10 protein-coding genes (1 of these 10 running past the window's edge) are annotated in these 57,671 nt (G+C 74.3%); 4 read left to right on the top strand and 6 right to left on the bottom strand.

Annotated elements, in window-relative coordinates; translation table 11 throughout:
• The 3 genes from ACIQE0_RS19895 to ACIQE0_RS19885 all read right to left on the bottom strand — a co-directional run.
• Positions 1 to 29,431 carry the 5' portion of an SDR family NAD(P)-dependent oxidoreductase gene (locus tag ACIQE0_RS19895; protein WP_402334207.1) on the bottom strand. It extends 3,572 nt beyond the left edge of the window, so the window shows 29,431 of its 33,003 coding nt (coding positions 1–29,431); it begins with the start codon at positions 29,429 to 29,431; its stop codon lies beyond the left edge, outside the window.
• A gap of 64 nt (positions 29,432 to 29,495) precedes the next feature.
• A complete protein-coding gene (locus tag ACIQE0_RS19890) occupies positions 29,496 to 39,059 on the bottom strand; it encodes a type I polyketide synthase (RefSeq protein WP_402333786.1) in 9,564 nt (3,187 codons plus the stop codon).
• A 45-nt stretch (positions 39,060 to 39,104) separates the two neighbouring features.
• Positions 39,105 to 42,287 carry a type I polyketide synthase gene (locus ACIQE0_RS19885; RefSeq protein ID WP_402334204.1) on the bottom strand — a complete coding sequence of 1,061 codons (3,183 nt, stop codon included), beginning with the start codon at positions 42,285 to 42,287 and terminating at the stop codon, positions 39,105 to 39,107.
• A 380-nt stretch (positions 42,288 to 42,667) separates the two neighbouring features.
• Here ACIQE0_RS19885 and ACIQE0_RS19880 point away from each other — a divergent pair, with 380 nt between their 5' ends.
• The 4 genes from ACIQE0_RS19880 to ACIQE0_RS19865 all read left to right on the top strand — a co-directional run bounded on the left by ACIQE0_RS19880 (position 42,668) and on the right by ACIQE0_RS19865 (position 46,590).
• Entirely contained in the window at positions 42,668 to 44,059 is a 1,392-nt protein-coding gene (locus ACIQE0_RS19880) for a glycosyltransferase (RefSeq protein WP_366339076.1), read from the top strand.
• 18 nt (positions 44,060 to 44,077) lie between these two features.
• Positions 44,078 to 45,136 carry a DegT/DnrJ/EryC1/StrS family aminotransferase gene (locus ACIQE0_RS19875; RefSeq protein ID WP_366339078.1) on the top strand — a complete coding sequence of 353 codons (1,059 nt, stop codon included), beginning with the start codon at positions 44,078 to 44,080 and terminating at the stop codon, positions 45,134 to 45,136.
• Complete coding sequence (locus ACIQE0_RS19870; protein ID WP_366339080.1) at positions 45,133 to 46,329, top strand: cytochrome P450; 1,197 nt, start codon at positions 45,133 to 45,135, stop codon at positions 46,327 to 46,329. The genes ACIQE0_RS19875 and ACIQE0_RS19870 overlap by 4 nt, the downstream gene beginning before the upstream one ends.
• A 66-nt stretch (positions 46,330 to 46,395) precedes the next feature.
• Positions 46,396 to 46,590 carry a ferredoxin gene (locus ACIQE0_RS19865; protein ID WP_384098561.1) on the top strand — a complete coding sequence of 65 codons (195 nt, stop codon included), beginning with the start codon at positions 46,396 to 46,398 and terminating at the stop codon, positions 46,588 to 46,590.
• Between the two features lie 98 nt (positions 46,591 to 46,688).
• On the opposite strand, the gene ACIQE0_RS19860 is transcribed toward ACIQE0_RS19865, so the two are convergent.
• The 3 genes from ACIQE0_RS19860 to ACIQE0_RS19850 form a co-directional block, all read right to left on the bottom strand.
• A complete protein-coding gene (locus ACIQE0_RS19860) occupies positions 46,689 to 47,873 on the bottom strand; it encodes a cytochrome P450 (protein ID WP_366335250.1) in 1,185 nt (394 codons plus the stop codon).
• A 140-nt stretch (positions 47,874 to 48,013) separates the two neighbouring features.
• Positions 48,014 to 54,190: a type I polyketide synthase gene (locus tag ACIQE0_RS19855; protein ID WP_402333780.1), complete on the bottom strand. Its 6,177-nt coding sequence runs from the start codon at positions 54,188 to 54,190 to the stop codon at positions 48,014 to 48,016.
• 97 nt (positions 54,191 to 54,287) lie between these two features.
• Positions 54,288 to 57,671, bottom strand: a 3,384-nt coding sequence (locus tag ACIQE0_RS19850) for an SDR family NAD(P)-dependent oxidoreductase (RefSeq protein ID WP_402333777.1), incomplete at its 5' end; no start/stop codon positions are given.

Genomic DNA, 57,671 nt, shown 5'->3' with positions numbered 1-57,671 from the left:
CGGCGACCATCGCACCACCCGACGGCAGTGCCTGCATCAGCGACGCACGGGCCGCCACCAGACGGCAGGCGTCCGGGAGCGTCAGCACACCGGCGACATGGGCCGCCGCGATCTCACCGATCGAATGTCCGGCCACGAAGTCCGGCCGCACGCCCCAACTCTCCACCAACCGATAGAGCGCCACCTCGATCGCGAAGAGGGCGGGCTGCGTCCAACCGGTCTCGTTCAACCGGTCGGCATCCGCACCCCACATCACCTCACGCAGACCAGTCGAAGCCGAGCCGGACGACAACTCCACATCCAGCAGCCCGATCACGGCGTCGAGAGCCTGGGCGAACACCGGGAACCGGTCGTACAGCTCACGCCCCATCCCCAGACGCTGCGAACCCTGACCCGAGAACAGCACGGCCGAACCGCCGCCCGCCACCGAGTCGGAGACCACGGACGGATCGTCCGCGCCGAGCGCCAGGGCGCCCAGGGCGTCGACGGGGCTCATCGCGTCGCCGACCAGCACGACCGCGCGGTGGTCGAACTGCGACCGGGTGAGGGCCAGCGAGTACCCGATGTCGGCCGGGCGCAGGTCGGGGCGCTCCACCAGGGAGTCCCGGAGGCGTGCGGCCTGGGCGCGCAGGGCCTCCGGGGACTTACCGGAGAGCACCCACGGGACCAGGGCCGGTTCCACGGTCTCGGCCTCCGCGGCCGGCTGCCGCCGCACGCCTTCCGGCTGTTCCAGGATGACGTGGGCGTTGGTGCCGCTGATGCCGAACGAGGAGACGCCGGCGCGACGGGCCCGGCCGGTCTCCGGCCAGGCGGTCTGCTCGGTCAGCAGCTCGACGGCGCCCTCGGACCAGTCCACGTGCGACGACGGTGCGTCGACGTGGAGGGTCTGCGGGAGGACGCCGTGCCGCATCGCCATGACCATCTTGATGATGCCGGCGACACCGGCCGCGGCCTGGGTGTGGCCGATGTTGGACTTCACCGAGCCCAGCCACAGGGGCTGTTCGGGGGCGCGGTCGCGTCCGTAGGTGGCGATGAGTGCCTGGGCCTCGATCGGGTCGCCCAGCGTCGTACCCGTGCCGTGCGCCTCGACCACGTCCACGTCGTCGGTGGAGAGGCCGCCGCTGGCGAGTGCCTGGCGGATCACACGCTGCTGCGACGGGCCGTTGGGGGCGGTCAGACCGTTGGACGCACCGTCCTGGTTGACGGCCGACCCCCGCACCACGGCCAGGATCTCGTGACCGTTGCGCAGCGCGTCGGACCGGCGCTCCAGCACCAGCACGCCCACGCCCTCGGACCAGGCGACACCATCGGCGGCCTCGGCGAACGCCTTGGAGCGGCCGTCGGGGGCCAGGCCCCGCTGGCGGGAGAACTCAACGAACGTGCCAGGCGTGGACATCACCGTCACACCACCGGCCAGTGCGAGGGTGCACTCACCGGCCCGGAGTGCCTGTGCGCCGAGGTGCAGGGCGACCAGCGACGAGGAGCAGGCGGTGTCCACCGTGACGGCCGGGCCCTCGAAGCCGAAGGAGTAGGACACGCGGCCGGAGGCCACACTGCCCGCACTCCCCTGCCCCTGGAAGCCCTCGAACTCCTTACCGCCCAGCATGCTCCCGTAATCGCTGTACATCACGCCGGCGAAGACGCCGGTCTGGCTGCCGCGCAGGGTCTGCGGGTCGATACCGGCCCGCTCGATCGCCTCCCACGACGACTCCAGCAGCAGACGCTGCTGAGAGTCGGTCGCCAGCGCCTCACGCGGACTCATCCCGAAGAAACCGGGGTCGAACTCCCCCGCCTCGTGCAGGAATCCACCGGAGCGGGTGTAGGACGTGCCCAGGTGCTCCGGGTCCGGGTTGTAGATCGCTTCGAGGTCCCAGCCACGGTTGGTCGGGAAGGTGGTGATGGCGTCGGTCCCGTTGCTGACCAGGCGCCACAGGTCCTCGGGCGAGGCCACGCCACCGGGGAAGCGGCAGGCCATGCCCACCACCACGATCGGGTCGTCGGCGATCGGCGGAAGTGCCTGGACCGGTACCTGTGCCTGGCTCTCCGCGGCGCCGAACAGCTCGTCGTGGAGGTGGTCCGCCAGGGCGTCGGTGTTCGGGTAGTCGAAGACCAGCGTTGCGGTCAGGCGCAGGCCCGTTGCGGTGCTCAGGCGGTTGCGCAGTTCCACGGCCGTCAGCGAGTCGAAGCCGAGGTCCCGGAACTGTGCCGCGGTGTCCACCGACGCCGCATCGGCGTGCCCGAGGACGAGGGCCGACTGGGTGCGGACCAGGTCGAGGAGCTCCTGCCGGCGTTCGTCGGACGTGAGCCCGGACAGGCGGTTGACGAGCCCGGCCACGGTCGCGGAACCGCCGGCCGCCGTACGGCGGGTGCGGGTCCGTACCAGTCCGCGCAGGATCGCGGGGACCTCGCCCTGCGCGGACAGTGCCGCGAGATCGAGCCGGACGGGGGCGACGAGCGATGCGCCGGGGGTGCCGACCGCATCAACGGCGTCGGCGGTGCCGAGGCTGTCTGCCGTGCCGTGCGCGTGCGTCGCGCTGAGGGTGAGCGCCGCGTCGAACAGGGCCAGGCCCTGCTCCGTGGTGAGTGGCGGGATTCCCGAGCGGGCCAGGCGGTCGGCTTCGGCGTCCGTCAGCGTGCCGGTCATGCCGCCGGTCTGCTCCCACGGGCCCCAGGCCAGTGACAGACCGGGCAGGCCCGCCGCCCGACGCTGCGCCGTCAGTGCGTCCAGGAAGGCGTTCCCGGCGGCGTAGTTGGCCTGGCCGGCGCCGCCGAACACACCCGCGACGGAGGAGAAGACGACGAACGCGTCCAGATCCAGGTCGCGGGTGGCCTCGTGCAGGTGCCAGGCAGCGTCCACCTTCGGCCGCAGGACCGCGGCCAGGCGCTCCGGGGTCAGCGACCCGATCACGCCGTCGTCCAGCACGCCCGCGGTGTGCACGACCGCGGTCAGCGGATGCGCGTCCGCGATGCCGGCCACGAGCGCCGCCACGGCGTCCCGGTCGGTCACATCGCATGCCTGCACGGTCACCTCGGCGCCGTGGGCCGTCAGTTCCGCCACCAGCTCCGTGGTGCCGGGGGCGTCGGGACCGCGCCTGCTGACGAGCAGGAGGTTGCGGATGCCGTACCGGTCGACGAGGTGTCGTGCGAAGTGCGCGCCCAGGCCGCCGGTGCCGCCGGTGATCAGGACCGTGCCGTTGACGTTCCAACCGTCGGTCGTCGCGTCGATGGCGGCATCGGTGTCGGCGGGCGGTGCCAGGCGGGTCAGCCTTGCGGCGCGCAACTGTCCGTCGCGCAGAAGCAGTTGCGGTTCGTCGGAACCGAGCGCCGCGGCAAGCGAGGTCGCGGATGCCTGGGACCCGTCGAGGTCGATCAGTCCGAAGCTGCCCGGGTGTTCGGTCTGGGCCGAGCGCACCAGGCCGTGGACGGCCGCCGCCGCGGCGTCCTCGCCACCGGCCGCGCCGCGGGTGACGAACACCAGGCGGCCGGCGGAGAGGCGGGCGTCGGCCAACCAGGCCTGGATCGTGTGCAGGGCGTCGGCGGTCAGTCGGTGAGCGGCGTCGACGGTCGCGCCGTCACCGCTGCCTGCACCGACGACTCCGACCAGCACGGTGTCGGGCACGGAGCGCTCCGGCCCCGCCGCCGCCAGTGCGTCGAGGTTCTCGTAGGCCTCCACGATCGCACCGGAACCGCCGAGGGAATCGGCGAGCCCCAGTCCGTCAGGGCCGACGACTGCGACGACTTGGGATGTCGGGTTCGTCGGAACGTCCGGGATCGCAGTCCAGTGGACGCCGAAGAGCGCATCGCGCAGGCGGTCGTCGGAACCGCTGACCTGCTCGGGAGTGAGGGTGCGGGTGCGGAGGGCGTCGATGGCGATGACCGGCGCACCCGTCGGGTCCACCGCACTCACCGAGACCGCACCCTCACCCGCACCGTCACCGGTGGGCGCCAACCGCACCCGGAGCACCGAGGCACCGGACGCGAACAGCGACACACCCTCCCACGAGAACGGCAACGCAGGACCGTCACCAGAACCCTCGCCTTCAAGAGCAGCGAGCAACGAAGCGTGCAGCGAGGCGTCCAGCAGCGCAGGGTGGAAACCGAAACCGGCAACGGCCTCGGCAGCCTCCTCCGGCAGCGCGACCTCGGCGAACAACTCCTCGCCACGACGCCACACCGCACGCAACCCACGGAACACCGGCCCATAACCGAACCCGGCATCCGCGAACAACTCGTAGCAGCCTTCGGCATCCACAGCCACGGCGCCCTCCGGCGGCCACACCGCGCCAAGGGAGAGACCAGCCGCAACGCCGGACGGCGCTTCGGCAGTAAGGACACCGGCCGCATGCTGCGACCAGACCGTCTCAGCTGAACCGGCCGAGCCGTCCGAGCCGCTCGGGATCTCCGGCGACGAGTACACGCCGACGGAACGACGGCCCGCCTCATCGGCATCCCCGACCACGACCTGCACCCGCACCGCACCACGCTCAGGCAACACCAACGGCGCCGCCAGCGTCAGCTCCTCCACACGAACACAACCCACCTCATCCCCAGCACGCATCACCATCTCCAACAGCCCCGTACCAGGGACGACCACACGCCCCATCACGGCATGGTCAGCCAGCCACGGATGCGACTGCACCGACAACCGACCCGTGAACAACACCCCATCACCCGAGGCCAGTTCGACCGCCGCACCCAACAACGGATGCTCCGCCGCACCCAACCCCGCAGCACGCACATCACCACCGCGACTCAACCGCCCCACCGGCCAGAACCACTGCCGCTGGAACGCATACGTCGGCAACTCCACCCACCGCGCACCCGAACCGGCGAAGATCCCGGTCCAGTCGATCGGTGCGCCCGAGGTGTGCAGGTGGGCGAGTGCGGCAAGAGCCGTCGGCTCCTCGGGCCGGTCCTTGCGCAGCAGCGATACCACGAGCGAGGGTTCCGTAAGGGACTCCCCTGCCATGGCGGCGAGGACGCCGTCCGGGCCGAGCTCCAGGAACGTCCGTACTCCCTCCGCCTCCAGGCACGTCACACCATCCGCGAAGCGAACCGCCTCACGGACATGCCGGACCCAGTAGTCAGCCGAGCAGAGCTCGTCGGCCGAGGCCAGGTGGCCGGTCAGGTTCGACACCACCGGAATGGACGGGGCAGCGTACGACAGCCCCTCGGCAACAGCCCGGAACGCGTCCAACATCGGGTCCATCAAAGGGGAATGGAACGCGTGCGAGACACGCAACCGCGTCGTGCGCCGTCCCTCCGCCTCGAACCGCGCCGCAAGCTCAACAGCAGCGTCCTCGGAACCCGACACCACCACCGAACGAGGCCCGTTGACAGCAGCGATCGACACCCCGTCGGTCAGGTGCGGGGTGATCTCGTCCTCGGTTGCCTGGACAGCGACCATCGCACCACCCGACGGCAGCGCCTGCATCAGCGACGCACGCGCCACCACCAGACGGCAGGCATCCTCAAGCGTCAACACCCCGGCAACGTGCGCCGCAGCGATCTCACCGATCGAGTGCCCGGCCACGAAGTCCGGCCGCACGCCCCAACTCTCCACCAACCGATAGAGCGCCACCTCGACCGCGAAGAGCGCAGGCTGCGTCCAACCGGTCTCGTTCAACCGGTCGGCATCCGCACCCCACATCACCTCACGCAGACCAGTCGAAGCCGAGCCGGACGACAACTCCACATCCAGCAACTCGACCACAGCATCCAGAACCTGGGCGAACACCGGGAACCGGTCGTAAAGCTCACGCCCCATCCCCAGACGCTGCGAACCCTGACCCGAGAACAGCACCGCACAACGACCCGTGCGGGCGCGGTCGACGACGGCGGCGGGGTCCGTGTCCGCCTCACCCGTCGCGACAGCCGCCAACGCCTGGAGGGCATCGGTGCGTTCGCCGGCGAGGACCACCGCCCGGTGGTCAAAGAGCGAACGGCCGGTCGCCAGGGACATTCCCACGTCGACGAGGCGAAGGTCCGTGTGCTCCTCGACCGAGGACAGCAGCTTGGCGGCCTGGGAGCGCAGGGCCTCCGGAGTCTTGCCCGACAGCACCCACGGCACCACGGCCGGTTCCACGGTGGCGGCCTCCACGGGACGCCGCACCCCCTCCGGCTGCTCCAGGATCAGGTGGGCGTTGGTGCCGCTGATACCGAACGAGGAGACACCGGCGCGACGGGCCCGGCCGGTCTCCGGCCAGGCGGTCTGCTCGCCGAGGAGCTCGACGGCGCCCTCGGACCAGTCCACGTGCGAGGACGGCGCGTCGACGTGGAGGGTCCGCGGGAGGACGCCGTGCCGCATCGCCATGACCATCTTCATGACACCGGCGACACCGGCCGCGGCCTGAGTGTGTCCGATGTTGGACTTGATCGAGCCGAGCAGCAGCGGGCGCTCCGGGTCGCGATCACGACCATAGGTAGCGATCAGCGCCTGGGCCTCGATCGGGTCGCCCAGCGTCGTACCCGTGCCATGGGCCTCGACCACGTCCACGTCGTCGGTGGAGAGGCCGCCGCTGGCGAGTGCCTGGCGGATGACGCGTTGCTGGGACGGGCCGTTGGGCGCCGTCAGACCGTTGGACGCACCGTCCTGGTTGACCGCCGACCCCCGCACCACAGCCAGGATCTCGTGACCGTTACGCAGCGCATCCGACTGGCGCTCCAGCACCAGCATGCCCACACCCTCGGACCAGCCGACACCGTCGGCCGCGTCCGCGAACGCCTTGCACCGCCCGTCCGGGGACAGTCCGCGCTGCCGGGCGAAGTCCACGAACACCGCCGGCGTCGACATCACCGTCACACCACCGGCCAACGCCAACGAGCACTCGCCACTGCGCAGGGCCTGCATCGCCCAGTGCATCGCCACCAGCGACGACGAGCACGCCGTGTCCACCGTCACCGCCGGACCCTCCAGGCCCAACGTGTAGGCAACACGTCCCGATGCCAGGCTCGGCGAACTGCCGCTGCCCTGGAAACCCTCGAACTCCGGGCTCGCCAGCATCGCGCTGTAATCGCTGTACATCACACCGGCGAACACACCGGTCGCACTGCCGCGCAGGCTCTGCGGGTCGATACCGGCCCGCTCGATCGCCTCCCACGACGACTCCAGCAGCAGACGCTGCTGCGAGTCCGTCGCCAGCGCCTCACGCGGGCTCATCCCGAAGAAACCGGGGTCGAACTCCCCCGCCTCGTGCAGGAATCCACCGGAGCGGGTGTAGGACGTGCCCAGGTGGTCGGGGTCCGGGTGGTAGAGGGACTCGACGTCCCAGCCACGGTTGGTGGGGAAGGGTGACACCGCGTCCAGGCCGCCGGTGACCAGTTGCCACAGGTCGTCCGGAGTGGTGACGCCGCCGGGGTAGCGGCAGGCCATGCCCACGATCACGATCGGGTCGTCCGCCACGGCCGCCGTGCTCCGCTGCACGGTCGCCACCTCGGCGTCGGTGCCCAGCAGTTCGTCCAGGACGAAGGAGACCAGCGCCTCGACGGTCGGATAGTCGAACACCATGGTGGCGGGCAGCCGCAGACCGGTCGCGGTGTTGAGGCGGTTGCGCAGTTCCACCGAGGTGAGGGAGTCGAAGCCCAGGTCGCGGAAGGCACGGCCGGCGTCGACGTCGCCGCCGGTCGCGTGGCCGAGGACCAGAGCCACCTGACCGCGTACGAGGTCCAGGAGGACTTCCTGGCGCTCGATCGGGTTCAGGCCGGCGAGGCGTTCGCGCAGGCCGGTGGCGGTTGCCGAGTCGGCGGCGGCTGCGCGGCGCGAGCGGCCGCGGATCAGGGACCGCAGCAGCGGCGGCACCGTGCCCTGGGCGCGGAGCGCCGGCAGGTCCAGGCGTACGGGCACGCAGGTGGTGTCGTCGGTGCTCAGGGCCGCGTCGAACAGGGCAAGTCCCTGCTCGACCGACAGCGGTGGCACTCCGGACCGGGCCAGGCGGTCGGCGTCGGTCTCGGCGAGCATCCCCGAGGCTCCGCCGGTCAGTGCCCACGGGCCCCAGGCCAGCGAGAGGCCGGGCAGGCCCGCGGTGCGGCGCTGCGCCATGAGCGCGTCCAGGAAGGCGTTGGCGGCCGCGTAGTTGGCCTGGCCGGGGTTGCCGAACACCGCGGCGACGGAGGAGAAGACGATGAACGCGTCCAGGTCCAGGTCGCGGGTGGCCTCGTGCAGGTGCCAGGCGGCATCCACCTTCGGCCGCAGGACGGCGGCCAGGCGCTCCGGGGTCAGCGTGCCGACCATGCCGTCGTCGAGGACGCCGGCGGCGTGCACCACGGCCGACACCGGATGCGTCGAGACCAGTTCCGCCACCGCGGACCGGTCGGTGACATCGCAGGCGGCCACGCGTGCCCGCGCGCCCGACTCCGCCAGCTCGGCGACCAACTCGGCGACGCCGGGGGCCTGTTCGCCGCGGCGGCTGACCAGCAGCAGGTCCCGTACCCCGTGCTCGGCCACCAGGTGCCGGGCCAGTACCGCGCCCAGACCTCCCGTGCCACCGGTGATCAGGACGGGACCGGTACCGGTGAACGCCGAACCGGCGTCGGTGTCGGTCTCGGTGAGCGGCCGGCGGGTCAGGCGCGCGGCCTGCAGCTCGCCGTCGTGCGTCCGCAGTTGCGGCTCGTCGCTGGTCAAGGCGGCGATCGGGAGTGCCTCGGGGGCGTGCGGATCGAGGTCGAGCAGGGCGAAGCAGCCCGGGTTCTCGGACTGTGCGGAGCGCACCAGGCCCCACACCGCGGCGGCGGCCACATCGTGACCGGTCGTCGCGCCATGGGTCACGAAGACGAACGTCGAGTCCGCGAAGGCCTGTTGTTCCAGTCGGGTCTGCACGAGTGCCAGGGCCCGGCGGGTGAGGTCGTGCACGGCCGCGGGAACGGCGGTCGGGTCCTCGGATCCGGGCCGGTCAGACGTGGTCAGGGGCAGCACGATCAGTGCGGGGGCCGCCTCCTCGGCAGCCGGCAGCGTCGCGTGGACGTGGACGTCCGCGCCGGCCGCGCGCAGGGCCGCGGTGAGATCGGCGGTGTCCGCTCCGACGACCGTCACCGGCAGGCCGTCCGGCGTCCCGTCGCCCGACTGTGCCGTGGCGTCCGCCACCGGGCTCCAGTCCAGGCGGAACAGGGCTTCCCGGGCGAGCGTCGCCAACGGGCTGAGTGCCTGGGCGGTGACGGTGCGCATGGTGAGTGCCTGTACGGACGCGACGGGCGCGCCCGTGGCGTCGGCGACGGCCAGGGTGAGCGTTCCGTCGGTGTCCCGGCCGAGCCGGACGCGGAGGGACGAGGCACCGGAAGCCGCCAGGGACACGCCGTGCCAGGAGAACGGCACGCTGCCGGTCCCGGTGGTACCCGCGTCCGGGGCCACGAGCCAGGCGGCGTGCAGGCCGGCGTCGAGCAGCGCGGGGTGCAGTCCGTAGGACTCGGCGTCGGCGCGGCCGGCCTCCGGAAGGGCGACCTCGGCGTACACCTCGCCGTCGCGCCGCCATACCGCCCGCAGGCCCTGGAAGGCGGGTCCGTAGCCGAATCCTTCGGCGGCCCGGGCCGCGTAGAAGTCCGCCAGGTCGACGGGTTCGGCCTGGGCCGGGGGCCACGCCGCGGCGTCGAAGGGCACCGGGGCCGTCGTCGGCCGGCCGGTGGCCAGGACGCCGGTGGCGTGCTGGGTCCACGGGGAGTCCGTGGCGTGTTCGGGGCGCGAGTGGATGGTGAGGGTGCGGCGACCCGTCGCATCGGCGACGCCCACCCGGACCTGGGTCCGGACCGCGCCGCGCTCGGGAAGGACGAGCGGTGCGGCCAGTGTCAGTTCCTCGACGTGGTCGCAGTCGACCTCGTCGCCGGCGCGCAGGGCGAGCTCCAGGAGCGCGGTGCCGGGCAGGAGGACCTGCCCCATGACGGCGTGGTCAGCCAGCCATGGGTGCGACTGCAACGACAGTCGGCCGGTGAACAACAGGCCGTCGTCCTCGGCGAGTTCGACGATGCCGTTGAGGAGCGGGTGGCCGGCTCCGGTGATGCCGACGGCGGTGGCGTCGGCCGTGCCCGGGCCGCCGGAGGGCCAGAACGTCCGGTGTTGGAACGCGTACGTCGGCAGGTCCACCGGCCGTGCACCGGTCGGGTCCAGGAACGCCGTCCAGTCGATCGTCGCCCCGGTGGCGTGGAGCCGGCCGAGTGCGGTGAGCAGCGCGCGTTCCTCTGAGGTGTTCCTGCGGAGGGCGGGGACGGTGACGGTCTCGTCGGTGAGCGTCTCCCGGGCCATGGCGGCCAGGACGCCGTCCGGGCCGAGCTCCAGGAACGTCCGTACTCCCTCCGCCTCCAGGCACGTCACACCATCCGCGAAGCGAACCGCCTCACGAACATGGCGGACCCAGTAGTCAGCCGAGCAGAGCTCGTCGGCCGAGGCCAGTCCACCGGTCAGGTTCGACACCACCGGGATGGACGGAGCGGCGTACGACAGCCCCTCGGCAACGGCCCGGAAGTCCGCCAGCATCGGGTCCATCAGCGGGGAATGGAAGGCATGCGAGACACGCAAGCGGGTCGTGCGCCGTCCCTCCGCCTCGAACCGCGCCGCAAGCTCAACAGCAGCGTCCTCGGAACCCGACACCACCACCGAACGAGGCCCGTTGACAGCAGCGATCGACACCCCGTCGCTCAGGTGCGGGGTGATCTCGTCCTCGGTTGCCTGGACGGCGACCATCGCACCACCCGACGGCAGCGCCTGCATCAGCGACGCACGCGCCACCACCAAACGGCAGGCATCCTCAAGCGTCAACACCCCGGCGACATGAGCCGCCGCGATCTCACCGATCGAGTGCCCGGCCACGAAGTCCGGCCGCACACCCCAACTCTCCACCAACCGGAAGAGCGCCACCTCGACCGCGAAGAGCGCGGGCTGCGTCCAACCGGTCTCGTTCAACCGGTCGGCATCCGCACCCCACATCACCCCCCGCAGGCCAATCGAAGCCGAGCCGGACGACAACTCCACATCCAGCAACTCGACCACAGCATCCAGAGCCTGGGCGAACACCGGGAACCGGTCATACAGCTCACGCCCCATCCCCAGACGCTGCGAACCCTGACCCGAGAACAGCACCGCGCAACGACCCGGGCGCACCGTGTCGTTGAGCGCCGAGGGGTCCGGGTCGCCCGCCGCGAGGGCGGACAGGGCCCGGGTCGCCTCGTCGTGGTCGGCGCTCAGGACGACGGCCCGGTGGGCGAAGTGGGAGCGCTGGGTGGCGAGGGAGAGGGCGACGTCGACGGGGGCGAGGTCGGGGTGCTGCTGTACGTGGGCGAGGAGGCGTGCGGCCTGGGCGCGCAGGGCCTGCGGGGTCTTGCCCGACAGCGCCCACGGGACCACGGTCGGCTCCACGGTGGCGGTCTCCGGCGTTACCGGTGCCTGCGGGCGCTGTGCAGCCGTCGGCTGTTCCAGGATGACGTGGGCATTGGTGCCGCTGATGCCGAAGGACGAGACACCGGCGCGACGGGCCCGGCCGGACTCGGGCCAGGCGGTCTGTTCGGTGAGGAGTTCGACGGCTCCCGCTGTCCAGTCGACGTGGGAGGACGGTTCGGTGACGTTCAGGCTGCGGGGCAGGACGCCGTGCCGCATCGCCAGCACCATCTTGATGACGCCTGCGACGCCGGCCGCGGCCTGGGTGTGCCCGAGGTTGGACTTGACCGAGCCGAGCAGCAGCGGCCGGTCCTCGGGGCGGTGCTGGCCGTAGGTGGCGAGCAGTGCCTGGGCCTCGATCGGGTCGCCCAGCGTCGTACCCGTACCGTGCGCCTCGACCACGTCCACCTCAGCGGTGGACAGGCCGCCGCTGGCCAGTGCCTGGCGGATGACGCGCTGCTGGGACGGGCCGTTCGGCGCGGTGAGGCCGTTGGAGGCACCGTCCTGGTTGACGGCCGAGCCCCGCACCACGGCCAGGATCTCGTGACCGTTACGGATCGCATCGGACTGGCGCTCCAGCACCAGCATGCCCACGCCCTCGGACCAGCCCACGCCGTCCGCGGATTCGGAGAACGGCTTGGAGCGGCCGTCGGGGGCCAGGCCACGCTGCCGGGAGAACTCGACGAAGGTGTCCGGGATGGACATGACGGTGACGCCGCCCGCGAGGGCGAGGGTGCACTCACCGCCGCGCAGTGCCTGGGCGGCGAGGTGCAGTGCGACCAGTGAGGAGGAGCAGGCGGTGTCCACGGTCATCGCCGGGCCCTCGAAGCCGAAGGTGTACGAGACGCGTCCGGAGGCGACGCTCAGCGCGCTGCCCTGGCCCTGGAACCCTTCGAATTCGGCGCCGTCGAGGCGGGTGGCGTAGCCGCTGTACATGACGCCGGCGAAGACGCCGGTTCGGCTGTCGCGCAGGGTCTGCGGGTCGATGCCGGCCCGCTCGATCGCCTCCCACGTCGACTCCAGCAGCAGGCGCTGCTGGGAGTCGGTGGCCATGGCCTCGCGGGGGCTCATGCCGAAGAAGTCGGCGTCGAAGTCGGCGGCGTCGTGCAGGAATCCGCCGGAGCGGGTGTACGAGGTGCCGGTGTGGGCGGGGTCGGGGTCGTAGAGGTTGTCCAGGTCCCAGCCGCGGTTGGCGGGGAAGTCGGAGACGACGTCGGCGCCGTCGGCGAGCAGGCGCCACAGGTCCTCGGGTGAGGTGATGCCGCCGGGGAAGCGGCAGCTCATGCCGACGACGACGATCGGGTCGTCGTCCGGGGCGACGAGCGTGGCGTCGGGCTCCTGCGGGTCCGATTCGGCGTCGGGGCCGAGGAGTTCGGTGAGCAGGTGCTCGGCGAGGGCGGTGGCGGTGGGGTAGTCGAAGACCGCCGTGGCGGGGAGGCGGATGCCGGTCGCGGCGCCGATGCGGTTGCGGAGTTCGACGGCGGTGAGCGAGTCGAAGCCGAGGTCGCGGAAGGCGCGGGAGGGGTCGACGCCGTCGCCGGTGGTGTGGCCGAGGACCATGGCGGCCTGGTCACGGACGAGGGCGAGGAGGGTGTCCCGTCGCTCGGTGCGCTGGAGTCGGGTGAGTTGCTCGGCCAGTCCGGTGTCGCCGGGCGTGGTCGCCGCCGCGGTGCGGCGGAGGGGTGCCTTGACCAGGCCGCGGAGCAGCGGCGGGATGGTGGGCTGCCGGCGCAGTGCGGCCAGGTCCAGGCGGACCGGGACGAGGGCGGCGTGTCCCGAGGCCAGTGCGGTGTCGAAGAGGGCCAGGCCCTGGTCGACGGTCAGCAGCGGCATACCGGATTCGGCGGCGCGGCGGATGTCGCGCTCCCCCAGTCCGGCGGTCATGCCTGCGCCCTGGGCCCAGGCGCCCCAGGCCAGCGACACACCGGGCAGGCCGGCGGCCGCCCGGTATGCCGCCAAGCCGTCCAGGAAGGCGTTGCCGGCCGCGTAGTTGGCCTGGCCGGCACCGCCGAACACACCCGCGACGGAGGAGAAGACGACGAACGCGTCCAGGTCCAGGCCCCGGGTGGCCTCGTGGAGGTGCCAGGCACCGTCCACCTTCGGGCGCAGCACCGCGGACAGGCGCTCCGGGGTCAACGAGCCCACCACGCCGTCGTCCAGCACACCCGCGGTGTGGACCACGGCCCGCAACGGGGTCGTCTGCGGTACGCCGGCGAGCAGTTCCGCCACCGCGGCGCGGTCGGCGACGTCACACGCCGCCACCGAGACCTGCGCCCCCAGCGACTCCAGTTCGTCGACCAACTCGGCCGCACCCGCGGCCCGCAGGCCGGACCGGCTGGTCAGCAGCAGGTGGCGGACACCGCAGGAGCGCACCAGGTGCCGGGCCAGCAGCCCGCCCAGGCCGCCGGTGCCGCCCGTCACCAGCACCGTTCCATCAGGCTGCCAGCTGCGGGGCAGGGTCAGCACGATCTTGCCGATGTGCTTGGCCATGCTCATGTGCCGGAACGCGTCCTTGGCGTGCCGGACGTCCCAGGTGCGGACCGGGAGGGGGCGCAGTGCGCCGGTGTGGAAGAGCTCCATCAGCTCGGCCAGCATGGTGCCGATGGTGGCGGGGGCGACCCAGGCGAGGTCGAAGGAGTGGTAGGTGAGGTGGTCGGGGACGGTGTCGCCGGCGCGGATGTCGGTCTTGCCCATCTCCAGGAAGCGTCCGCCGTCGCCCAGCAGTCGCATCGAGGCGTCGACGAACTCGCCCGCGAGGGAGTTCAGTACGACGTCCAGGCCGCCGTCGCCGGCGACCGCGGCGAACGCCGTCTCGAAGTCCAGGCTCCGGGACGAGGCGATGTGGTCATCGGCCACGCCCAGCGAGCGCAGCACCTCCCACTTGCCCTCACTGGCAGTCGCGAAGACCTCCGCACCGAGATGGCGCGCGATCTGGACCGCGGCCATACCCACACCACCGGCACCGGCATGCACCAGCACCTTCTCCCCCGCCCGCAGACCGCCCAGCTCCTTCAGGGCGTAGTACGCGGTCAGGAACACCAGCGGGACCGAGGCGCCGGTCTCCCAGGTCCAGTCCTCGGGCAGGCGGGTGAGGCGGCGGGCGTCGTCCACGGCGAGGGAGCCGAAGCTGCCGGTGATCATGCCCATGACGTGGTCGCCGGGGGCCAGGTCGGCGACCTTCGGTCCGACCTCGACGACCACACCGGCCGCCTCCGAGCCGAACAGGCCCACGTCGTCGCCCGGGTACATCCCGAGCGCGTTGAGGACGTCGCGGAAGTTCAGGCCGGCGGCGCGGACCTCGACGCGGACGTCATGGCCGGCGAGCGGTTCCAGTGCCGCCGGGTACGGGGTCAGGGCGAGGCTGTCGAGGCTGCCCTTGGCCGTGCTGTCGAGCCGCCAGGCCGGTGCGGCCGGCGGGGTCAGGACGGTGGTGGTGTCGAGCCGGGCCAGTCGGCCGGCGAGCACGCTGCCGTCGCGGAGGGCGAGTTGCGGTTCGGCGGTGTGCAGCGCGCGGAGCAGCAGTTGGCCCCGTGCGGCGGCCGCGGCGCGGTCGTGCGGGTCGGCCGGGTGCGGGTCCCGGTCGAGAAGGACGAAGGTGTCCGGGGCCTCGGACTGGGCGGAGCGCACCAGGCCCCAGGCCGCGGCCGCGGCGATGTCGGTGACCTCGGTCCCGCCGGCGGCCACCGCGCCGGCCGTGACGAACGCCAGTCGTGCGCCCGCGAAGTGCCCCTGCGCGTTCCATTCCTGGAGGAGGGCGAGTGCGTCGGCGGTCAGGGAGTGTGCGGCCTCGGCCGGGGTCGGGGCGTCCGGCTCCGCGTCCGCTGCGAGGGTCCGGGTTCCGTCGACGGCGACCAGGACCGTGTCGGGGAGCTCGGCGCCGTCCGCGACGTGGGCGGCCAGGGCGGACAGGTCGGGGTGGGTGGTGAGGGGGACGCCGGCGGCGGTCAGGTCGTCGGCGAGTGCGGTGCCGTCCGCGGCACCGACGAGCGCGAGGGTGGCGGGAGCGGCCTCGGCGGCCTCCCCGGTCGCGTCCTGCGTCGGCTGGGGTACGGGGGTCCAGTCCAGGGCGAACAGCGCGTCGCGGGCGAGGCCCGCCGAACCGTTCGCCTGCTGGTCGCCGGAGACCGGACGGGAGACGAGCTGGTCGATGGCGGCGACCGGACGGCCGGCGGTGTCGGCGACCGCGATGGCCGTCGACCGGCCGTTGTCGCCCGTCGGTGCCAGCCGGACGCGCAGCCCGGTGGCGCCGGTGGCGTACAGGGTGGCGCCCTCCCAGGAGAACGGGAGTCCGCCGTCCGGCTCCTCGCCGCCGTGGGCCAGGAGCGCGGCGTGCAGCGCGGCGTCGAGGAGCGCGGGGTGCAGTCCGAAGGCGGCCGCGTCCTCGGCGGCGGACTCCGGCAGGGCCACCTCGGCGTACCGCACGTCCCCGACGCGCCAGGCGGCCCGCAGGCCCTGGAAGACCGGACCGTAGCCGAAGCCGGCGGTGGCGAAGTGGGTGTAGCAGTCGTCGGTGTCGAGGGGTTCGGCGTCGGCGGGCGGCCAGACCGTGGCGTCGAAGCCGGCGTCGGCCGGGGCGGGGCCCGTGGTGAGGGTGCCGGTGGCGTGCTGGGTCCAGGACACGTCGGCGGCGTGCTCCGGCCGTGAGTGGAGGGTGACGGTGCGGCGGCCGGTGTCGTCGGCGGCGCCGACCCGGACCTGGGTCTGCAGCGCGCCGCGCTCGGGCAGCACCATCGGTGCGGCCAGCGTCAGTTCCTCGACGCGGTCGCAGCCGACCTCGTCGCCGGCCCGGAACGCCAGCTCCAGCAGCGCGGTGCCGGGCAGCAGGACCTGTCCCATGACGGCGTGGTCGGCCAGCCACGGGTGCGACTGCAACGACAGCCGGCCGGTGAACAACACCCCTTCGCCTTCGGCGAGTTCGACCGAGCCGTTGAGCAGCGGGTGTCCGGCGGCGGTGAGGCCGACGGCCGTGGCGTGCGCGGTGGACGGCGTGCCGGTGGGCCAGTAGGTGGCGTGCTGGAAGGCGTAGGTCGGCAGCTCGACGCGGACCGCTCCGGAGCCGGCGAAGAGCGCCGACCAGTCGATGCGCAGTCCCGCGGTGTGCAGGTGGGCGAGTGCGGTGAGTGCGGCGTTCTCCTCGTCGCGGCCCTTGCGCAGGACCGGGACGGTGATCGCGTCACCGGTCAACGACTCCTGGGCCATGGCGGACAGCACGCCGTCCGGCCCCAGCTCCAGGAACACGGTGGCGCCTTCGTTCTCCAACGTGGCGACGCCGTCGGCGAAGCGGACCGCTTCCCGGACGTGCCGGACCCAGTAGTCGGCCGAGCGGAGTTCGTCGGCCGTGGCCAGGCGGCCGGTCAGGTTCGACACGACGGGGAGGGTCGGGTCGGCGTAGGACAGTCCCTCGGCGACGGCGCGGAAGTCCGCCAGCATCGGGTCCATCAGCGGGGAGTGGAAGGCGTGCGAGACCCGCAGCCGGGTCGTCTTGCGGCCGGTCTCGGCGAGCCGTTCCGCCAGCGCACCGGTCGCGCTCTCGGTACCGGAGACGACCACGGAGGCGGGGCCGTTGACGGCCGCGATCGACACCTCGTCGGTGAGGTGCGGGGTGATCTCGTCCTCGGTTGCCTGGACGGCGACCATCGCACCACCCGACGGCAGCGCCTGCATCAGCGACGCACGCGCCACCACCAGACGGCAGGCATCCTCAAGCGTCAACACCCCGGCGACATGAGCCGCGGCGATCTCGCCGATGGAGTGCCCGGCCACGAAGTCCGGCCGCACACCCCAACTCTCCACCAACCGGAAGAGCGCCACCTCAACCGCGAAGAGCGCGGGCTGCGTCCAACCGGTCTCGTTCAACGAGTCGGCATCCGCACCCCACATCACCTCCCGCAAGCCAACGGCGTCCGAATCGGACAGCTCAGCATCCAGCAGCGCGACCACAGCATCCAGAGCCTGGGCGAACACCGGGAACCGGTCGTACAGCTCACGCCCCATCCCCAGACGCTGCGAACCCTGACCCGAGAACAGCACCGCACAACGACCCGGGCGGATGCGGTCGACGACGACGGCGGAGTCCGCTTCACCGGCGGCGACGGCCGTCAACGCACGTACGGTGTCGGCGCGTTCGGAGGCGAGGACCACCGCTCGGTGGTCGAACGCCGAACGGGTGGTCGCCAGCGAGTGGCCGAGGTCGAGCGGGCGCAGGTCGGACCGCTCGGTCAGCGTGGTCAGCAGGCGGGCGGCCTGGTCGCGCAGGGCTTCGGGGGACTTTCCGGACAGCGGGAGCGGGACGACGGTGGGCGCGGGCCCACTCGGCGCCTCGGTCGCATCCGGAGCGGGCGCCGACTGTTCCAGGATGACGTGGGCGTTGGTGCCGCTGATGCCGAACGAGGAGACGCCGGCGCGACGGGCCCGGCCGGTCTCCGGCCAGGCGGTCTGCTCGGTCAGCAGCTCGACGGCGCCCGCGCTCCAGTCCACGTGCGACGACGGCGCGTCGACGTGCAGGGTCTGCGGGAGGACGCCGTGCCGCATCGCCATCACCATCTTGATGACGCCGGCGACACCGGCCGCGGCCTGTGCGTGCCCGATGTTGGACTTGAGCGAGCCGAGCCAGAGGGGCTGGTCCGCCGTGCGGTCCTGGCCGTAGGTGGCGAGCAGGGCCTGGGCCTCGATCGGATCGCCGAGCGTGGTGCCGGTGCCGTGCGCCTCGACCACGTCCACCTCAGCGGTGGACAGGCCGCCGCTGGCCAGTGCCTGGCGGATGACGCGCTGCTGCGACGGACCGTTGGGGGCGGTCAGGCCGTTGGACGCACCGTCCTGGTTGACGGCCGAACCCCGCACCACGGCCAGGATCTCGTGACCGTTACGGATGGCATCCGACTGGCGCTCCAGCACCAGCATGCCCACGCCCTCGGACCAGCCCACGCCGTCCGCGGCCTCGGCGAACGCCTTGGAGCGGCCGTCCGCGGCCAGACCCCGCTGGCGCGAGAACTCCACGAACGTGCTCGGCGTGGACATCACCGTCACACCACCGGCCAACGCCAGCGAGCACTCCCCCGCCCGCAGCGCCTGGGCCGCCCAGTGCAGCGCGACCAGCGACGAGGAGCAGGCGGTGTCCACGGTCACGGCCGGGCCCTCGAAGCCGAAGGTGTACGAGACGCGGCCGGAGGCCACGCTGCCCGCACTTCCCTGCCCCTGGAATCCCTCGAACTCCTTACCGCTCAGCATGCTTCCGTAGTCGCCGTACATCACACCGGCGAAGACGCCGGTCTGGCTGCCGCGCAGGCTCTGCGGGTCGATGCCGGCGCGCTCGATCGCCTCCCAGGACGACTCCAGCAGCAGGCGCTGCTGGGAGTCGGTGGCCACGGCTTCCCGCGGGCTCATGCCGAAGAACGCCGGGTCGAACTCCCCCGCCTCGTGCAGGAATCCACCGGAGCGGGTGTAGGACGTGCCCAGGTGCTCGGGGTCCGGGTCGTAGAGGTTGTCGAGGTCCCAGCCGCGGTTGGTCGGGAAGTCGGTGATGGCGTCGGTTCCGTTGCTGACCAGGCGCCACAGGTCCTCGGGGGAGGCGACCCCGCCCGGGAAGCGGCAGGCCATCCCCACGACCACGATCGGGTCGTCCGGTGCCGACGCGAGTGCCTGGGCCGGTGCCTGTGCCTGGCTCTCCGCGGCGCCGAACAGCTCCTGGTGGAGGTGGTCCGCGAGGGCGGAGAGGGTGGGGTGGTCGAAGACCATGGTGGCGGACAGGCGCAGGCCGGTGGCGGTGCGCAGGCGGTTGCGGAGTTCGACGGCGGTGAGGGAGTCGAAGCCCAGGTCGCGGAAGGCGCGTTCGGCGTCGATGGCGTTGCCGTCGGCGTGGCCGAGGACGTGGGCGGCGCTGCCGCGGACGAGGTCGAGGAGTGCCTCGTGGCGGTGGGCGTGGTCGAGGCCGCCGAGCCGTTGGAGGAGGCCGGAGTCGGCGCCGGGGGCGAGGGTGGTGGCTGCCGCGGTGCGGCGCGGCGGCGTGCGGAGCAGGCCGCGGAGAAGCGGTGTGCTCTCGCCCTGGGTGCGCAGGGCGGCCAGGTCCAGGCGGGCCGGGACGAGCGCGGCACGGCCGGTCGCCAGCGCCGTGTCGAAGAGGGCCAGGCCCTGTTCGACGCTCAGCAGCGGCATACCGGACTCGGCGGCGCGGCGGATGTCCCGGTCGGTCAGGCCGGCAGTCATGCCGACGCCCTGTTCCCAGGCACCCCAGGCCAGCGACACACCGGGCAGTCCGGCCGCCGTGCGATGGGCCGCCAGGGCGTCCAGGAAGGCGTTGCCGGCCGCGTAGTTGGCCTGGCCCGGTCCGCCGAACACGCCCGCGACGGAGGAGAAGACGACGAACGCGTCCAGGTCCATCGCGCGGGTGGCCTCGTGGAGGTGCCAGGCGCCGTCCACCTTCGGGCGCAGCACCGCGGCCAGGCGCTCCGGCGTCAGCGACGCCACCACGCCGTCGTCCAGCACGCCGGCCGTGTGCACGACCGCCGTCAGCGGATGTGCCGCCGGGACGCCGGCGAGCAGCTCGGCGACGGCCGCCCGATCGGCGACGTCGCAGGCCGCGACCGCGACCTGTGCGCCCGCCGACTCCAGCTCCGCGACCAGTTCGGCCGCGCCCGCCGCACCGCTGCCGGAACGGCTGGTCAGCAGCAGGTGCCGGACGCCGCAGGAGTGCACCAGGTGCCGGGCCAGGACTCCGCCCAGGCCACCGGTGCCGCCGGTGACCAGCACCGTTCCGTCCGCGGTCCAGGGCGTGTCGGTGGTCGTGGGGGCGGGGGTGCGAGTGAGGCGGGCGGCGGCGGCGCGGCCGCCGTGGAGGAGGAGTTGCGGTTCGTCGAGGGCCAGGGCGCGGGTGAGCGCGGTGGTGGAGGCGGGTTCGGTGTCGAGGTCGAGGAGGGCGAAGGTGCCGGGGTTCTCGGTCTGTGCGGAGCGGATCAGGCCCCAGACCGCGGCGGCGGCCAGGTCGGTGGCGGGCGCGTCGCCGGTGGTGACGGCTCCGTGGGTGACGAAGACCAGGCGGGAGCCGGCGAGCCGGTCGGTGGCGAGCCACTGCTGGACGAGGGTCAGTGCGGTGGTGGTGAGGGTGTGGACGGCGCCCGGGGTGTCGTCGTGGGGGTCGCCGTGGAGCGGGACGAGGACCGTGGCGGGCGGGGTGGTGTCGGCGGCCAGGAGGTCGTCGAGGGTGGCGTGACGGGTGAGGGAGGGAAGGTCGTCGAGCGGGGTGGTGTCCGGGCCGAGGAGGGCCGGCGGCGCGGGGTTCGCGGCGTCGGGGAGCGGGACGGGGGTCCAGTCCAGCTGGAAGAGCGCGTCGCGGGCGTGGGTGTGATGGGTGGTCAGCTGCTCGGCGTCCAGGGGGCGGGCGAGGAGCCGGGTGACGGTGGCGACGGGGTGGCCGGCCGGGTCGACGGCGGTGAGGGACAGGCCGCCCGGGCCGGCCGGGGCGAGGCGGACGCGCAGTGCGGTGGCCCCGGTGGCGTGCAGGGTGACGCCTTCCCAGGAGAACGGGAGACCGGTGTCGCCGTCGTCGGAGAGGAGGGCGGGGTGCAGGGCCGCGTCGAGGAGGGCGGGGTGCAGGCCGAAGGCGGCCGCGTCGTCGGTGGCCGGTTCCGGCAGGGCCACTTCGGCGTAGAGGACGTCGCCGGTGCGCCAGGCGGCGCGCAGGCCCTGGAAGGCGGGGCCGTAGGCGAAGCCGAGGGTGGCGAAGTGGGCGTAGCAGTCTTCGGTGGTCAGGGGTTGGGCATCGGCGGGCGGCCAGGCCGTGGTGTCGAACGGCGGGGCGGCGGGGGTGGCGGTGGAGAGCACACCGGTGGCGTGCAGCGTCCAGGTGCCGTCGGTGGCGTCGTCGGGGCGGGTGTGGAGGGTGACGGTGCGGCGGCCGGTGTCGTCGGCGGCGCCGACGTGGACCTGGAGGAGGACGGCGGTGTCCTCGGGCAGGGTCAGCGGGGCGGCGAGGGTGAGTTCCTCGATGTGGCCGCAGCCGGTCTCGTCGCCCGCGCGGACGGCGAGTTCCACCAGCGCGGTGCCGGGGAGCAGGACGGTGCCCAGGACGGTGTGGTCGGCCAGCCAGGGGTGGGTGCGCAGGGAGAGGCGGCCGGTGAACAGCGCGCCGTCGTCGGGGAGTTGCACGGCGGCGCCCAGCAGCGGGTGCTCGGCGGCGCCGAGGCCGGCGGCGCGGACGTCGTCGGGGCGGGCGGTGCGGGCGGCGGGCCAGAACCAGCGGTGCTGGAAGGCGTAGGTCGGCAGGTCGACGCGGACGGCGCCCAGGCCGTCGTAGGTGGCGGACCAGTCGGCCTCGACGCCGAGCATCTGGAGGTGGCTGAGGGCGGCGGCGACGGCCTGTTCCTCGGGCCGGTCCTTGCGCAGCAGCGGGACGGTGGTGGCGCCCTCGGGTGCGGTTTCCTGGGCCATGGCGGACAGCACGCTGTCCGGGCCGAGTTCGATGAAGGTGGTGACGCCGCGGTCGGCGAGGGTGGTGATGCCGTCGGCGAAGCGGACCGCGTCGCGGACGTGGCGGACCCAGTAGTCGGCCGAGCGGAGTTCGTCGGCCGAGGCCAGTTCGCCGGTCAGGTTGGACACGACGGGGTAGGTCGGGGCGGCGAAGGTGAGGCTGTCGACGACGGCGCGGAAGTCGTCGAGCATCGGCGCCATCAGCGGGGAGTGGAAGGCGTGGCTGACGCGCAGGCGGGTGGTGCGGCGGCCCTGGTCGGCGAAGTGCCGGCCGAGGGCGAGGGCGGCGTCCGCGTGGCCGGAGACGACGACGGAGGCCGGGCCGTTGATCGCGGCGATCGAGATGTCGTCGGTGAGGAGCGGGGTGACCTCGTCCTCGGTTGCCTGGACAGCGATCATGGCGCCGCCTTCGGGCAGCGACTGCATCAGTGCGGCGCGGGCGACGACGAGGCGGCAGGCGTCGGCCGGGGAGAGGACGCCTGCGACGTGCGCGGCGGCGATCTCGCCGATGGAGTGGCCGGCGACGAAGTCCGGGGTGACGGACCAGGATTCCAGGAGGCGGAAGAGTGCCACTTCGATGGCGAAGAGGGCGGGTTGGGTGTAGCCGGTGCGGTCCAGGAGCTGGGCGTCGTCGCCCCAGATGATGTCCCGCAGGGGGCGGCCGAGTTCCGCGTCCAGGCAGGTGAGGACGGTGTCGAGGGCTTCGGCGAAGACGGGGAAGCGCTCGTAGAGGACGCGGCCCATGCCGAGTCGTTGGGAGCCCTGGCCGGAGAAGAGGAAGGCGGTCCGGCCGGTGCGGGAGGTGCCGGTGCGGGCGGCCGGGTCGTCCTTGCCGGCGGCGAGGGCGGCGAGGGCGCGCAGGGCCTCGGCGTGGTCGCTGCCGAGGACGACGGCGCGGTGGTCGAAGGCGGTGCGGGTGCTGATCAGCGAGTAGCTGATGTCCAGGGGGCGCAGTTCGGGGTGGGCCTCGACGTGGGCGAGGAGGCGGGCGGCCTGGTCGCGCAGGGCGTCGGGGGTCTTCGCGGACAACGCCCAGGGGGCGACGGGCAGTTCCTCGACGGGGCGGCGGGTGCTCACGGCGGTGCCGGGGACGACGGTCGGCGGCTGCTCGATGATGACGTGGGCGTTGGTGCCGCTGATGCCGAAGGAGGAGACGCCGGCGCGGCGGGCGCGGCCGGACTCGGGCCAGGCGGTCTGCTCGGTGAGCAGTTCGACGGCGCCCGCGGTCCAGTCGATGTGCGAGGACGGCGCGTCGACGTGCAGGGTCTGCGGGAGGATGCCGTACCGCATCGCCATGACCATCTTGATGATGCCGGCGACGCCGGCCGCGGCCTGGGTGTGGCCGATGTTGGACTTCACCGAGCCCAGCCACAGGGGCTGTTCGGGGGCGCGGTCGCGTCCGTAGGTGGCGATGAGTGCCTGGGCCTCGATCGGGTCGCCGAGCGTGGTGCCGGTGCCATGGGCCTCGACGACGTCCACGTCGTCGGTGGACAGGCCGCCGCTGGCCAGTGCCTGGCGGATGACGCGTTGCTGGGACGGGCCGTTGGGGGCGGTGAGGCCGTTGGAGGCGCCGTCCTGGTTGACGGCGGAGCCCCGCACCACGGCCAGGATCTCGTGACCGTTGCGGAGGGCGTCCGACTGGCGCTCCAGCACCAGCATGCCGACGCCTTCGGACCAGGCGACGCCATCGGCGGCCTCGGCGAACGCCTTGGACCGGCCGTCGGGGGCCAGGCCCCGCTGGCGCGAGAACTCGACGAACGTGCTGGGCGTGGACATCACCGTCACACCACCGGCCAACGCCAGCGAGCACTCCCCCGCCCGCAGCGCCTGGGCCGCCCAGTGCAGCGCGACCAGCGAGGAGGAGCAGGCGGTGTCGACCGTGACGGCCGGGCCTTCGAGGCCGAGGGTGTAGGAGATGCGGCCGGAGGCGACGCTGGGGGCGCTGCCGTTGCCGCGGAACGCCTCGTACTCGTCGCCGGTCAGGGTGGTGCCGTAGTCGTTGTACATGACGCCGGCGAAGACGCCGGTGCGGCTGTCGCGCAGTGAGACGGGGTCGATGCCGGCGCGTTCGACGGCCTCCCAGGACAGTTCGAGCAGCAGGCGCTGCTGGGAGTCGGTGGCCAGCGCCTCGCGGGGGCTCATGCCGAAGAAGTCCGGGTCGAAGGCGCCGGCGTCGTGCAGGAAGCCGCCGGCGCGGACGTGGGTGCGGCCGGGGCGGTCCGGGTCGGGGTCGTAGAGGTTGTCCAGGTCCCAGCCGCGGTTGGTCGGGAACGGGCCGGTGGCGTCGGCGCCTTCGCTGACCAGGCGCCAGAGGTCCTCGGGTGAGGCGACGCCGCCGGGGTAGCGGCAGGCCATGCCGACGATGACGATCGGGTCGTCGGTGGTGGCGGCGACCGGCGTCGGCAGCGCGGCGAGGGGGGTCGATTCCTCGTCCGTGCCGAGGAGTTCGTCGCGCAGGTGGTCGGCGAGGGCGTGCGGTGTCGGGTAGTCGAACACCATGGTGGCGGGCAGGCGCAGGCCGGTGGCGGTGTTGAGCGCGTTGCGGAGTTCGACGGCGGTGAGGGAGTCGAAGCCGAGGTCCTGGAACTGGCGGCCGGCTTCGACGTCGGTGGCGTCGGTGTGGCCGAGGACGTGGGCGATCTGGGTGCGGACGAGGTCGAGGAGGGCTTCCCGGCGGGCGGTGGTGTCGAGGCCGGTGAGGCGTTGGGCGAGGCCGTCGGCGGTCTGGGAGACCTGGGCGGCGGTGCGGCGTGCGGGGGTGCGGATCAGGCCGCGCAGCAGGGGGGCGATCTCGCCCTGGGTGCGCAGGACGGGCAGGTCGAGGCGGACCGGGGCGAGGGCGGCGGGGCCGGCGGCGAGGGCCGCGTCGAACAGGGCGGTGCCCTGTTCCACGGTGAGCGGTGGCATGCCGGAGCGGGCGATGCGTTCGACGTCGAGGTCGGTCAGGCTCTTGGTCATGCCGACGCGCTGGGTCCAGGGGCCCCAGGCCAGGGAGGTGGCGGGCAGGCCGGCGGCGGCGCGCTGGGCGGCGAGGGCGTCCAGGAAGGCGTTGCCGGCGGCGTAGTTGGCCTGGCCGGGGCTGCCGAGGGTGGCGGCGACGGAGGAGAACAGGACGAAGGCGTCCAGGTCGAGGTGGCGGGTGGCGTGGTGCAGGTGCCAGGCGGCGTCCGCCTTCGGCCGCAGGACGGCGGCCAGGCGCTCGGGGGTGAGGGAGCCGAGGACGCCGTCGTCGACGATGCCGGCGGTGTGCACGACGGCGGTGAGCGGGTGGGTGCCGGGGACAGTGGCGAGGAGGTCGGTGACGGCGGCGGCGTCGGTGACGTCGCAGGCGGCGATGCGGACGGTGGCGCCGTGGTCGGTGAGTTCGGTGGTCAGGTCGTCGGCGCCGGTGGCGGCCGGGCCGCGGCGGCTGACGAGCAGCAGGTGGCGGACGCCGTGGGTGGTGACCAGGTGGCGGGCGAGGACCGCGCCGAGGCCGCCGGTGCCGCCGGTGATCAGGACGGTGCCGTCGGGGTTCCAGTCCAGGGGTGCGGTGGGGAGGGGGACGCGGGCGAGGCGTGCGGTGTGCACGTCGGTGCCGCGGAGCGCGAGGTCGGGTTCGTCGCCGGTGGCGGCCAGGGCGGTCGCCAGGGCCGCGGGGTCGGGGTGGGGGGTGTCGAGGTCGAGGAGGGCGAAGCGGCCGGGGTTCTCGGTGCGGGCGGTGCGGATCAGACCGCCGGCGGCCGCGGCGGCGGGGTCGGTGCCGTCGGTGGCGCCGTGGGTGAGGAGGACCAGGCGGGCGGCGGCGAACCGGGCGTCGGCGAGCCACTGTTGGGCGAGGTCGAGGACGGCCGCGGTGGTGGTGTGCGCGGCGTCGGGGGCGGTGGTCTCCGGGTCGGTGGTCAGCGTGGTGACGACCAGGTCGGGGACGGGGCCTTCGGCGGCGGCGAGGGCGGCCAGGTCGCGGTGGGTGGTGGCGTGCAGGCCGGTGGTGCGCAGGGCGTCGGCGAGCGCGTCCGGGTCGGGGCCGAGGACGGCGATGCCGGTCGGGGTGGGGGTGGGCCGGGTGCGCAGCGGGGTCCACTCGACGTGGAAGAGGGAGTCGCGGTGGACCGCGGCGGTGGTGCCGGCTGCGTCGGCGGGGACCTCGCGGGAGACCAGGGAGTCCACGGACAGGACGGGGGCGCCGGCGGTGTCGTAGACGGCGATGGTGACGGTGTCCTCGCCGGCGGGGGCGATCCGGGCGCGGACGGTGGGGGCGCCGGCGGCGGCGAGCGAGACGCCTTCCCAGGCGAAGGGCAGGCCGCCGCGGCTGATGGCGCCGAGGTCGGCGTAGGCGGCGGCGTGCTGGGCGGCGTCCAACAGGGCCGGGTGCAGGCCGAATTCGGTGGGGTCGGTGCCGGCGTCGTCGGAGAGGGCGACCTCGGCGTAGACCTCGGTGCCGCGGCGCCAGGCGGCGCGCAGGCCCTGGAAGGCGGGGCCGTAGGCGAAGCCGAGGTCGGCCAGGCGCGCGTAGGCGCCGGTGAGGTCGACGGGTTCGGCGTCGGCGGGGGGCCAGACGGTGGCGTCGAAGGCCGGGTCGGGGGCGCCGGCGCCGGTGGTCAGGACGCCGGTGGCGTGCTGGGACCAGGGCAGGTCGAAGCCGTCCGCGGTGCGGGAGAAGATGCCGAGGGTGCGGCGGCCGGCGGTGTCGGGGGCGCCGACGCGGACCTGGAGCTGGACGCCGCCCTGCTCGGGGAGGACCAGGGGTGCGGCCAGGGTGAGTTCCTCGACGCGGTCGCAGCCGGCCTCGTCGCCGGCGCGGACGGCCAGTTCGACGAAGGCGGTGCCGGGGAGCAGGGCCCGGCCCTGGACGCCGTGGTCGGCGAGCCAGGGGTGGGTGCGGACGGAGAGCCGGCTGGTGAACAGGTAGCCGGCGCCGTCGGCGAGTTCGACGGTGGCGCCGAGCAGCGGGTGGTCGGCGGAGCCGAGTCCGGCGGCGGTGACGTCCTGGGTGGCGCGGGCGGCGGTGGGCCAGTAGCGCTGGTGCTGGAAGGGGTAGGTGGGCAGGTCGGTGCGGCGGGCGCCGGTGCCGTCGAAGAGGCGGGCCCACTGGACGGTGACGCCGCGGACGTGGGCGCGGGCCAGGCCGGTGAGGGCGGAGAGCTCTTCGGGGCGGTCCTTGCGGAGCAGCGGGACGGCGGTGGCGCCGTCGGGGAGGGAGTCCTGGGCCATGGCGGACAGCACGCCGTCCGGGCCGAGTTCGACGAGGGTGGTGACGCCGCGGGCGGTGAGGGTGGTGATGCCGTCGGCGAAGCGGACGGCCTCGCGGACGTGGCGGACCCAGTAGTCGGCGGAGCACAGGTCGGCGTCGGTGGCGATGGTGCCGGTGAGGTTGGAGACGACCGGGAGGCGCGGCGCGTGGTAGGTGAGGCCCTCGGCGACGGTGCGGAAGTCCGCCAGCATCGGGTCCATCAGCGGTGAGTGGAAGGCGTGGCTGACCCGCAGCCGGGTGGTCTTGCGGTCCTGGTCGGCGAAGTGCGCGGCGATCGCGGCGACGGCGTCCTCGGTGCCGGCGACGACGACGGCGGTGGGGCCGTTGACGGCGGCGATCGAGACGTCGTCGGTGAGGAGGGGGCGGACCTCGTCCTCGGTGGCGCGGATCGCGAGCATGGCGCCGCCGCGCGGGAGGGCCTGCATGAGGCGGGCGCGGGCGGCGACGAGGGTGCAGGCGTCGGCCAGGGAGAGGACGCCGGCGACGTGGGCGGCGGCGAGTTCGCCGATGGAGTGGCCGCCGACGAAGTCGGGGGTGACGCCGAGGGAGGCGATCAGCCGGTAGAGGGCGACCTCGACGGCGAACAGGGCGGGTTGGGCCCGGCCGGTGTCGTTGAGCGCGTCGGCGTCGGTGCCCCAGACGACCTCGCGCAGCGGGCGGTCTAGGTGGCTGTCGAGGAGGGCGGCGATCTCGTCGAAGGTCTCGGCGAACACCGGGAAGCGGGCGTGGAGTTCGCGTCCCATGCCCAGGCGCTGGGAGCCCTGGCCGGAGAAGAGGACGGCGGACAGGCCCTCGCCCGCGACGCCGTGGGCCAGTTCGGTGAGGCCGGCCGGGTCGGTGGCATCGGCGAGGAGGACGGTGCGGTGCTCGAAGGTGGCGCGGCCGTCGGCGAGGGAGTGGCCGATGTCGAGGGGGTCGGCGTCGGGGGTGGCGGCGAGGTGGGCGGCCAGGCGGGTGCGCTGGGCGTCGAGGGCGGCGGCGGTGCGGGCGGAGAGCGTCCAGGGGATGACGGCGGGGCGGACGGCGGGTTCGGCGGCGGGCGCTTCGGGGGCGGCGGGGGCCTGTTCGAGGATGAGGTGGGCGTTGGTGCCGCTGATGCCGAAGGAGGAGACGCCGGCGCGGCGGGCGCGTCCGGTCTCGGGCCAGGTGACGGGCTCGTTGAGGAGGGCGACCGCGCCGGTGGTCCAGTCGACGTCGGTGGTGGGTTCGGCGGCGTGCAGGCTGCGGGGCAGTTCGCCGTGGCGGAGCGCCATGATCATCTTGATCACGCCGGCGGCGCCCGAAGCGGCCTGGGTGTGGCCGATGTTGGACTTCACCGAGCCCAGCCACAGGGGCCGCGGCCGGTCCTGTCCGTAGGTGGCCAGGAGCGCCTGGGCCTCGATGGGGTCGCCGAGGGTGGTGCCGGTGCCGTGGGCCTCGACGGCGTCGATGTCGGCGCCGGTGAGGTGGGCGTTGTCCAACGCGGCGCGGATGACGCGCTGTTGGGAGGGGCCGTTGGGGGCGGTCAGGCCGTTGGAGGCGCCGTCCTGGTTGATGGCGGAGCCGCGGAGCACGGCGAGGACCGGGCGGCCCTCGCGCTGGGCGTCGGAGAGCCGCATCAGGACGAGCAGGCCGGCGCCCTCGCCCCAGCCGGTGCCGTCGGCGCGGTCGGAGAACGGCTTGCAGCGGCCGTCGGCGGCCAGTCCGCTCTGTGCGGTGAAGGAGACGAACGGACCGGGGGTGGCCATGATGGAGGCGCCGCCGGCCAGGGCCATGGCGCATTCGCCGCCGCGCAGGGCCTGGACGGCCCAGTGCAGGGCGACCAGGGAGGAGGAGCAGCCGGTGTCGACGGTGACGGCGGGGCCCTCGGCGCCGAGGGTGTAGGAGAGCCGGCCGGAGATGACGCTGGCGGCGTGGCCGGTGGTGGAGTAGACCTCGACGTCCTCGTCGGAGGCCTTGATGACCTCGCCGTAGTCCTGTCCGGTGGTGCCGACGAAGACGCCGGTCTGGCTGCCGCGGAGGGTCGAGGGGTCGATGCCGGCGCGCTCCAGGGCCTCCCAGGTGATCTCCAGGAGGATGCGCTGCTGGGGGTCCATGGCGACCGCTTCGCGCGGGGAGATGCCGAAGAAGCCGGGGTCGAAGCCGGCGGCGTCGTCGACGAAGCCGCCGACCTGGGCGAGGCTGCTGCCCTCGCCGGCGCCGGCCAGCTTCTCCAGGTCCCAGCCGCGGTCCTGCGGGAACGGCCCGATGACGTCGCGGCCTTGGGCGACCAGGTCCCAGAGGTCTTCGGGGGAGGTGACGCCGCCGGGGAACCGGCAGCCGATGCCGACGACCGCGACGGGTTCCACGGCCGCAGCCACCAGCTGCTCGTTCTGCCGGCGCAGCCGCTCGATCTCCTTCAGGGACGACCGGAGTGCCTCGACGTACTTGTTGGGGGTCGTGCTCATGGTGGGCTCCAGCTCTCTTTCAGTTCGCCGAGTTCTCGGTGGCCAGCCGCAGCAGGGCTTCGGCGTCCATGTCGTCGAGGGATTCCGAGGTGGCGTCGGTCTCGGGGGCGGGGTCGTCGCCGGGATCGGAGTCGGCGAGTTTGAGCACCATGTCGAGGAGGCCCGCCTTGCGCAGTCGTCCGATGGGGACGGTGGCGAGCGCCTCGCGAATGCGGGCGTCGGGGTCGTCGGGGCGGCCGGTGCCTGCGTCCTCGGGTGCGGTGCCGAAGAGCAGCGGGCCGAGGTGGGCGGCGAGGGCCGTCGGGGTCGGGTGGTCGAAGACGAGGGCGGCCGGCAGCGGCAGGCCGAGGGCGGTGCGCAGCCGGTTGCGCAGTTCGACGGCGGTGACGGAGTCGAATCCGACGTCGCGGAAGGCGCGGCCGGCGGGGATGGCATCGGGGGTGTCGTGGCCCAGGGTCGCGGCGGCCTCGGCGCGGACGGCCTCGACGAGGGCCCGGCCGCGCTCCGCGGCGGACAGTTCGTCCAGGTGGCGGCGGAGCGGCGGGACGGCCTGGTCGGTGGCGTCGCCGGTCGCGGTGGCCGGTTCGTCGGTCAGGGCGCGGACGGCCTCCGGCACCGTGCTGATCAGGGCGCTGGGGCGGGTCGCGGTGAAGCTCGGGGCGAACGTCTCCCAGTCCATGAGGGTGACGGCGAGGGTGGTGTCGTCGTCCTCCAGCATCTGCTGGAGCGCGCCGAGGGCGTGGTCCGGTTCCATGGCGCGGACGCCTTGGCGGTGCAGGCGCTCGTGGACCTCGGGGACGGTGGCCATGCCGACCTCGCCCCAGGTGCCCCAGGCGACGGACGCGCCGGTCAGGCCCAGGGACCTGCGGTGGGCGGCGAGGGCGTCGAGGTAGGCGTTGGCGGCGGCGTAGCCGGGCTGGCCGCCGCTGCCCCAGACGGCGGCGCCGGAGGAGAACAGCACGAACGCGTCGAGGTCGTGGTCGGCGGTGAGTTCGTGCAGGTGGCGGGCGGCGGTGAGCTTGGCGCTCAGCAGCGCGTCGAGCTGGTCGAGGGTCAGGTCGGCGACCCGGGCGTCCCCGTCGGCCACGCCCGCGGAGTGGAAGACCGAGGTGAGCGGCTGGTCGTCGGGCAGCTCGGCCAGTAGGGCGGCCAGGGCGTCGCGGTCGGCGGCGTCGCAGGCGGCGAGGGTGACGCGGGCGCCCAACGCCTCCAGTTCGGCGCGGAGTTCGGCGGCGCCGGGTGCGTCGGGGCCGCGGCGGCTGGTGAGCACGAGGTGCCCGGCGCCGTGTGCGGCCATCCAACGGGCGACCCGGCCGCCGATGCCGCCGGTGCCGCCGGTGATCAGGCAGGTGCCGCGGCCGGTCCAGGGCCGGGCGGGGTGGGGTGCGGACGGTGTGGCGTGGACCAGGCGGCGGGCGAGGACTCCCGAGGCGCGGACGGCGAGTTGGTCCTCACCGGCCGGTTCGGCGAGCAGGCCGGTGAGCCGGGCGGCGGCGCGGGCGTCGAGGGTGGCGGGCAGGTCGATCAGGCCGCCCCAGCGGTCGGGGTGCTCCAGGGCGACGACCCGGCCGAGGCCCCACAGGGCGCCCTGCACCGGGCTGCCGAGGGTGTCGTCGCGGCCGGTGGCCACGGCGCCGTGGGTCAGGCACCACAGGGGCGCGGTCAGGCCGGCGTCGCCGAGTGCCTGGACCAGGACGAGGGTCTGGCCGAGTCCCAGCGGCATCGATCCGTGGTCCGGGTGCAGGTCCTCGGCGGCCGCCAGCAGCGACACGACGCCCGTGAACTGCTCGCCGTCCTCGACGAGTTGGGCGAGGTGCGCGGCCCAGGCGGCGCGGTCGGTGCCCTTGGCCTCGAAGCGGAGGGTGTCGGTGCCGAGGGCGTCGAGTGCGGCGGCGACCCAGGGGGTGTCGGCGTGGTCCGGCGGGACGACGACCAGCAGCCGGCCGGTGGCGCGGGCGGCGGGCTCGGCGACGCGGGTCCACTCCACGTGGTAGCGGAGCGCGTCGGCGTGGGTGCGGGCCTGGGTCTTGGCGCGCCAGGTGGACAGGGCGGGCAGGACGGTGCCGAGCGCGGTGTGCCCGTCGTCGGCGGGGACGCCGAGGGCGGCGGCGAGCGCGGCGAGGTCCTGGTTCTCCACCAGTTCCCAGAAGGCGGCGTCGGAGGCGTCGCCGTCGGCGGGGGTGGCGGGGCGGGGTTCGGGCCAGAAGTCCTGGCGCTGGAAGGGGTAGGTGGGCAGGTCCACCGGGGCGTAGGCGGGCCGGGCGAAGGCGGTGGTCCAGTCGACCGGGGCGCCGTGGGTGTGGGCCTCGGCCAGCGAGGTGATCAGGCGCCGGAGGCCGCCCTCGTCGCGGCGGAGCGAGCCGAGGACCACCGCGGACTCGCCGGTGTCCGCGGCCACCGCCTCCTGGGTCTCCTGGATCGGGGCGGCGAGCACGGGGTGCGGGCTGACCTCGATGAAGACGCGGTGTCCGGCGGCGAGGAGGGCGCGGGTGGCGTCCTCCATGCGGACGGTCTGCCGCAGGTTGGTGTACCAGTAGGCGCCGTCGAACGCGGCGTCGTCCACGCGGGCGCCGGTGACGGTCGAGTAGAACGGCACCTCGGGGGCGCGCGGGCTGACCGGGGCGAGGACGGGGGCGAGTCGGTCGCGGACGGCCTCGACGTGGCGGCCGTGCGAGGCGTAGTCCACGGACACCTTGCGGGCCCGGACGCCCTGCACCTCGCAGGCGGCGTGCAGGGCGTCGAGCGCGTCGGTGTCACCGGAGACGACCACGGACGAGGGTCCGTTGACGGCGGCGACGGACAGTGCCTCCTGCCACGGGGCGAGGAGTGCGGTGACCCGCTCGACGGGCGCGGAGACCGACATCATGCCGCCGCGCCCGGACAGTTGCGGAAGTGCCTGGCTGCGCAGGGCGACCACGCGGGCGGCGTCCGCGAGGCTGAGGGCGCCGGCGACGTACGCCGCGGCGATCTCGCCCTGGGAGTGGCCGACCACGGCGGCGGGGGCGACGCCGTGCGCGCGCCAGAGCGCGGACAGCGCGACCATCATGGCGAACAGGGCGGGCTGGACCACGTCGACGCGTTCCATCAGGGCGGGGTCGCCCTCGCCGGCCAGCACGTCGTGCAGTGACCAGTCGGTGTACGGGGCGAGGGCGGCGGCGCAGTCGTCGACCGCGGTGCGGAACACCTCGGAGGTGGCCAGGAGTTCGCGGCCCATGCCCCACCACTGGGAGCCCTGGCCGGGGAAGACGAAGACGACGCCGGCGGGATCGGGGGCGGCGGCGCCGGTCACCACGCCGGCCGCCGAGGCGCCGGTGGACAGGGCGGTCAGGCCGCGCAGGAAGTCCTCGTGCCGCTCGCCGACGACGACGGCGCGGTGGTCGAACGCGGTGCGTGTGGTGGCCAGGGCGTGTCCGATGCGGGCGGGCGGCAGGTCCGGGGCGTGCTGCACGGTGGCGAGGAGCCGGGCGGCCTGGTCGCGCAGGGCGGCGGCGGACTTGGCCGAGAGCGGCCACGGGACGACGGTGTCGGTGGCGGTCTCCGCGGGCTGTTCGGGGGCGGCGGGCGCGGGCTCGTCGGCCGGGGCCTGTTCGAGGATCAGGTGGGCGTTGGTGCCGCTGATGCCGAAGGAGGAGACCCCGGCGCGGCGGGGGCGCCCGCTCTCGGGCCAGGGGGTGCGGGCGCGGAGCAGTGCCACGGCGCCGGCGTCCCAGTCGACGTGGTGCGAGGGCTCGTCGAGGTGCAGGGTGCCGGGCAGCGCTCCGGCGGCCATGGCCTGCACCATCGTGATGACGCCGGCGACGCCGGCCGCGGCCTGGCTGTGGCCGATGTGGGACTTCACCGAGCCGAGCAGCAGCGGTCGTTCGGGGTCGCGGCCCTGGCCGTAGGTGGCGATGAGGGCCTGGGCCTCGATGGGGTCGCCGAGCTTGGTGCCGGTGCCGTGCGCCTCCACGGCGTCGACGTCGGCGGTGGTCAGGCCGGAGTTGGCCAGCGCCTGGCGGATGACGCGTTGCTGGGAGGGGCCGTTGGGGGCGGTCAGGCCGTTGGAGGCGCCGTCCTGGTTGACGGCGGAGCCGCGGAGGACGGCGAGGACCTGGTGCCCGTTGGCACGGGCGTCGGACAGGCGCTCCAGCACCACCACGCCGACGCCCTCGGCGAGGGTCATGCCGTCGGCGGCGTCGGAGAACGGCTTGCAGCGGCCGTTCTCGGCCAGGGCGCGCTGCCGGCTGAAGCCGACGAAGGCGTGCGGGGTGGCCATGACGGCCGCGCCGCCGGCCAGGGCGAGGCTGCTCTCTCCGCTGCGCAGGGACTGGCAGGCCAGGTGCAGGGCGACCAGCGAGGAGGAGCAGGCGGTGTCCACGGTGACAGCCGGGCCTTCCAGGCCGAGCAGGTAGGAGACCCGCCCGGACAGGACGCTGGCCGCGGTGCCGGTCATCATGTGGGTCTCGGACTCCCCGGTGCCGTTCTGCACGGTGCTGGAGTAGTCCTGGTAGCTGGCGCCGAAGAAGGTGCCGGCGGCGCTGCCGCGCAGCGCCTCGGGGTCGATGCCGGCCCGCTCGCACGCCTCCCAGGAGGTCTCCAGCAGGAGCCGCTGCTGCGGGTCCATGGCGAGGGCCTCGCGCGGGGAGATGCCGAAGAAGCCGGGGTCAAAGCCGGCCGCCTCGTGCAGGAATCCGCCCTGGACGGAGTAGGTGTGGCCGGCCCGGTCCGGGTCGGGGTCGTACAGGCCCCGGGCGTCCCAGCCGCGGTCGGTGGGGAACTCCGAGATGGCGTCGACGCCGTCGAGGGCGAGCCGCAGCAGTTCCTCGGGGGTGTCGGCGCCGCCGGGGTAGCGGCAGCTCATGCCGATGACGACGATCGGGTCGTCGTCGGCCGGCGTGCCGGTCGCGGCGCCCGGCTGCGATGCCTGGCCGGTCAGGCCGAGCGCCGTCGCCTTCATGTAGGCGGCGAGCGCGGCGCAGTTGGGGTGGTCGAAGACCATCGTGGACGGCAGCCGCAGTCCGGTGCCGGCGGCCAGGCGGTTGCGCAGGTCGACGGCGGTGACCGAGTCGAAGCCGAGGTCGCGGAAGGCGCGGCGCTCGGGGAAGGAGTCCGCGGAGGCGTGGCCGAGGACGGCGGCGGCCTCGGTGCGCACCAGGGTGAGCAGCAGGCGGTCCTGTTCGGCGTCGGTGAGGCCGTGCAGCCGGGCCGCCAGGCCGCCGGCGGCCGGGTCCGCGGTGGCGGGGGCGGCAGCCCGGTCCAGGCGGCGCCGGACCTCGGGGATCTGGTCGAAGAGGTGCGCGGGGCGCCCGGCGGTGAAGACGTCGTGGTAGGTGTCCCAGTCGATGTCCATGAGGCCGATGACGGTCTCGTCGTCGTCCAGGACGTGCTGGAGTGCGGCCATCGCCACCTCGGGGTCGAGGTATTCCAGGCCGCTGCGGCGGATGCGGTGCGGGTCGGCCAGTTCCCGCTCGGCGTCGTCGGGCCACTTGCCCCAGTGGATGGAGGTGGCGCGCAGTCCGCGGGCGCGCCGCTGCTCGGCGAGCGCGGAGAGGTAGGCGTTGCCGGCGACGTAGGCGGCGTGCACGCCGCTGCCCCACATGCCGGCGGTGGAGGAGTACAGGACGAAGTCGTCCAGTTCGGCGTCGTCGAGGAGTTCGTCGAGGATCTGCGCGCCGGTCACCTTGGCGTGCACGACGCCCGCGAACGCCTCCACGGTGGTGTCGGCGAGCGCGGACAGCTCGATGCTGGCGGCGGCGTGGAGGACGGTGCGGACGGTGCGCCCGTCGGCCTTGAGGCCGTCCAGGAGCGCGGCGACGGCGTCCCGGTCGGTGAGGTCGCAGGCGGCCGCGGTCACCTCGGTGCCCAAGTCGGCGAGTTCCGCGATGAGTTCGGGAGCGCCGGGGGCGTCCGCGCCGCGTCGGCTGACCAGCACCACGTGCTCGGCGCCGCGGTGGGCGAGCCAGCGGGCGAGCTGGGGGGCGAGGGTGCCGGAGCCGCCGGTGATCAGGGTGGTGCCGCGCGGCTGCCAGGTGCGGGCCGGTCCGCCACCGCGGTGTCCGGCGCGGACGATCCGGCGGGCCAGCACCCCCGCCGGGCGGACGGCCAGTTGGTCCTCGGCGCCGAGGGCACCGGACAGGACGGCGGCGAGCCGCTGGGCGGCCCGGGCGTCGAGGGCGGCGGGCAGGTCGACGGTGCCGCCCCAGCGCTCGGGGTGCTCCAGGGCCGCGGTCCAGCCGACGCCGGCGATCTGGGCCTGGACGGGCCGGGTGACGGGGTCGGACGGTCCGGTGGCGAAGGCGCCGCGGGTCAGGAACCACAGCGGCGCGGGGACCCCGGCGTCGCCGAGTGCCTGGACGAGGGAGACGGCGAGGGCGAGCCCGCGGGTGAGGCCGGGGTGGCGGGTGTCCCGGTCCTCCGCCGCGGCGAGGACGGAGACGATGCCGGTGACGTCCGCCAGGCCGGCCAGGCGCTCCCGGAGGACGGCCCGGTCGGTGCACTCCGCGTCCAGGACCAGGCGCCGCACCTCGGCGCCGTGGGTCTCCAACGCGTCGGTGACGTCGGCGTCGTCGATGCCGTCGGCGGTGACCAGCAGCCAGGTGCCGGTCAGCGCTGCGCGAGGTACCTGGGTCAGTGGTGTCCAGGTGACGCGGTAGCGCCAGGAGTCGAGGGTGGCGCGCTGGGAGCGGGCCCGGCGCCAGGAGGTCAGGCCGGGCAGGATGGCGGCGACGGATTCCTCGTCGGTGCCGAGCGCCGCGGTCAGCGCGGAGACGTCCGCCTGCTCGACGGCGGCCCAGAACTCGGCGTCCATCGGCGCGTCGGCGGTGGGGTGGTCGGCCGCGGTGCGGGTGGGCCAGTACCGCTCGCGCTGGAAGGCGTAGGTGGGCAGGTCCGCCAGGGACGCGCCGGTCCCGGCGAAGGCGCCGGCCCAGTCCACGTCCACACCGCGCACGAACGCCTCGGCGGCGGACAGCAGGAAGCGGTCCAGGCCGCCCTGGTCGCGGCGGAGCGTGCCGGAGGCGAGGGCCGGTACGCCGGCCTCGTCGATCGCCTCCTGTACCGCCATCGCCAGTACCGGATGCGAGCTGACCTCGATGAACGCCCGGTACTCCGCCGCCAGCAACTCCCCTACCGCGTCGGCGAACCGCACCCGTCCGCGCAGGTTGCGGAACCAGTAGTCGGCGTTCAGCTCGCTCGTGTCCAGCCAGTCACCGGTGGCCGTGGAGAAGAACGGGATCTCCGAGGGCCGGGGGGCCACCTCCGCGAGCGCTTCGAGCAGTTCGTCGTGCAGGTCCTCGACCTGGTGCGAGTGCGAGGCGTAGTCCACCGCGATCCGCCGGGCGCGGATCTCCTCGGCGGTGAGCTGGGCGTACAGCTCGTCCAGTGCTGCCGGTTCGCCCGACACCACCGCCGAGCCGGGGCCGTTGACGGCGGCCACCGAGACCCGGCCCGCGAAGCCGTCCAGGCGGGCTTCGAGGGCGTCGACCGGCAGCGCGACGGACATCATCCCGCCGCGTCCCGCCAGCGAACGGCCGATCGCCTGGCTGCGCAGCGCCACGACGCGGGCGCCGTCCCGCAGCGACAGCGCGCCGGAGACCACCGCGGCGGCGATCTCGCCCTGCGAGTGCCCCACCACCGCGTCCGGCTCCACGCCGTGCGCACGCCACAGCGCCGCCAACGACACCATGACCGCGAACGACGCCGGCTGGACCACGTCCACCCGCTCCGGCGACGGCGCGCCCTCGGCGCCCCGCAGCACATCGAGGAGCGACCAGTCGGTGAACTCGGCCAGCGCCTCGGCGCATTCGGCCATCCGCTCGGCGAAGACCGGCGCCTCGTCCAGCAGTCGGGCGCCCATCCCGACCCACTGCGAGCCCTGGCCGGGGAAGACGAACACGGTGCGGCCCTCGACGTCCGCGACGCCCTCGGCGACGGTGTTCGTGGCGCGGCCGGCGGCCAGCGCCTGGCTGCCGGCGAGGAGTTCGGGGAGGTCGGGGGCGACGACGACGGCGCGGCGTTCGAGCAGGGCGCGGGCGGTGTGGAGGGTGTGGCCGATGTCCTGGGGCCGGAGTGCGGGGTCGGCCGTCACTCGGGTGGCCAGGGCGCCTGCCTGGTCGCGCAGGGCCTGTTCGTTGTGGCCGGAGAGGATCCAGGGCAGGGCCGCGACCGGTCGTGCGGGAGCGGTGTCGGCGGCGTCCGTGGTGTCTGCGGGTTCGGGTGCCTGTTCCAGCAGGGCGTGGGCGTTGGTGCCGCTGATGCCGAACGAGGAGACCGCGGCGCGCCGCGGGTGGCCGGTCTCCGGCCAGTCGCGGGCCTCGGTGAGCAGCCGCACCGTACCGGTCGACCAGTCCACGTGCGAGGAGGGCTCGTCCGCGTGCAGGGTCTGCGGCAGTCGGCCGTGGCGGAGCGCCATCACCATCTTGATGACGCCGGCGACGCCCGCGGCGGCCTGGGTGTGGCCGAGGTTGGACTTCAGGGAGCCGAGCCAGAGCGGTTGGTCGGGGGTGTGGGCCTGGCCGTAGGTGGCGAGCAGTGCCTGGGCCTCGATGGGGTCGCCGAGTCGGGTGCCGGTGCCGTGGGCCTCGACGGCGTCGATGTCGGCCGCGGTCAGGCCGGTCCGGGTGAGGGCGTCGTGGATGACCCGTTCCTGGGAGGGGCCGTTGGGGGCGGTCAGGCCGTTGGAGGCGCCGTCCTGGTTGACGGCGGAGCCGCGCAGGACGGCGAGGACGGGGTGGCCGTTGCGGCGGGCGTCGGAGAGGCGTTCGGCGACGAGGACGCCGACGCCCTCGGCCCAGCCGGTGCCGTCGGCGGCGTCGGAGAACGCCTTGCAGCGGCCGTCGGGGGCCAGGCCGCCCTGGGCGCTGAACTCGACGAAGACGGAGGGCTCGGTCAGGAGCGTGACGCCGCCGATCAGGGCGAGGGCGGATTCGCCGGTGCGCAGGGACTGGGCCGCCAGGTGCAGGGCGACCAGCGAGGAGGAGCAGGCGGTGTCGACGGTGACGGCCGGGCCTTCGAGGCCGAGGGTGTAGGAGAGGCGGCCGGAGAGGACGCTGGCGGCGGTGCCGGTCAGGGCGTGGCCGTGGAGTTCGGTGGCGGTGTCGGCGGCGGGGGCGCCCCAGTGGTAGGAGCCGACGAAGACTCCGGAGCGGCTGCCGCGCAGGGAGGTGGGGGCGATGCCGGCGCGTTCCAGGGCTTCCCAGGCGACTTCGAGGAGGAGGCGCTGCTGGGGGTCCATGGCGGTCGCCTCGCGCGGCGAGATGCCGAAGAAGGCGGCGTCGAAGTCGGCGGCGTCGTAGAGGAATCCGCCTTCGTGGGTGGTGCTGCTGCCTTCGCCGCTGCCGGTGAGGGTGGCCAGGTCCCAGCCGCGGTCCGCGGGAAATCCGGATATGGCGTCGGCGCCGGAGGACACCAGCTCCCACAGGGATTCGGGGGCGTTGACGCCGCCGGGGAGTCGGCAGCCCATTCCGACGATCGCTATGGGTTCGTGGTCCTTGGATTCCAGTTCGTCCAGGCGGCGTCGGGCGCGTCGGAGGTCGGAGGTGACCCGCCGGAGATAATCGACGATTTTCTCCTGCTGGTCGGGCTGGCCTTGCGGGAATTCCGGCATCGGTTTGTCCTCGTCATCGGGTCGCGAACGAAAGCAACAATTTCTCTATGTGGTTTCGAACTCTTCATCGATGATGTCGAGCAGTCTGTCGACCGACACCGTGTCGATGTCCTCGTCCGAGGAGGGCACCTGGGCAGGCGAGTTCTGGCGGAGGGCGGAGACGATGGCGCCCAACCGGTCGGCGACGGCCAGGCGTTCGGGGCCGTCCGAGGGCAGGTTCGCAAGGACCGTCTCGAACCTGGTGAGTTCGTCGTCGTACGCCCCGGGGTCGGCGGGGGCGTCGGCGACGAGGAGTTCCCCGATGCGGCGGGCCGCGCGCTGGGGGGTGGGGAAGTTGAAGACGAGGGTGGCCGGCAGGCGCAGTCCGGTGTGGGTGGCGAGCCGGTCGGTGAGTTCGACGCCGGCGAGCGAGTCGAAGCCGAGTTCCTTGAAGACGCTGCGGGCACCGACCGCCTCGGGGCCCGGGTGGCCGAGGACGGCGGCGGCCTGGGTGCGGACGAGGTCCAGGAGGTGGCGTTCCCGCGCGGCCGGTGGCAGCGCGCGGAGGTGGGCGGCGGGCTGCGGGCCGGTGGTGTCCGGCGGCAGTGCGGCGATGCTTTCGGGGTGGATCGCTGCGGGCCGGTCCATCTGGTGGACGGCGGGCCCGGTGGCGTCCGGGCGGGGCGGGGTCGGCCAGTACCGGACCCGCTGGAAGGCGTAGGTGGGCAGGTCGAGCCGGCGGGCGCCGGTGTCGGCGTAGAAGGCGGGCCACTCGACGGGGACGCCGCGGGTGTACAGGCGGCCCAGGGCGCCGGCGAACGCGGTCTCTTCGGGGCGGCCCTTGGCCAGGACCGGTACGGCGTCGGTGGCGCTGCCGGGCCCCAGGGTGTCGCGGGCCATGGCGGACAGCACGCTGCCCGGGCCGAGTTCGACCAGGACGTCGGCGCCGGCCTTGACCAGGGCGGTGATGCCGTCGGCGAAGCGGACGGTCTCGCGGACGTGGCGCACCCAGTAGTCGGGGGTGGTGATCTCGTCGCCGGCGGGTTCGCCGGTGAGGTTGGAGACCAGGGGTATCGACGGCTGGTGGAAGGCCAGTTGGCCGACGGCGTCCCGGAAGGCGTCCAGCATCGGCTCCATCAGGGGCGAGTGGAACGCGTGCGAGACGGCGAGGCGGCTGGTGCGCCGGCCGCGCTCGGCGAAGTGCGCGGCCAGGCGCAGTACGGCGTCCTCGGTGCCGGCGACGACGACCGCGGTGGGTCCGTTGACGGCGGCCAGCGCGGTGTGCGCGTCGAGCAGGGGGGCCACCTCGTCCTCGGTGGCCTCCAGTGCGGCCATCGCGCCGCCGGCCGGCAGCGCCTGCATCAGGGTGGCGCGGGCGGCCACCAGGCGGCCGGCGTCCTCCAGGGTCAGCACACCGGCGACATGGGCGGCGGCGATCTCGCCGACGGAGTGTCCGGCGAGGTGGTCGGGGCGGACGCCGAGGGACTCGATCAGCCGGTAGAGGGCGACCTCGACGGCGAACAGGGCGGGCTGGGTCCATCCGGTCCGGTCCAGCAGCGCCGCGTCGGTGCCCCACATCACCTCGCGCACCGGGCGGTCCAGGTGCGGGTCCAGGGTGCGGCAGACCTCGTCGAGGGCGTCGGCGAACACCGGGAAGCGGGCGGCGAGTTCGCGTCCCATGCCCAGGCGCTGGCTGCCCTGCCCGGAGAAGAGGACGGCGGTGCGGCGGTCGTCGGCCTCGCCGCGGGCGTGCTCGACGGCGCCGTCGGCGGTCGGCAGCAGGACCGCCCGGTGGCGCAGTGCGGCGCGGCCGGTGGCGAGGGAGTAGCCGACGTCGAGCGGGTCCGGGGCGGGCTCCCTGCCCAGGTGGGCCCGGAGGCGGGCGATCTGGTCGTCGAGGGCCTGCGGGGTGGCGGCGGCCAGGAGCCAGGGCACGGCGGTGGGGCGGAGGGTGCCGGGCCGGGTGGCGGGGGCCTCGGCGGGCGGGGCCTCCTCCAGGATCACATGGGCGTTGGTGCCGCTGAGGCCGAAGGAGGAGACACCGGCGCGGCGCGGCCGGTCGGTGCGCGGCCAGGCCGTGTCCTCGGTGAGGGGGGCGGCGGCGCCCTGGGACCAGTCCACCTGGCGGGTGGGGGTGGTGAGGTGGGGGATGCGCGGCATCAGGCCGTGGTGCAGGGCCTGGACGGTCTTGATGAGTCCGCCGATGCCGGCGGCGGCCTGGGCGTGGCCGATGCCGGCCTTCAACGAGCCGATGTACAGCGGGCGTTGCGCGTCGGGGCGCTGTCCGTAGGTGGCGAGGAGGGCGCGGGCCTCTATCGGGTCGCCGAGGGGGGTGCCGGTGCCGTGGGCCTCGACGAGGTCGATGTCGGCGGGGTCGAGCCGGGCGTCGGCCAGTGCGGCGCGGATGACGCGTTCCTGGGCCGGTCCGCTCGGGGCGGTCAGGCCGTGGGAGGCGCCGTCCTGGTTGACGGCGGAGCCGCGCAGGACGGCGAGGACGGGGTGGCCGGCGGCGCGGGCGGTGGACAGGTGCGTAAGGACGACGATGCCGACGCCCTCCGCCCAGGCGGTGCCGTCCGCGTCGTCGGAGAAGGGCTTGCAGCGGCCGTCCGCGGCGAGGCCGCCCAGCCGGGTGTGGCCGATGAAGGCGCCCGGGGTGGACATCACGGTGACGCCGCCGGCCAGCGCGGTGCCGCACTCCCCCGTGCGCAGGGCGCGCAGCGCCCAGTGGAGGGCGACCAGCGAGGAGGAGGACGTGGTGTCGACGGTGACGGCGGGGCCTTCGAGGCCGAGGACGTAGGCCAGGCGGCCGGAGGCGACGCCGGGTGCCAGGCCGGTCAGGGCGTGTCCGTCGAGGTCGTCGGGCGAGGCGTGGGTGACGGCGGCGTAGTCCTGGCCGCCGGCGCCGACGAAGACGCCGGTGCGGCTGCCGCGCAGGGAGTGCGGGTCGATGCCGGCGCGTTCCAGGGCTTCCCAGGCGGTCTCCAGGACGAGGCGCTGCTGCGGGTCGGTGGAGACGGCCTCGCGGGGCGACATGCCGAAGAAGGCGGCGTCGAAGTCGGCGGCGCCGGTGAGGAATCCGCCCTCCTGGGTCGCGCTGCGGCCGGGCCCGTCCCCGGCCAGGGCGGCCAGGTCCCAGCCGCGGTCGTCGGGGAAGGCGGTCATCGCGTCGCGGCCGCTGCGGGCCAGTTCCCACAGGTCCTCCGGTCCGGCCACGCCGCCCGGATAACGGCAGGCCATTCCGACGACCACCACCGGGTCCTCTTCGGCTCCGATCGTCATGCCACGCTCACCTCTGGGGAAAAGTCGGCCTCAACTCACCTCTGCGTGCCGGATCGTACGGTCACAAAGCCTGTACTTTTCCCTAAGGAATGACGGCGGCCGGCCGGGGGCATTGACCGGCGGGCCCGGAAAGGGCCGCCGCGGGGCGAAGACTAGGGAATCCCCGGTCGGTGGCGTGAGACGAAGTACCCGACCCGTTTTCCACGCGGCCCGTTCCGGGTGCCGGCCGGCGTCCGTTCCGGCAGTGCGCCTCCGGCTGCGGCGTCGGCGAATGCGGTCGCGCGGCGGCCGACCGGGTGGCCGCGTGGCGTGCGGGCCGGCGGCCCGCCACTTTCCGAGGGGTGTTGTCCATGGGCGCGAATCGGCGGCCGATCCTGTTCGTCAGTTATGCCGAAAGCGGCCTGCTCAATCCGCTGCTCGTGCTGGCCGGGGAATTGTCCCGGCGCGGGGTTGCGGACCTGTGGTTCGCGACGGACGAGAAGGCGCGCGAGGAGGTCGCGGCCGCGGCGGACGGCAGCCCGGTGCAGTTCGCCTCCCTCGGCGAGACCGTCTCGCAGATGTCCGCGGTCACCTGGGACGACGCCACCTATGCCGAGGTGACGCAGCGGTCGCGGTTCAAGGCGCACGCGGCGGTGATCCGGCATTCGTTCGCGCCGGAGTCGCGGATCGCGAAGTACCGGCGCCTGGAGGAGATCGTCGAGGAGGTCCAGCCGGCGCTGATGGTGATCGAGAGCATGTGCCAGTTCGGGCACGAGCTGGCGATCACCAAGGGCATTCCGTTCGTGCTCGGCGTGCCGTTCGTCCCGAGCAACGTCCTGACGTCGCATGTGCCGTTCGCCAAGTCCTACACCCCGTCGGGCTTCCCGGTGCCGCATTCGGGACTGCCGGCCGCGATGACGCCTGCCCAGCGGATCGAGAACCAGCTGTTCCGGGTGCGGACGCTCGGGATGTTCCTGACGTCGGAGATCCGCAAGGTCGTCGAGGAGGACAACCGGATCCGCACCGAGCTGGGGATCGCGCCGAAGGCACGGCAGATGATGGCGCGGGTCGACCATGCGGAGCAGGTGCTGTGCTACTCCGTGCCCGAGTTGGACTACCCGTTCCCGATGCATCCGAAGATGCGGCTGGTGGGCACGATGGTGCCGCCGCTGCCCCAGGCACCGGACGACGACGGGCTCGGGGACTGGCTGTCGGCACAGAAGTCCGTGGTCTACATGGGCTTCGGCACCATCACCCGGCTCACCCGCGAGCAGGTGGCGTCGCTGGTGGAGGTCGCGCGGCGACTGGACGGCGCGGGCCATCAGGTGCTGTGGAAACTGCCCCGCAGCCAGCAGGAGTTGCTGCCGCCGGCCGAGCAGCTGCCGGCCAACCTGCGGATCGAGAACTGGGTGCCGTCGCAGCTGGACGTGCTGGCGCATCCGAACGTGAAGGTGTTCTTCACCCACGCCGGCGGCAACGGCTACCACGAGGGGCTGTACTTCGGGAAGCCGCTGGTGGTGCGGCCGCTGTGGGTGGACTGCGACGACCAGGCGATCCGGGGCCAGGACTTCGGGGTGAGCCTGACGCTGGACCGGCCGGAGACCGTGGACGTCGAGGACGTCCTGGACAAGATCACCCGGGTGCTCGACCACCCCTCCTACACCGAGCGCGCGGAGTACTTCGCCGGGCTGCTGCGGGACGCCGGCGGCCGGGCCGCGGCGGCGGACCTGCTGCTCGGCCTTCCCGCCCTGGCAACCGACTGACCGAGGAAGAGACCACTGATGTCCTTTACCCATCCGGTGTCCATGCCGTGGCTCAACGGCCGCGAACTCGACTATGTGACCGAGGCCGTCGGCGGCGGCTGGATCTCCTCCCAAGGGCCGTATGTCAAGCGGTTCGAGGAGGCGTTCGCGGCCTACAACGACGTGCCCTACGGCGTCGCCTGTTCGTCGGGGACCACGGCGCTGACGCTGGCGCTGCGGGCGCTCGGCGTCGGTCCCGGTGACGAGGTGATCGTCCCGGAGTTCACGATGATCGCGTCGGCGTGGGCGGTCACCTACACCGGTGCCACGCCGGTGTTCGTGGACTGCGGCGACGACCTGAACATCGACGTGTCCCGCATCGAGGAGAAGATCACCCCGCGCACCAAGGTGATCATGCCGGTGCACATCTACGGCCGGCAGTGCGACATGGACGCCGTGCTGGAGTTGGCGTACGAGTACAACCTGCGGGTGGTGGAGGACTCCGCGGAGGCGCACGGGGTGCGGCCGCGGGGCGACATCGCCTGTTTCTCGCTCTTCGCCAACAAGATCATCACGGCTGGCGAGGGCGGGGTGTGCCTGACCCGGGACGCGCACCTGGCCGAGCAGATGGCGCACCTGCGGGCGATGGCGTTCACCAAGGACCACAGCTTCCTGCACAAGAAGCTGGCCTACAACTACCGCATGACCAACATGCAGGCCGCGGTGGCGCTCGCGCAGACCGAGCAGCTCGACATGATCCTGGCCCTGCGCCGGGACATCGAGAAGCGGTACGACGAGGCGCTGCGCGACGTCCCCGGGATCACGCTGATGCCGCCGCGCGATGTCCTGTGGATGTACGACCTGCGGGCCCAGCGGCGCGAGGAGCTGTGTGCCTACCTCGCCGGCGAGGGCATCGAGACCCGGGTGTTCTTCAAGCCGATGAGCCGTCAGCCGGGCTACTTCGACGCCGACTGGCCCGCGCTCAACGCGTCCCGGTTCAGCGCGGACGGCTTCTACCTGCCGACGCACACCGGACTGACGCCGCAGGACCAGGAGTTCATCACCGGCCGGATCCGCGCGTTCTACGGAGTGGCATGAGCACCGAAGCGCAGCAGCAGACCGCGGTGGGACGGTGCCCGGTCGCCTTCCCCCTGCGGCAGCCGGGGCGGCCCTTCCCGCCGCCGGAGTACGCGCGGTACCGGGCGGGCAGCGGACTGGTCCGCTCCGAACTGCCCAGCGGGCCGGTGTGGTTGGTGACCCGGCACGAGGACGTCCGGACGGTGCTGACCGATCCGCGGATCAGCGCCGACCCGTCCAAGCCCGGTTTCCCCAAGGCCGGCCGGACCGGCGGGGCGCCGTCGCAGCACGAGGTGCCGGGCTGGTTCGTGGCGATGGACCCGCCGGAGCACGGCCGGTTCCGCAAGACCCTGATCCCGGAGTTCACCGTGCGCAAGGTGCGGGAACTACGGCCGGTGATCCAGCAGATCGTGGACGAGCGGATCGACGCGATGCTGGCCGCCGGTACCTCGGCGGACCTCATCGAGTCCTTCGCCCTGCCGGTGCCGTCCCTGGTGATCTCCAGTCTGCTGGGGGTGCCCAAGGCCGACCGGGACTTCTTCGAGGGCCGCACCCGGGTCCTGGTCCGGCTCAGTTCGACCGACGAGGAGCGCGACAAGGCGACCCAGGCGCTGCTGCGGTATCTGGGCCGGCTCATCCAGATCAAGCAGCGGCGTCCGGGCGACGACCTGATCAGCCGGTTGATCGCCGCGGGCACGCTGTCCCGGCAGGAGCTGTCCGGGGTCGCGATGCTGCTGCTGATCGCCGGGCACGAGACGACGGCGAACAACATCGGCCTGGGTGTGGTGCAGTTGCTCACCAACCCGCAGTGGATCGGTGACGACCGGATCGTCGAGGAGCTGCTGCGCTACTACTCGGTGGCCGATCTGGTGGCGTTCCGGGTGGCCGTCGAGGACGTGGAGATCGGCGGCCAGCTGATCCGGGCCGGTGAGGGCATCGTGCCGCTGATCGCCGCGGCCAACCACGACGACACGGTGTTCGCGGGGCCGCAGGAGTTCGACCCGGAGCGCTCGGCGCGGTCCCATGTGGCGTTCGGCTACGGCATCCACCAGTGCCTGGGCCAGAACCTGGTGCGCATGGAGATGGAGGTCGCCTACCGGACGCTGTTCGCGCGGATGCCCTCGCTCGCGCTCGCCGTGCCGGTGGAGGAGCTGCCGCTGAAGTACGACGGGGTGCTGTTGGGTCTGCACGAGCTGCCCGTCACCTGGAAATGACCCCGAGGTCGGGCCGCCCGGTGGCGGCCCGGCCTCGGGGAGCGAACCCACCCTCGGAGGAACATCGTGCGTATCACCGTGGACACCGGCCGCTGTGTCGGTGCCGGACAGTGCGTCCTGACCGCACCGGACCTTTTCGACCAGGACGACGACGGCCTGGTGACCGTCCTGGCCCCGCCGGCGGACGGCCCGCCCCTCGCCGGCGCCCAGGAGGCGGCGTCGCTCTGCCCGTCCGGGGCGATCACCGTCACGGAGAGCTGAGCCGCCGGGCACCGGGTGCCTGAGGAATGCCTGCGGGCCCCCGGCTGCATGAGCCGGGGGCCCGTACCGCTGCCGCGCCGTGCCGGGCGCGGGTGGGGTCACCAGGTGACGGGCAGCTCCGGGAGGCCGCCGGACAACTGGCCGGAGAGCATCTGCAGTTCCTCGACCGGACGGGCCAGGCGCAGGTCGGGCAGGCGGGTGAAGAGCAGGGTGTAGGCGGTGCGCAGGAGGACGCGGGCCAGCGGCGCGCCGATGCAGTGCCACATGCCGTGGCCGAACGTCAGGTGCGGGTTGGGGGCGCGCCGGATGTCGAAGAGCTCGGGGTCGTCGAAGACCGCGCGGTCGAAGTTGACCAGGGTGAAGTCCAGCAGCACCAGGTCGCCGGCCTTGATGGTCACGTCCCCGACCGGCACGTCGGCGGTGGCGTACCGCGGCAGCACCGAGCCGCCGGCCTTTGCACACCGCAGGATCTCCTCGACGGCGCCGCGCATCAGCTTCTCGTCGGCCAGGGCCGCCGCGCGCTGGTCGGGGTGCTGGGTGAACAGCACCACGCCCAGGTCGACGTGGCTGGCGGCGCTGTCCAGGCCGGCGAAGAGCAGTCCGGCGGCGATCGGGCCGATGCGTTCGTCGGACGGCACCCGCAGGCACAGCCGGGAGATGACGTCGTCCTCCGGTTCGGCGCGCTTGCGGCGGGCCAGTGCGGACAGCAGGCCGAACAGCTCGTCCTGGCCTTCCTGGACGCGTGCCGGGTCGTCGAGCTCGCCCAGCTTGGTCAGGACGGCGACCAGTCGGAGCTGTTCCTCGGCGGGCACGCCGAGCAGCGTGCACAGCACCGACAGGGAGTACGGCAGCGAGAAGCTCCCGTGCAGGTCGGCGGGTTGGCCCTGGGCGGTGAAGCGGTTCAGGGCCTCCTCGGCGAGGGCCTGGACCCTTGGCTCCAGGTCCATGATGCGGCGGGCGGAGAACTGCGGGGTGAGCAGGGAGCGCATCTCGGTGTGGATGGCGCGGGCCTGGTCGATGTCGTCGGTGACGAGCAGGTCCAGGAACGGGTTGCGCACGTAGCGCGGTGCGTTGGCCGGGTCGGTGTGGGCGCGGGCCAGCCGCTCGTCGTGCAGCAGCTGCTTGAGTTCGGCGTGCCGGGTGACCAGCCAGCCCTCGTCGCCGGCGGGGGTGCGGACCTTGCAGACGGGGGCGCGCGACTGTAACTCGCGCAGCAGCGGGCTCAGGTGGAGGACGGGGGACGCCTCCGCCTTGAGGGCGGGCGGCGCGCTGGATGGGGTCATGGGGGGCTCCTTGTCGGGCGTTGCCGTGCGGGTGGCCGACGCCGCCTGCGCACGAACGGGCGCGCCGGGGCGGCGCCGGTGGGCGCCGCCCCGACAGGTGGGGGGAGGCCCGGCAGGCGGGGAGCCGGCCGGGCCGGATGTCAGGCCGCGGGGTCCGGCAGTTCCGCGAGCCACTCCTCGATGATCTGCGCGGTCCGGGCGGAGTGCTCCTTGGCGAGGGAGAGGTGGTCGGCCTCGATGTCGCGGACCTCGTCGGCGGGGACCGCGGAGGTGTCCAGGCGGAAGCCGTCGAGGGCCTGGGCGGCGCGCACGAGGAGGGTCGGCGCGCTGGGTGCGGGCGCCTCGATGTCGGTCATCGCCATGAACCAGTGGGCCATGGCCGACATCCGGGCGCTGTTCAGCGTCACCGACGGCGAGTCGATGTCGGCGAGGTAGAACCGCGTGGTGCGGTCCAGGTCGTTGCCCTCACCCGGGTTGTAGCGGATGGAGGCGGTGTCGAGGAGGATGACCGCCTCGGGGCGGACGTCCCAGGTGTCCTCCAGGACGCCGGCGGCGAGGTAGGCGAGCGAGCCGCCGGTGGAGTGGCCGACCATGACGAACGGTTCGCCGTCGCTGGCCATCAGGACGCTCTCGGCGACGATCCGGGCGGCGGCCTCGCTGGTGGCGGGCAGCAGTTCACCGGGGGCGAAGCCCATCAGCGGCACCGCGGAGACATGGCGCCTGCCGCGGAAGTGCGCCGCGATCCGTGCGTACTGGTGGACGCCGCCGGTGGCGCCCGGGGCGCTGACGAAGATCAGCCGGGGGTGTTCGGGGCCGTCGGCGAGGGTGACCGGCTCGGACAGTTCCTCCAGTTCGGCCGGGGAGTCGAACATCGGCCGGGTGTTGGCGACGGCCTTGAGCATCCGCATCGCCTCGACGAGTTTGCCGCCGCGCACCGCGTTGTAGAACAGGCCCTCCAGGGTGTCGTCGGAGTCGACCGTGGAGCGGGACGCGGTGGTCTGGCCGGGCCGGCCGGGCTCGGGGCCCTCGCCGAGTTCCTGGTGCAGCCAACGGGCCAGTTTGACGGGCGTCTTGTTGTCGAAGACGACCGAGGAGGGCAGGCGCAGGCCGAGGATCTCGGCGAGTTGGTTGCGCAGGCTGACGGAGACCAGGGAGTCGAAGCCCAGCTCCAGGAAGCCGCGTTCGGGGTCGACGGCGGAGGGGTCGGGGTGGCCCAGGAGTCCGGCGGTGTACCCGACGACGAGGTCGGTGAGCAGCTGTTCCTGACCGGCCGCGTCGAGGCGGTGGAGGCGTTCGCGGAGGGTGACCGGTGAGCGGTCGGCGGTGGCCGCGGTGCGGCGGGGCCGGGGCACCAGGTCACGCCAGAGCGCGGGCAGGACCTGCTGGTCGCGCAGCCCGGCCACGTTGATGCGGCTGGGCACCACGGTCGGTTCGGGGCGGGCGAGGGCGGCGTCGAACAGGGCCAGGCCGTCCTCGATGGCCAGGGGCGGCAGGCCGCCGCGTGCCATGCGGGCGAGGTCGGCGTCGCTGATCGAGGCGGTCATGCCGCTGCCTCTCCCCCACGGGCCCCAGGCCAGGGAGAGTGCGGGCAGGCCCTGGTCGGCGCGGTGCCGGGCGAGGGCGTCGAGGTAGGCGTTGGCGGCGGCGTAGTTGCCCTGGCCGGGGCTGCCGAGGACGCCGGAGACCGAGGAGTACAGCACGAAGCCGGCCAGGTCCAGGTCGCGGGTGGCGTCGTGCAGATGCCAGGCGGCGTCGGCCTTCGGCCGGAGCACGGTGGCGAGTTGTTCGGGGGTGAGGGAGCCGGTGAGGGCGTCGTCCAGGGTGCCGGCGGTGTGTACGACGGCGGTCAGCGGGTGGGCCGCGGGGACCGAGGCGAGGAGTGCGTCCAGTGCGGTGCGGTCGCCGACGTCGCAGGCGGCGATCCGCACCGTGGCGCCCTGTGCGGTCAGTTCCTCGGCCAGCTCCCGGGCGCCGGGGGCGTCCGGGCCGCGGCGGCCGGCGAGCAGCAGGTGGCGGGCGCCGCGGGTGGTGGCCAGGTGGCGGGCGAGGGCGGCGCCGAGGCCGCCGGTGCCGCCGGTGATCAGGACGGTGCCGTCGGGGTCCCAGGCGCGGGCGGGGGCGGTGTCGGCGGCCGGTTCCGGCAGTCGGGCCAGGCGGGCGGCGCGGACGGCGTGGTCGCGGACGGCGAGTTGCTGTTCGTCGAGGGTGAGGACGTGCGGCAGCATGCCGGCGGACCGGAAGGCGTCGTCGAGGTCGACGAGCAGCAGGCTGCCCGGGTTCTCGGTCTGGGCGGAGCGCACCAGGCCCCAGACGGCGGCGGCGGCCGGGTCGGTGACGGTCTCGCCGTCGGCGGCGAGGGCGCCGCGGGTGACGAAGACCAGGCGGGCGCCGGCCAGTCGGGGTTCTGCCAGCCATTCCTGGAGCAGTGCCAGTACCCGGGTGGTGAGGGCGTGCACGGTCCCGGGTCCGGCGTCGGGGCCGCCGACGACGGGGATGAGGAAGACGTCGGGGGCCGCGCCGCCGTCGCCGAGGGCGCCGCCGAGGGACGCGGCGTAGGCGCTGACGGTCTCGTCGGCGCGGTGCAGTGCGTAGCCCAGGTCCAGTTCGTCGTCGCCGACGACGGCCCAACGGGTGCCGACGGCCCGGGCGCCGGGGTCGACCGGCACCCAGTCCAGGTGGAACAGGCCGCCGGATCCGGTGCGGTCGGCCGGTGTGGCGGCCGGGCGGTGCCGCGCGGAGCCGAGGGTGACGGTGTCGGCGGTCAGGACGGGGCCGCCGGCGGGGTCGGTGGCGGTCAGGGTCAGGGTGTCGGGCCCGGTCGCGGTGAGCCGGACCCGCAGCGCGGTGGCTCCGGTGGCGTGCAGGGTGAGCCCGGCCAGGCCGGTCGGTGCGGGGGCGGCGTCCAGCGCCGCGGCGGCGCGCAGCGCGGTGGTCAGCAGCGCGGGGTGGAGGCCGAAGGCCCGGTCGGCGGCGGTGGCGGTGGGCAGGGCGACCTCGGCGAAGACCTCGTCGTCGCGGCGCCAGACGCCGCACAGGCCCTGGAAGGGCGGGCCGTAGTGGTGTCCGGCGGCGTCGGCGGCCTCGTCGAGGTCGGCGGCGGGCACCGGGAGGGCGTCGCGCGGCGGCCACGCGGAGGCGTCGGGGTCGGTGGGGGCCGCGGGGTCGTCGGAGGTGAGGAGTCCGGTGGCGCAGGTGGTCCAGGGGGCGTCCTCGGTGGCCGCGGGGCGGGCGTGGACGGTCAGCGGCCGGTGGCCGGCGGTGTCGGCGGCGCCGACGCGTACCTGGAGGGTGACGGCGTCGCCGTCGCCGAGGGCGAGCGGCGCCGGCAGGTCGAGCCGCGCCACGTGCGGGGTTCCGCTCATCTCGCCTGCGCGGACGGCGAGTTCGACGAAGGCGGCGGCGGGGACGGTGGGCCGGCCGTCGACGCGGTGGTCGCCGAGCCAGGGGTGGGTGGGGAGGGCGAGCCGGCCGGTCAGTACGGTCTCGTCGGCGTCGGCGAGGGTGACGGCCGCGCCGAGCAGCGGGTGGGCGGCGGCGGTCAGGCCGAGGTCGGCCGGGTCGCCGGTCAGCGCGCGGACGGTCGGCCAGTACCGCTCGTGCTGGAACGGGTAGGTGGGCAGGGCGACGGGGCCGGCCTGCGGGGTCAGGGTGCCGGCGAACACCGCGTCCCAGTCGACGGACGCGCCGTGCGCCCACAGGGTGCCCAGCGCGGCGAGCACGGTGGTCTCCTCCGGCCGGTCCTTGCGCAGTGCGGGCACGGCGGTGGTGGCCGGGTCGGTGAGGTTCTCGCGGACCAGGGCGGACAGCACGCCGTCCGGGCCGAGTTCGAGGAAGGTCCGCACGCCGCGGTCGGCGAGGGTGCGCACGCCGTCGCCGAAGCGGACGGCCTGCCGTGCGTGGCGCGCCCAGTAGTCCGGGGTGGCCAGCTCCTCGGCGGTGGCCGGAAGGCCGGTGAGGTTGGAGATGACGGGGATCTGCGGCGCGGCGAACGTGAGTGGGGCCAGGGCCTTTTGGAAGGCGTCCAGCATCGGGTCCATGAGCGGCGAGTGGAAGGCGTGGCTGACCGGGAGCCGGGTGGTGCGCCGGCCCAGGTCGGCGAAGTGCCGGCGGACGTCGAGGACCGCGTCCGTGGCGCCGGAGACGACGACGGCGCGGGGGGCGTTGACCGCGGCGATCGCGGCGCCCTCGGCCAGCAGCGGGCGGGCCTCCTCCTCGGTGGCCTCCAGCGCCACCATCGCGCCGCCGGGCGGCAGTTCGCTCATGGCGGCGGCGCGGGCGGCCACCAGGGTGCAGGCGTCGGCCAGGGACAGTACGCCGGCGACGTGCGCGGCGGTGAGTTCGCCGATGGAGTGTCCGGTGACGTAGTCGGGGGTCAGGCCCCAGGAGGCCAGCAGGCGGTAGAGCGCGACCTCGACGGCGAACAGCGCGGGCTGGGTGTGCCGGGTGTCGTCCAGCCGCGCCCGGTCCTCGCCCCAGACGACCTCGCGCAGCGAGGTGTCGAGCCGGGCGTCGAGCAGGGCGACGGTCTCGTCGAAGGCCGCGGCGAACACCGGGTATCGGGCGTGCAGTTCGCGTCCCATGCCCAGGCGTTGGGAGCCCTGGCCGGAGAACAGCACGGCCAGGCCGCCGCGGTCGCCGGTGGGGACGCTGCCGCGCGCCGCTTCGGTGAGCGTGTCGCCCTCGTGGACCAGCAGTGCGCGGTGCGCGAAGGCGGTGCGGGTGGTGGCGAGAGCGAAGCCGACGTCGGCTGCGCGGTGTCCGGGTGCGGTGGTCAGGGCGCGGACCTGGGCCAGCTGGGCGTCGAGGGCGCCGGCGGTGCGGGCGGCGACGGGCCAGGGGACGGCGCGGGGGGTGCGGGCGGGGGCGTCGGCCGCGGTGGTCGGCTGTGCGGCGGCGTCCGGCGCAGCGGCGGGCGCCTGCTCCGGCTCCGACGTGCCGGGTGCGGGGGCCTGTTCGAGGATGACGTGGGCGTTGGTGCCGCTGATGCCGAAGGAGGAGACTCCCGCCCGGCGCACCCGGTCGCCCTCGGGCCAGGCGACGGGCTCGGTGAGCAGCCGCACGGCGCCTTCGTCCCAGTCGATGTGCGAGGAGGGGGTGTCGATGTGCAGGGTCTGCGGGAGCTGTCCGTGGCGCAGGGCCAGCACCATCTTGATGACGCCGGCGACGCCCGCGGCGGCCTGGGTGTGGCCGAGGTTGGACTTCACCGAGCCGAGCCACAGCGGGCGTGCGGGGTCCCGGTCCTGGCCGTAGGTGGCGAGCAGCGCGCCGGCCTCGATGGGGTCGCCGAGGCGGGTGCCGGTGCCGTGCGCCTCGACCGCGTCCACCTCGCCGGGGGCCAGGCCGGCGCCGGTCAGTGCCTGGCGGATGACGCGTTGCTGCGCGGGGCCGTTGGGGGCGGACAGGCCGTTGGAGGCGCCGTCCTGGTTGACGGCGGAGCCGCGGAGGACGGCGAGGACCGGGTGGCCGTTGCGCTGGGCGTCGGAGAGCCGCTCGACGAGGAGCAGGCCGACGCCCTCGGACCAGCCGGTGCCGTCGGCGGCGTCGGCGAACGCCTTGCAGCGGCCGTCGGGCGCCAGTCCGCCCTGGAGGCTGAAGCCGGCGAAGCTCGACGAGGTGGTCAGCACCGTGACGCCGCCGGCCAGGGCCAGGCCGCATTCGCCGGCGCGAACGGCCTGTGCGGCCAGGTGGAGGGTCACCAGGGACGAGGAGCAGGCGGTGTCGAGGGTGACGGCCGGGCCTTCGAGGCCGAGGGCGAAGGCGAGGCGGCCGGAGAGGACGCTGGCGGCCAGGCCGTTGCCCGCGTAGCCGCCCATGTCGTCCTGCGCGGCGAGGACCAGGTGAGCGTAGTCCTGGCCGTTGGTGCCGACGAAGACGCCGGTGCGGGAGCCGCGCAGACCGGCCGGGTCGATGCCGGCGCGCTCGACGGCCTCCCAGGCGGTCTCCAGCAGGAGCCGCTGCTGGGGGTCCATGGCGAGGGCCTCGCGCGGGGAGATGTCGAAGAAGCCGGGGTCGAAGTCGGCCGCGCCGGGCAGGAATCCGCCCTCCTGGGTGGCGCTGCGGCCGGGGCCGTCCCCGGCCAGGGCCGCCAGGTCCCAGCCGCGGTCGGCGGGGAACGGCCCGATGCCGTCCCGGCCGGCGGACAGCAGCTCCCACAGGTCCTCCGGGGAGCGCACGCCGCCGGGGAAGCGGCAGGCCATGCCGACGATCGCCACGGGTTCATGGCGCCCCGCCTCCACCTCCTGGAGGCGCTGACGGGTCTGGTGGAGGTCCTTGGTGACCCACTTCAGATAGTCGACGAGCTTCTTTTCGTCCGGCATGGTCCGGGAAACCTTCCTCAGATGTGGTGCGGGAGCGGCGGGTTGGGGCCTGTCGTCACATCCCCGTCGGGAAGGTGGCGACAGGCCCTGGGGCGGGTCAGGAGTCCGCCCGCCGCCCGAGCTCGTGGTCGATGAAGGCGAGGACCTCGTCGGCGCTCGCCGCTTCGATGCGGGCGTCGACGGTCGGCCCGCCGTCGTCCTGCCGGGTGGCGTCCCACTGGGCCAGTAGCTGCCGCAGCCGCCCGGCGACGTCCCGGCGGGTGGTGTCGTCCACCCCGTCGGGGGTCAACTCGACTGCCAGTCGGTCGAGTTCGGCCAGCGGCGAGCGGTCCTGGGCGGCGGTTGCCGCGCCGAGCACCGTCGGTGCCAGGTAGCGGGCGACCGCGGTCGGTGTCGGGTGGTCGAAGACGAGCGTGGCGGGCAGCCTGGCGCCGGTGGCGGCGGCCAGCCGGGTGCGCAGTTCGACGGCCATCAGCGAGTCGAATCCGAGGCGGTTGAAGTCCCGTTCGGCCGGGACGGCGTCCGCCCCGCGGTGGCCGAGGACCGCGGCGGTCTCGGTGCGGACCAGGTCGAGCAGGGCGTGGTGCTGCTGCTCGGTGTCCAGGGCGGCCAGTCGGCGCGCCAGTCCCCCGCCGTGCCCGGCCGCGGCGGCCGTGCGGCGCCGGCCGCGGACCAGGGCCCGCAGTACCGCGGGGACCTGTGCCTCGGCGGGTGCGGTGGCGGCCCGGGAGAGGCGTACCGCGACGGCCGGTCCGTCGGCCCGGTTCCCGGCCGCGTCGAACAGGGCCAGGCCCTGCTCCGCGGTGAGCGGCGGCATGCCGGAGCGCTCCATACGGGCCAGGTCGGCGGCGCCGAGGGTGCCGGTCATGCCGGCGTCCTGCGCCCACGGCCCCCAGGCCAGCGCGTGGCCGGGCAGGCCCTGCGCGGCGCGGTGGGCGGCGAGCGCGTCGAGGAAGGTGTTGGCGGCGGCGTAGTTGCCCTGGCCGGGGCCGCCGGTGACGCCGGCGACCGAGGAGTACAGCACGAAGCCGGCCAGGTCCAGGCCGCGGGTGGCCTGGTGCAGATGCCAGGCGGCGTCGGCCTTGGGCCGCAGGACGGTGTCCAGCCGGGCGGGCGTCAGCGTGCCGACGGTCGCGTCGTCGAGGACGCCGGCGGTGTGCACGACGGCGGTCAGCGGGTGCTCCGGCGGGAGCCCCGCGAGCAGTCCGTCCAGGGCGGTGCGGTCGGCGACGTCGCAGGCGGCGACGGTGACCTCGGCGCCGAGCGCGGCCAGTTCGTCGCGCAGGGCGGTGGCGCCGGGGGCGTCGGGTCCGCGGCGGCCGGCGAGCAGCAGGTGCTTGATGCCGTGTCCGGTGACCAGGTGGCGGGCGAGGAGGCCGGCCAGGCCGCCGGTGCCGCCGGTGATCAGGACGGTGCCGTCGCGGTTCCAGGCCCGCACCGGGTGCGCGGCGGTGGCGGATGCGGCGGTGGCGCGGGTCAGCCGGGCGACGGTCAGTGCGCCGCCGCGGACCGCGGCCTGGGTCTCGCCGGCGTCGAGCAGTGCCGCCAGGGCCGCGGGCGCGGCGACGCCGTCGGCTCCCGCCTGCTCGACGGGGTCGAGGTCGAGCAGCAGGAAGCTGCCCGGGTGTTCCGACTGGGCGGAGCGGACCAGTCCCCAGACCGGGGCCGCCGCCAGGTCGTGCACTTCCTCCGTCCCGGCGGCGAGGGCGCCGCGGGTGACGATCACCAGGCGGGAGTCGGCGGTGCGGGCGTCGGCGGTCCAGCGCTGCACCAGTTCCAGCACCGCCGTGGTGGTGGAGCGGACCGCGGCGGGCAGGTCGTCGTCCCGGTCCGGTGCGCCCACCACGGGTGCGAGGACGAGCGGGGGCAGCGGGGCGGCGTCGTCGAGCAGCGCGGCCCACGACGCGACGCGGCGGGCATCCCCGTCCGCGGCGCCCAACGCGCCGGCCAGCTCGGCCAGTTCGTCGCCGAGTACGGCGTACGGCACCTCGCCGCCGGTGCCCGGGGCCTCGGGTGCGGGGACCCAGTCCAGGTCGAGCAGGACCGCGTCGCCGCCGGCCGCGGCCGGTTCGGCGCGCTCGGCGGCGGGCCGGCCCAGGGTGATCCCGGTGGCAGAGAGGACCGGGGCGCCCTGCGGGTCGGCGGCCGCCAGGGACCAGGTGTCCGCACCGCGCGGGGTGAGGTGGACCCGGAGGGCGGTGGCGGACGCGGCGTGCAGGGTGAGGCCCTGCCATGCGACGGCGTCCAGGGCGTCGTCGCCGTCGAGCAGGCCGCCGGCGCGGACCGCGGTGTCCAGGAGCGCCGGGTGGAGCGCGAACGCCCGCTCGGCGGGGCCGGGTTCGGGGAGTTCGAGCTCGGCGAAGACCTCGCCGTCCCGCTGCCAGGCCGCCGTGATCCCGGTCGGGCCGTCGGGGGTGGGCAGCGCGTCGAGGGGCACGGCGCGCTCCGGCGGCCAGACGTCCGGTGTGGTCGGGGGCAGTGTGGTGGTGTCGGTGAGCACGGCGGTGGCGTGCAGTGTCCAGGGGGCGTCGGCGGTGTCGTCGGGGCGGGCGTGCACGGACAGGGCGCGCCGGCCGGAGTCGTCCGGGGCGGCCACCTTGACCTGGAGGCGCTGTGCCTGTCCGCCGGTGAGGACGAGCGGTGCGGTGAGGGTCAGTTCGGCCAGCGTCGGGCAGTCGGCCTCGTCGCCGGCGCGGACGGCGAGTTCGGCGAGGACGGCGGTGGGCAGGACGGTGCGGCCGTCCTTCTCGTAGGCGGCGAGCCACGGTTGGGTGGTCGTCGACAGCCGGCCGGTGAGCAGGACCTCCGCGGAGCCGGCGACCGTGGTGGCGGCGCCGAGCAGCGGGTGCCGGCCCGCTTCCAGGCCGAGCCCGCCGGCGTCGCCGGGCGTGCCGGTGGCGACGGAGGGCCAGTACCGCTCGCGTTGGAAGGCGTAGGTCGGCAGGGCGACCCGCCGGCCGCCGGTGCCGGCCAGGACGCCGGTCCAGTCGACCTCGGCGCCGGCGACGTGCAGTCGGGCGGCGGCGGTGAGGGCGGTGTGCTCCTCGGGGCGGTCCTTGCGCAGGACGGGCACCACGACGGTGTCCTCGTCGGGCAGGCAGGCGCCGGCCAGGGCGGCGAGGACGCCGTCGGGGCCGATCTCCAGGAAGGCGGTGGCGCCGTGTTCGGCCAGTGCCCGGACGCCGTCGGCGAACCGGACCGTCGCCCGCACATGCCGCACCCAGTAGTCGGCGGTGCACAACTCCCCTGCCGCAGTCACCTCGCCCGTCACGTTGGACACCACGGGGATGCCGGGCTGCCGGTAGTCGAGGCTTTCGGCGACGGTACGGAACTCGTCCAGCATCGGGTCCATCAGCGGCGAGTGGAAGGCGTGGCTCACCGCCAGACGGCTCGTCCGCCGTCCCCGCTCGGCCAGTTGGTCCACGACGCGTGCCACGGCCGCCTCCGCGCCGGAGACCACCACCGACACCGGGCCGTTCAC

The organism is Streptomyces sp. NPDC093097 (assembly GCF_044754325.1).
Classification (GTDB): Bacteria; Actinomycetota; Actinomycetes; order Streptomycetales; family Streptomycetaceae; genus Streptomyces.
Note: the sequence above shows the minus strand (reverse complement) of the source record. Positions and strands in the feature narration are given on the sequence as shown.

Excerpts from the sequence above, each read along its gene's own strand:
- ACIQE0_RS19860 (WP_366335250.1), bottom strand. The coding sequence starts at position 47,873 with ATGACCCCATCCAGCGCGCCGCCCGCCCTCAAGGCGGAGGCGTCCCCC.
- ACIQE0_RS19855 (WP_402333780.1), bottom strand. The coding sequence starts at position 54,190 with ATGCCGGACGAAAAGAAGCTCGTCGACTATCTGAAGTGGGTCACCAAG.
- ACIQE0_RS19870 (WP_366339080.1), top strand. The coding sequence starts at position 45,133 with ATGAGCACCGAAGCGCAGCAGCAGACCGCGGTGGGACGGTGCCCGGTC.
- ACIQE0_RS19875 (WP_366339078.1), top strand. The coding sequence starts at position 44,078 with ATGTCCTTTACCCATCCGGTGTCCATGCCGTGGCTCAACGGCCGCGAA.
- ACIQE0_RS19880 (WP_366339076.1), top strand. The coding sequence starts at position 42,668 with ATGGGCGCGAATCGGCGGCCGATCCTGTTCGTCAGTTATGCCGAAAGC.
- ACIQE0_RS19890 (WP_402333786.1), bottom strand. The coding sequence starts at position 39,059 with ATGCCGGAATTCCCGCAAGGCCAGCCCGACCAGCAGGAGAAAATCGTC.